The sequence below is a fragment of the Arachidicoccus sp. BS20 genome (genome assembly GCF_001659705.1).
Taxonomy (GTDB): Bacteria; Bacteroidota; Bacteroidia; order Chitinophagales; family Chitinophagaceae; genus Arachidicoccus.
The window spans coordinates 1,554,509-1,612,179 of the sequence record NZ_CP015971.1 but is presented as its reverse complement, the minus strand read 5'-3'; the positions used below and the strand labels follow the sequence as shown (position 1 = coordinate 1,612,179).

Below are 57,671 nucleotides of genomic sequence, written 5' to 3'. Positions count from 1 at the left end.
CATTGATGAAGACAAAGAAATACTTTTCGGCAACGAAGCAACTATTGATGATATTGTTTGGACAGGACCAACGGAAGCTTTGCACGTTAAAGCTGCTAAAGCGGGCATCACAGAAGTAAAGCCATACAAAGAAATTGAATCTTTGTTAAAAGATGCAGTTGCAAAAAACAGAACAGTTCATTTTCTTCCGCCGTATCGAGGAGAACATATTTTAAAGCTGCACACCTGGCTCGGCATTACGCCTGCCGAAGTTGCAAAGAATGTTTCTGAAAAGCTGATAAAATCAATCGTTTCCATGCGCTCTTACAAACAGCCGGACGAGATAATGGAAATGGAAAAAGCAGTAGATATTTCTACCAAAATGCATCAATTGTTTCTTTCATCGATAAGGCAGGAAATCAGTGAATTAGAAATAGCGGGGCAAATTGAAGGACTTGCAATAAGCCTTGGTGGAAGTATTGCTTATCCTGTAATTCTTACTACGAATGGAGAAACGTTGCACATAAACCCACGCAATGTGTTGATGAAAGACGGGCAATTGGTTCTTTGCGATGCAGGTGCAGAAACGGCGATGCACTATGCCGGAGACATTACGCGCACAAGACCTGTAAGCTCCATGTTTTCTTCTGTACAAAAAGATATGTACAATTTGATTTTGAAAATACAGCTCGCAACAATTGCTGCTTGTAAACCGAATGTTCCGTTCAGAGATGTTCACGCTTTGGCGGGCGAAATGCTGTTGGAAGGCTTGAAAGGTTTCGGCATTGTCAAAGGCGATGTGCAGGAAGCATTGGTGCATAACGCGCATACCTTATTTTTTCAATGCGGGCTTGGGCACATGATTGGTTTGGATGTGCATGATATGGAAAATCTTGGCGAAGAATACGTTGGTTATTCCGATGATATAAAAAGGAATATGGCGTTCGGCTGGAAGTCTTTGCGCCTTGCAAAGCCTTTAGAACGGGGCTTTACGCTTACCGTAGAACCGGGAATATATTTTATTCCCACTCTAATTGACTTGTGGAAATCTCAAAATAAATTATCTGATTTTATCAATTATACCGAGCTGGAAAAATTCCGAAACTTCGGCGGCATACGGATAGAAGATAATATATTGATTACAGAAGACGCGCCGTATATTTTGGGACATACCATTGCGCAGAAGACAGTGGATGAAATTGAGGCATTGGCGTAGCAGTTAAGCTGTGTGAAGCGTCCTCGCTTCGCACGATTATTCTGTTGCTTCATGGCAACCGTGTCGGCAAGAGCCGACAGAATAAAAATGTGCGGCTAAGACACCGCACACATAGCGCGCTTAGGGTTTTCCCTGACTTAATGACATTGTCAGTCGGGGTTACAGGTAAGCATAAAATTACTGCATTATTTTTTCACAACATAAAAACTACAAATTATGAAAAGGATGTTTTTATATGCTTTGCATATATGTCTTGCTATGCTTGCATTTAATGCGGCAAATGCCCAGGTAAGCGATGATTATGTTCCTTGTCAGGTAATGCCGCAAATAATGACGGAATACAAAGCCGATTTTCAGGCGCTCAACAGTTATTATACGCCAACTGTGGGCGATTACTTTTTTAAATACGGAAGTGAAAACGACCCCGGCGCTTCGCCGGAGAAAAGGGAAAGATTAAAACAGTTATACAATGAATATCTTCAAAAGCTGGCAGCAGTAGATTTTGGCGGTCTTACACAAGAATGTAAAGTCGATTATATTCTTTTTAAAAGAAACATGAACGAAAATCTTCGTCAGCTTAAAATACAAGACAGCACATATCAAAAAATTAAAAGCTGGATGCCATTTGCCGATTCGGTTTATGCGCTTGAAAAGCAGCGCAGGCGTGGTATTCAGCCCGATGCGCAGAAGGTAGCAAAAGATTGGTACGACATTCAACAGAATATCATCAAACTTGAAGCGCAGGCAAAATCCACCGGTAAATTTACGCCGAACGATATTTATGCCATACAAAGTAATCTGAATAATATTAAGCGTGCGGTGCGTAGCGTTTATGAATTCTACAACGGTTACGACCCAATGTTTACCTGGTGGGTTCCTATAACGTACAAAGCCTTGGATAGTACGCTTACGGCATATTCAAATGTGTTCGGGAAGAAATTGCAAACCATGACACCGCCTGATAAAAGCGGCATCATAGGACAGCCGGTTGGTCGCGATGAGTTGATAAAAGAGCTGCATTACGAAATGATTCCTTACACGCCGGAAGAACTGATTGATATTGCCAACAAAGAATACGGCTGGTGCGAAAGAGAAATGAAAAAAGCATCCAGGGAAATGGGTTTCGGCGACGATTGGAAAGCGGCACTTGAGAAAGTAAAAAACACATATGTGCCGCCGGGAGAACAACCTGCACTAATTTTAAAATTATACAACGAATCTATTAATTTCATAGAGGGGCATAATTTAGTAACCATCCCGCCACTTGCCAAAGAAACCTGGGGAATGATTATGATGTCGCCGCAACGACAGCTTGTTAATCCATTCTTTACCGGTGGCAGGGAAATTTCTGTTTCTTATCCCACCAACACCATGAGCGAAGAAGATAAGCTGATGAGTATGCGCGGCAATAATCCGCATTTTTCAAGAGCGACTGTGCATCACGAATTACTTGCCGGGCATACGCTGGAGTTTTTTATGAACAGCCGTTATAGAACGTATAGGGATTTTGATACGCCTTTCTGGATAGAAGGCTGGTCTTTGTATTGGGAGCTTTTGTTGTACGATATGAATTTTCCGCAAAGCCCGGAAGACCGTGTCGGTATGTTGTTCTGGCACATGCACCGTTGCGCGCGCATTATTTTCTCGCTGAATTATCACATGGGAAAATGGACGCCGGAGCAATGTATCGATTTTCTGGTGGATAAAGTAGGACATGAAAGAGCGAATGCAGATGGCGAAGTGCGTCGTTCTTTTGAAGGACATTATTCGCCTTTGTATCAGGTGGCGTATTTGACAGGCGGAAGACAATTTTATGCATTGAAAAAAGAATTGGTCGATACTAAAAAGATGACGTATAAACAATTTCACGATGCCATTATGCATCTCAACGAAATGCCGATTGAAATGATTCGGGCAATTCTTACAAAGCAACCGCTTAGCAAAGACTACCAGGCGCATTGGCGGTTTTATGATGAAAGCGGAGTAGAGTAAGATTGATATAAAAAGGCTTCTGTCGGGAAGCCTTTTTAATTATCGGTTAGTATTCACACATGCCGACAGGGAAACTAATTATTTAACCAAAGTTCGACATAAGCCCGAAGGGCTTAAATATGAGTAGCCGCAGATGAAACAGGCGATTGTATGAAATGATTTTGTAGAACCCCGTCGGGGTTCAATGTGCATTTATTCTCGTTGTACCCCCGATTTTATCGGGCGTTATTCAAATTGAATCCCTTTGGGATTTTTGATGCAGATTGTTTGCGTTCTCTCTGTATATCGAAGTTTCGTTATTTAGTTTTTAAACAATTATTATCTTACACCTGTATGCGGCAGCGGATAATCCTGATTAATATTTCTATCCGGCGGTTCTACATTCAATAAATTTCTTACAAAGAAATCTTTCTTTCTTGCTCTGCCGTAAGGTCCGCCGTCGGTATGGTCGGAACCGGGAACCGGAAGAAAATCGAATGCTTTGCCTGCTTTAATCAGCGCATCTGCAACTCTGTATGTGCTTTCCGGCGGAACGTTGGTATCGGCTTCGCCCACAATCAGCATCAGTTTACCTTTTAGTTTGTAAGCATTGGTTACATTGGATTGCGTCGCATATTCCGGTCCTACAGGATAGCCCATCCATTGTTCGTTCCACCATTGTTTATCAATTCTGTTATCGTGGCAACCGCAAGCCGCAACACCTGCTTTATAAAATTCGGGATGAGACAATAGTCCGTCGAGCGCATCCTGCCCGCCTGCGGATGTGCCGTAAAGCCCGACTCTTGCGGTATCGACAAAAGAATATTTTTCCGCGAGCGCTTTAATCCACAATATGCGGTCGGGAAACCCTGCATCTGCAATATTTTTCCAACAAACATCGTGAAACGCTTTGGAACGGTTTGCTGTTCCCATACCATCAATTTGCACTACAATAAAACCAAGCTCTGCAATGCTTTGCATTTCGCTGTATGGCAAAAAACTTTTTGGCACAAAAGCATCCTGCGGACCTGCGTAAATGTTTTCAATCACGGGATATTTTTTATGAATGTCGAAATGCGACGGCTTGCACATGATGCCGTAAATATCTGTTACACCGTCTCTGCCTTTTGCTACAAACGGCTCAGGCAGAGACACGCCTGTTGCGAGCAAATCGGTTATATCTGCTTTCTCAATAGTCGTAATTATTTTACCGTCCGAAGTGCGTTTTAGCACCGTTATGGGCGCGACATTTACCTGCGAATAGTTGTCGATAAGAAACTTTTTATCGGGTGAAAAATGTACGGTATGATTACCTGTTTCGGGGGTAAGATTTACTAAATGTGTGCCGTCAAAATTGATGCGGTAATAATGTATAAAATAAGGGTCTTCCTGCGGATTCATGCCGCTTGCCCTGAACCATATTTGCCGCTTGGTTTCGTCCACGCTGTCCACTTCACGCACTACCCAATCGCCTTTGGTAATCAGTTTTTCTTGTCTTGTTTTATCATCAATTAAATACAAATGTTGCCAGCCGTCTTTCTCCGAAGAGTGGATAATTTCATGCGTTTTGGGCAAATAATAAGTGATGATTCTCTGCTCGTATATAAATGTTTTTGTACGTTCATCGTAAACGTTGGATGTATCGCCCGTTTGCGCGTCAACTCTTACAATGCGGAATCGCTGATGACCTCTGTCCACTCTTTCGTAAGTAAAATATCTTGGGTTGGTTTCCCAATGAAGTCGCGGCGCGGGAAAGAAATCGATAATGTCTGTTTTTACCTGAATGTCTTTTTGTTCTCCTGCCCGAAAGATGTGCATTTCATAAGTTGTAAACGGGTCGCCGGGCTGCTTGTACGGATGCGAGCGTAATTGCCCGCGCGTTGTACCCGGAACAGAACTCAGGATGTAATACACATTGGAATCTATAACGGGATGAATATGATATGCTACAAAATATTTACTGTCGGGCGACCACGCAACGTTTCCATAAGGATTTTTAACTGTGCCGTCTTTGGAATATTGTGTCAATGTTCCATTGGCAGATTGCAGATAAATGTTGCCGTTTTGAATGACAACCGTCCACTTTTTATCGGGCGAAATACTGTCTGTATGAAAGCTCTCGTAACGGCTGGGGCGCGGCATAAATTCAAAACGTTCCGCAAAATTCCTGTGTCGGAATCTTCTGCCTGAATCTTCATGCGGACGTTCCGTTTTTTGAAGATTATCGGTAGCAATGTTGTACAAAAAAAATTGCCCGTTTGTGCTGAAACGCAGCGTTCCGGAATCTTTATTCAACAATACATTTTCAAGCATCAGCTTGTCGGCTGCAATTTCTTTGCCTGTTTCTGCGCTTAATTTTGCAGCAAGTTTTTGTTGATTAAATACCTGCGTATTTTGTCCTGAGCGTGCATCTATATAGCGGTATTCTTTTTTGTTTCCGGGCAATTGTTTGATGTACCAAAAACCGTTACTGTTTTTGTTCCAGAAAGCTGTAACGTTTGCATTATACACTTTATTTCTCGTGATGCTGTCCATGAGCGCAGCGTTTTTGTAGCTTTCGCTTACTTCCTTGAATGTGGGGAAATATTGCGTTGTTTGTGCATTAACTAATGTTATAGTTGTGTATAAAAGACTCATCGTAACTAAACATCTTATTGCAAAAGAAAATTGTTTCATCATTATTTGATTTATGTTTTGGATATGTTTATTTGTTTACGGTTAAAGATATTATTGAACATTTTGAACGGTTGCCGATAAATTAACTTTTTCTGGTTGTAATTTAATCTCATTAAAATCGGATAACAGCCGGTTAATTATTGCAAACAGCTATTTCTTGATTTGATGTTTATTTGAGGCAAAAGAAAACAGTATGAAGCACAACATAAAACAGCAATTGCCTAATATTCGTAAGTATAATTTTTTTGTACAATGCTTGCTATGCGCGTGTTTCGGCTTTTTTGTCGAAGTAAAAGCACAAACAAAAAATCTTCAGGAAAATGTGCTTCATACCAAACAAGGATTTATCAATCTTTCTACCAATAATTTTTCCCTGAAACTTGTTCGTTCATCACAAACCGTTGCAGATTTATTTCCTCAAAATGATACACTGCCTGATTTTACGCCCGGCAACAGGCTTGCAACAAGAAACAAAAACGGAATGTATTATTTGGGCGATATTAATATAGGGCTGCGCTCAAAAGAAAATAATGCGTGGAAATATTATTCATCTGCAAAATTGCGGAAGCCTGTTACTGTTTTAAAAAATGGTGGAGATATATTGGCTGCATCGGATTTGCAACCAACCTTGCCAGGCGATATTCCTTTAGACATTCAGCGTTATTGGCTGAAAGAAGGAAATGATATTGTTTTAAAATTTGTTTTAAAGAATAAAAGCAATGTTCCCGAAGAAATAGGCTATCTCGGTATTCCGATGATTTTTAATAATATGCTGCAAGGCGAAAACCTTGAAACGGCGCATGCAAAAAATGTTTTTTACGACCCGTATATCGGTATGGATGCAGGCTACTTGCAGGTTACGCGGCTGAACGGAAAAAATCCTGCGTTGCTTGTTTTACCGGAAGCGCATACGCCTTTTGAAGCATACAATCCATTACTCGACGATCCTACGCCGCGCGGTATTGACTTTGAGGGATTTTATGAATGGGTTGTTTGCAGTAAAGCAAAGGCGGAAACAGATTGGAAAAACGCCGAGCCTTGGAATGCGCCGAGTTCTTTCGTTTTGCAGCCCGGAGAATCGCGAAGTATCGGTGTGAAATTTGTTTTTTCAAAATCGATTGAAGGAATTGAGCAAACGCTTATACAATACGGAAAGCCTGTTGCAGTGGGCATTCCCGGATATGTGTTGCCGGAGGATGTGGATGCAAATTTGTTTTTAAAATACGACAGTAAAATAGCTTCTGTTGAAATTTATCCTTCAGATGTGATGTCTGTAAGCAAAGAAGGAACACTTAAAAACGGCTGGGAAAAATTATCGGTTAAAGGAAAGAAATACGGCAGAGCAAGACTGCTTGTCAAATATGAGAACGGATTAATACAAACCATTCAATACAAAGTAATCGAATCCGAATCGCAAACCATTCATAATTACGGGAAATTTATTTCGACCAATCAATGGTTTGACAAGCCCGATAGTTTGTTTCACAGAAGCCCGTCGTTTATCAGTTATGATAATGAATTGCACAGGCAAGTTGTGCAAAGCAACCGCGCGTGGATTGCGGGTTTGAGCGATGAAGGCGGGGCAGGCAGCTGGCTTGGAGTGATTATGAAACAATTGGTGCAGCCTGATAAAACAGAGATTCAACAGATAGAACAGTTTATTGATTCTACTTTGTGGGGACATATTCAATATAATAACGGCGCATTAAAATACGGCGTAAGAAAAAGCTTGTTTTATTATGCACCCGATTCTTTGCCTGCTAATACTTATGATTCATCCATCAATTTTAAAACATGGTCTGCGTGGCCGCTAAAAGAAGCTAGTTCTGTTGGGCGTTCCTATAATTATCCACACGTGGTTGCAGCGTATTGGGTCATGTACCGAATGGCGCGTTATCATCAGGGTTTGGTAGAGAATCATTCGTGGAATTGGTATCTGGAACAGGCTTTTCATACGTCTTTGGCAATGGTTAATCTTGCTCCCTATTACACGCAGTTCGGACAAATGGAAGGAACGGTATTCTATCTTTTGCTGAAAGATTTAAAACGTGAAGGATTGACAACGGAAGCCGATGAATTGGAAAGTGTGATGAAGAAAAGGGCGATACATTGGCGTTCATTATTATTTCCATTCGGCAGCGAAATGCCTTGGGATTCCACAGGTCAGGAAGAAGTTTTTATATGGTCGTTGTATTTCGGATTTTACGATAAAGCAGATGTAACGTTACAAGCTATTCTTGGTTATATGCCTGCAATTCCCAACTGGGCATACAATGGAAATGCACGCCGTTACTGGGATTTTTTGTATGCGGGCAAATTGCAACGCGTCGAAAGAATGGTGCATCATTACGGTTCGGAACTGAATGCCATTCCCGTTTTGAGTTGGTACAGATTGCACCCGGAAGATTTGTATTTATTGCGGGTAGGATACGGCGGCGTTTTGGGCGGCATCGCCAATATTGAACAAAGCGGCTTTGCGCCGCTGGCTTTTCATTCTTTTCCGGCATCGTTAAAGAATGATGGTTTGTCTGGAGATTATGGCTCGGGCTTTTTCGGTTATTCAATTAATGATGCAACTTATATTTTAAAAGATACAACATTCGGTTGGTTGTCATTCGGCGGAAACCTGCATCAACACGGCGATTGGATAAATGTTGATATAACAACTGCATCGCGTTCACGTGTGTTTCTTGCCCCCGAAAAATTATGGATTACGCTGGATGCGGGCAATTTGAAAAGTATCAGATACAATGAGCGTTCAAAAGAAATCCGGCTTACACTCATGCCTAAAGATTCTTTTACTGAACAAGCTGTGTTGCAGATTTCATCATCTACGGGAAATCTTGTACCATATTATTTTACTTCGGAAACCGGTATAACAAAGCAGGATAACAACTACACTGTTCAACTGAAAAATCAGGAGATAGTTTTGGCGCTTAGAAAGCGGCAGTAACTATAAAAATACCTATCTGCTTAAATGTTCTGATTATACGGTAAAATACATTCGGTAAATTGTATATTGTTAATAGCTTATTGTTGAGAAACAGGAACATTTTATCTCTTATTATACAAGCATCTATGAACTATTTCCAAAGCATGCCGTACTTATGCTGCCACTATCTACAGAAATAATACGGATGTAATACGGATTTAATACGCACTTGAAGGCAAGAAATCCTATTTATACTTTAGATTTTAGTATTTCCAAGAAATGATTGCTTGTTTCTACAGCGGTCTTTACATTTTTTTTGAGATGATGAATGTAAACGAGGGAATGTAAATAAAAACTTCCATTAGTTGTTTTATGTTTTTGTTAAAATATGCGCATTATGTGTTAAGAAATTGGGTGCCTTATCAAGCGAAAAGTAAAACCTTTGAAAAAGAAACAATGCGGGAGAAATACATACCTATTTATTCATTTTAAAACATTTCGATTGATGGAAACAGCTTAATTAATTTTAAAGTAATATGGAGTTTTGATTTTTTAATTATATATATTATAATAATAAATATGTTATTAACAAATAAAATTTAAGATAATTGATATGGTAAAAAGAACCTCTTATCATTATGGGAAATATGTGGTGCTTTTGGCAGTCACATTTATGTTTTCGGTAAAGCTTTTCTCACAAGGCGAGCCAACTATCGAAGTGAAAGGCATCGTCAAGTCGGATTCATCTGTATTGTCCGGTGCTTCCGTTTCACTTAAAGAAACCGGTAAAGTGCTTGGCATTACAGATGCGGCAGGTGCGTATAAAGTAATGGCTCCGGCTACCGGAACACTCATCTTTTCACACATAGGTTATAATAAGCTGGAGCAACCGATTGCAGGTAAAAGCATTCTGAATGTAACACTCACTTCAAGTAACAATTCTTTGAATGAAGTGGTTGTTATCGGTTACCAGACTGTTACGCGGAGAGAAAATACAGCAGCAGTTGCAACATTGTCCGGAAAGGAAATTCAAGACTTGCCGGCTGCCAGTTTCGACCAGTTGATGCAGGGACGTTTGTCCGGCGTTAATGTGCAAAATTATTCGGGCGAACCGGGAGGCAGCCCGACTGTTGCCGTTCGCGGCAACTCTCAGGTAAGCACGACTTATGACCAGTTTAATGCAGTAAGCTCACCGTTGTATGTGGTTGATGGTGTGCCGCAGCCTACGGAATCTTATGTGTCGAATGATGTAGGCACAGGAACGAATTACTTAGCCGGAATTAATCCGAATGATATTGAAAGTATTGATGTGTTGAAAGATGCTGCGGCTGCCGCTATTTATGGTTCGCGCGGAGCTAATGGCGTGATACTGATTAAGACAAAGAAAGGTGTTTCGGGCGAACCGAGAATTACAATAGATGGCTATGTAGGCATCACGCAGCGTCCCGAGCTTAGAGACATTGATTTAGGCACGGCAGAGCGCAGAGAAAAAATGGCGCTTTTAGATTCAACCTTAACTTATACGCAATTAAGAACGGCTTTGCCGCTTATGTTGACGGATAGTTTGAATCCGGCATTTAACGGTAATACGGATTATCAGTCTATGTTTTACAGAAAAGGCATTATTACGAATACGGATTTGGGCATGTCCGGGGGTTCTAATAATACTACTTATCGTTTTAATGCCAATTATTATGATGAGCAGGGCGTGATAAAAGCAACCGGGTTTAAAAGATACAATATGCGATTGAACTTAACGTCCAAAGCGCTGAAAGGGAAAATAACGTTTAATCCTTTAATTTCATTTACACGTATGGACCGCGACAGGGGTACCGGAAGTTCTACGAATCCTATTAGCATTGCGGCAGGAAGTATGCCGTCATCTCTATTCAATTTAAGTGAGGATAAGAAAGAATATTATCTGGGAACATATAGCGAAAGTCTTGACAAAAATACGAATGACCAATTTTCTTTCAATTTGAACATTCTCGTGGATTTGTTTCCATTCCTCAAATTTACTTCACAAACAGGTTATCTGTACAATACATCCAGAAGGGATTGGAGCAGAACGGACATGTTGAACAGTGGTACCGGAAGCTCGTCCAGTTCGTTTGCTGACAATGAATCAAATACATCTACATCCAACTATTTCACTTTTACGAAAAAGTTTGGAGAGCATAACATTAATCTTATCGCCGGACAGGATGTGGTATATGATGTTTACCAATATACTTCTGTTTATGGTTATGGCGGTGTTTCCGATGCTATTCAAACCGTTACGGGATACAATCAAAGTAAAATATATTCTTCGTCCAACGGTGGTCTTAATTTTTCAGATTATCAGGCTTATGGAATTTTGTCTTACTATTCCCGCTTAGCCTATGATTTCAAGGGAAGATATTTAATGTCTGCAAGCTTCCGCAGCGACGGTTCATCCCGTTTTGGTTCGAATAACAAATGGGGGACATTCCCGTCTGCCTCTTTGGGCTGGATTATTTCCGATGAAAATTTCTTTAAGAGGTGGGCAAATACCATCACGCTGTTGAAATTAAGAGCGAGCGTCGGTAATACAGGAAGCCTGGCAAATATTGGAAACTATCAGCAATACAATTTGTATTCCGTAAACGCCGGTGGATACGAAGGAAATTCGTCCGCGACATCGTATAACGGCGTAACGGCTATAACGCCTAATTTTACCAGTGGGGTAGCACAGCCCGATTTAAGCTGGGAACGTTCTACGCAGTCAAACTTAGGGTTGGATGTAGAAGCATTTAGCGGAAAATATTCTATGTCCATTGACTTGTGGAATAAGGACAATAAAGACCAAATGTTCAGTATTAATCTTCCGGTAACAACAGGTTATACAACAGCGCTTTCAAATGCTATCGGAGTAAGGAATACAGGTATAGATTTTACACTGGCTGCAAATCCTTTGTCGGCATCGAGTGCTGTTAAGTGGTTTTCCAGACTAAACATTTCTTTCAGTAAAAATAAAATCATGTATTTGCCGAATGGCGGCAGAGACATTTTGGTAAGCGCTGCTTATACTGAATGGTATAAAACGCACATTCTTTCAGTAGGTGCTCCGCTAAATGCTTTTTATCTGTACAAAACATTGGGTGTATTTTCAACGGATGCGTCTGTTCCTGTAAATCCGTTGAACGGAGCGAAACTTTCAGTAGGTACAAGTCCGTTTTTGGGCGGCGAATTTTGGCTTGCCGACCTCAATGGAGACTATGAAATTGACCCGTTTACAGATGGAATCAATCCGGATAAAATGCCGATAGGCGACCCTAACCCTAAGTTTACCGGCGGATGGACAAATAATATCAGCTACAAAAACTGGACATTGGGTTTGTTCTTTACATACACCTTTGGCAGAGATGTGCTTGACTTATACAAAGCAAATTTATTCAATACATTTTCCGGTTGGGGCAGTAATGCTATCTCCGGACTTGCACAGTATGCGCTTCCAAAACTTTCCGATTACAATATATGGACACAGCAGGGCGATGAAGCCACTTACGCGAAGCTTGACTTAGGAACTTATCGTTACTATTATCGTGCAGACCAGACATTCTTTCTCACAAGCGGCGATTATGTACGATTAAAAAGTTTAAGCCTAACTTATAACTTTCCTTCAGCCAAATTGAAAAAAATAGGCATTCAGCGTTTCAGAGTGTTTGGCGTTATAGACAATCTGCTTCGTTGGCAGAAATCAAAAGACTTGCCGGATGCGGAAGCTGTAAATGCTTATGGCGAATATGATGGAAACGGTTATCCGATACCCAAGAAGTTAACTATTGGCTTGGAAATAAATTTTTAATTTACTAAACATTTAGTTATGATGGCTAAAAGAACATATATAAAATACTTTCTTTATTCAATTGGGTTGTTGTGCCTGGGCTCATGTCATAAAATATTAGACCAGGAACCTATCGATTCAACTTATGACAATGTCTATTGGAAGAGTGCAAAAGACTGCGAATCCGGATTAGCCGGAGCTTACAGTTTGTTAAGGGCGTCTTTGACCTATAAGACAAACAGCTATTACATGTACGGCGATGGCGTTGCACAGGCATATTTTACAATCCAGTATAACGGCGATGGTCTGGAAGCTATTCAAACAGGCGATTTTACCGGCAACTATAATGTAACAAGCTTGGGAAACTGGAGCCGCTTTTATCAAACGATTGCTATGTGTAATACTATTCTTTACAAAGTGCCGCTGGTAAGCGACAGCTTATTGACAGATGAAGATGACCCGGAAGAATTTAAGAACAATATTATAGGGCAGGCTTATTTTATCCGTGCATATACTTATTTTATGCTCACAAGAGTTTGGGGCGATGTGCCGATAGAAAATAATTATTATTCAAATCCTATCGATGCACCTGAATTGCCACGTTCGCCGAAAACAGATGTGATGAAACAGGTTGAAGATGATTGCCACGAGGCAATGGCTTTGCTGAAATGGGGATATGATAATATTACCGATAAAGCCGTAACGGCGAACAAAGGTTCGGCTTATGCACTACTGGCACACTTGTATTTGTGGCGTGCAACTATGTCCGACGTGAGCACAGATGTACCGATAGCGAGTGATGTACAGAATGCCGATACCACCATTGACGCTATACTGAAAAGCGGGCAGTACACTTTTGCCGATACTGCATCTTATGCCAAAATGTTTATAGGACAGTCAAGCGAATCAATTTTTGAAATTGGCATGAGTGAAGACAATCAGGAAGGGTCTTATTCCGGATTCGGATTGGATTTTCTACCTACGCAATATCTTGCCACAGCCGGTTCCAATCCGCGCTTTTATGTGGTTAAAAGCTACTTGTCGGATCACTTTGGATATGGCGGCAACTGGGTTTGGGACGAAGCCGCCTGGCAATGGGATTGGGTTGCGGATTATGACACTGCCGATGTGCGTTTCCGTGATAATTTTGCAAATGTTACACAAGACCATCCGGTATGCCTTAAATACAGCAATGTTGTGTATCGCGGACCAAACAATACAGAACCGTATTTAAGCAATAGCATGATTTTGTTTCGGTTGAGCGATATTCAATTATTGAAAGCGGAAACTTCGATTTATAAAAATGACCTTACAACTGCAATTAATGTCATTAACGACATGCGGACAAGAAGGGGCGCTAATCCCGGTACTTTGATAGATGCCGGTACGTCAAAAGACGATGTAATGTATCAGTACATTCTTGAAAGAGGAAAGGAATTGTATCTGGAAGGTCAAATTTTTTGGGACTTATTGCGTACAAGAGAGTACAACAATTTTGCATCGTGGTTGGGTGAAACCCGTTTCAAAAAAGAAGGGTTCTACTGGCCCATTGACCCGACATTGTTTAACGATAATATTAACCTTACACAAACATCTTACTGGAGAGGAAAATTATAAATCTTAATGTTTTTTTCATAAAAATAAATTATTGAAAAATGAAGAAATATGTTCTGAGAAGTTTGGTAATCTGTCTTTTGGCTGTGTACAGCAGTTGTACAAAAGATGATTATAAAAACGATGGCGGTGTTTCAAAAGCCGAAGTGAATATGACAACTTATGATTATCTCAAATCAAACCCACAATTCAGTGAATTGGTAAAACTGATTGATAAAGCAGGTCTTAAGGATGTCTATAATGGAAATGTTACATTGTTTGCCGTCAATAATTATGGTGTTGATGATTGGGTTTCGGCTAAAAAAGAAAAGAAAGTTGTTGAACTGAATGATGAAAATATCACATATACAATTGATAGCGTTCCTGTTAGCCAATACAAAGATTCTTTGTTAATGTATCTGTTCAAAGGAAAAATTACACGAGACAGTATGAATACAACGGGCAAATTGTACACCAGTCTTTTAGGCACTATACCTAATGTGTCATTTGAAATGAAATTGCGTCGGGACTATTCAACTTATTCCGGTTATTTGGATTATGTGGATTATGTAACTTTTATCAAAGTAAGGGGATCTAGGGACGACGAAATTGCGGACCAGTCCACAATTCCGGAAGATTCGACAGATATGTCCGTAGATGTTCAGACATCGGGAATTATCACTACAAATGGCGTTATTCATGTACTGAGCAGCAGCCATCGGCTTTTCTTCAATACCGAACCTTTGGCAGATAACTAAATTTTTGTGTTTAATTAAAACTTAATACAATGTGTAAAAAATCAATTTATATATTATTGGCTTGCGGATTATTATCATGTTCCAAAATTACTCCGGGTTTTTTGAGTCCTACGCTCGGCTATACCAGCAAAGAAATTGATTGTAAGAGAGGATTAACTTATCAGGCATCAGAAGCAATAAATTTTGACGGCTCTACACCGCCTGTGACTTTTAGGCTTTTGAATTTGAGAGACAGCCTGACGGGGCAGCCTGCGCCGGCAGAGTTTACCACTTTATATGATGTGCCGCAATTTAAACCGGGAGAATCTTTCAACCCGGACACAGATTCTACCATAGAATTACTCAATGCCAAAAGAACGACTAAGCAAATGTATCCTTATTCATTTGACAGCGTTAGCGGGCAGCTTGTTTTCAATAGAGCCTCGGCAAATCTCCCTGTTGGAATGTACGTATTCGATATTCAGGCAACGAATGTTCATGGAACAAAAATTTATCCTTCAGCAGGTTACATAAATGTGACTGACCCGGCTGATGATGATATATTTAGTCTCGTTTATTCTGCCGCCAGCGGCTTTAGCGATGCGACAGGTGCCGCTACGGGTGTGAAAGCGCCTCAGATTACTTGTACCAAGATAAGCAATGACAGTACGCTTATTTATTTGAAAATTGTCGATAAAAACGGTGTCCCTTTTAATCCTAAAAACGGAGAAATTATTTTAAGGGGAGATAGACCCTCTTTTGCAACGTATTCAAAATTTTATCCCGTGATATATAACGATACCGCAATGGTTTGCAACTATGCTTTAGCACCTTTTCCATTAGCTACGTATGTTGATGAAACGGGCTACAGTTGGGGATATCTGCAATATTATCGTATTCCAAGTCAATATGTATCAATGGATGCAATGCCATCTCCAAATGGATATTCGGCTAATCCGGTTATTTCTTTTCAATTATTTTTGGAAGGAACTTATGTAGTCCAGGTTAAGATGACTGATGTTGTGCACAAATAAAAAACTGCAATGTTTAATATATGAACGTTCGGAGCGGATAAAAATCTTGACTTTGTGAATCAATATCCACGTTTGATGATTTTCTTAACTAATTTGTTCAAAAATGTCAAAACCTCCCTCTTTCTAAACGAATTTGACCCCTATTATTGGCTTTCACATCCTGTTATTTTGTGCGAGTATTTGTTAAGGCGACCACAAGTCAAAATATAAAGCAAGTATTAATCGGATGTTTTTTAAAGAATTAAAAATTTCTATATGGAAAAAGAAATGTTGTAGTTTTTCTCTTGAGCACCTTTTCCCTGCGCAGAGATATTGGTAAGTTGATGGCATTGCTGTTGCTTACAATTTTTATTAATTGTGCTTCGGCGAAAACCTGTATAATGGTTCATTCACAGCTGTCCATAGAAGTAACTTAATTAAAGGCAATATGGCAGTTTTGGTTTTTTAATAGTATTTATGATAATTATAAATATATTATTAATAAATAAAATTTAAGATAATTGATATGATAAAAAAAAGCGTTCTGTATTATGAGAAATGTGCACTGCTTTTTGTAGCCGCATTGCTGTTCTCGGTAAATCTTTTTTCGCAGCGAACAACAACTATCGAAATTACGGGCGTTGTGAGGTCTGACTCATCTACGCTGCCGGGAGTAACAATTGCGCTTAAGGAAACAGGTAAAGTAATTGGTATTACCGATTCTAAGGGTGCGTTTAAAATAATGGCTCCGCCTAACGGCATACTTATTTTTTCATCTGTTGGTTATACTAAACTTGAGCAGCCTATTGCGGGCAATCCAGTTTTAAACGTCATACTTACATCGGAGAATAATTCGCTGAACGATGTTGTTCTGGTGGGTTATGGTCAACAGAAGAAAGAGAGTATAGTTGGAGCTATTACTTCGGTTAATCCTAAGGAGATAAAAGGACCTACAAGTAATCTTACTACAATGCTTGCCGGGAGGGTTGCAGGTATGATTGCATTTCAGCGAAGCGGAGAACCGGGCAGTGACAATGCTTCATTCTTTATCCGGGGATTAGGCTCGTTCGGTTCGGGAAAAGTGGACCCGCTTATTATGATTGACGGTATAGAATCTTCCACCAACGATTTGGCAAGGTTACAGCCGGATGATATTGAAGGTTTTTCTGTATTGAAAGATGCATCTTCTACTGCTGTTTACGGAGCAAGAGCCGCCAACGGTGTGGTGTTGGTAACGACAAAAACAGGCGAAGCCGGTAAGACTAAGTTTAATGGCAGGGTCGAAAATTCAATATCTACAAATACCGAGAATTTTAAATTCGCAGATAATATTACCTACATGGAGCTGGCAAATGAAGCGGCTACAACAAGAGACCCATTGGCTCAACTGCCTTATTCTCAGGTAAAAATAGACCATACAAAAGCCGGAGACAATCCTTTATTATATCCAAGTAATAACTGGATAGACCAATTGATTAGCGATTATACCATGAACCAAAGATATAATATGAATGTTTCCGGTGGCGCTGATAAAGCGAAGTATTATTTGTCCGGAACATATAATATAGATAACGGGATTTTGAAGCAGGAAAAATTAAATGGGTTTAACAATAATATTAAGTTGAAAAACTATAATGTACGTTCAAAGGTAAACTTGAAATTGACTAAAACCACTAATGCCCAAGTAATGGTATATGCACAATTCGACGATTACAATGGTCCGGTAGGTGCAAGACAAAGCGATGGAACCATTGCCAATGGAGGTACAACCATTTTTAATGAAGCTATCTGGTCAAATCCTGTAATGTTTCCTGCCATTTATCCATCATCTTATTTGCCTTATATCCACCACCCGTTGTTTGGAAACGCAATTATTCCCGGAACTACTTCTTCTCTGTACCAGAATCCATTTGCGGATATGGTAAAAGGACATTCTGAATACCACTCGTCTACTGTACAAGCGCAGATAGACTTAAAACAGGATTTAAATTGGATATTACCCGGATTGAATTTTAATGCAATGAGTTATGTTGAACGTTATGGATATTTTGACGTTACCAGGCAGTATAATCCTTTTTATTATACACCTTCAACATTAGACGGGAAGACCATTGATCAGCTTTTAGTATTAAACGGAGGAGGTATTGGTTCCGTAGGGACAACAGGAACGGAATATCTTGATTATTCAGAAGGAAATAAAATTGTAAACTCAACATTTTACGCGCAAGCCTCTGTAAATTATAATCATACTTTCAATAACGTGCATAATGTCTCGGGAATGGTTATAGGCACTATGCGAAATTATAATACGGGTAATGCCGGCACATTGGAAGCATCTTTGCCACAGAGGAATTTGGGCGTTTCGGGAAGAGCGAGCTACACTTACGACAGACGTTATTTGCTTGAGTTTGATTTCGGGTATAATGGCTCAGAAAAGTTTGCAGCAGTCAACAGATTCGGTTTCTTCCCTTCCATAGGATTTGCATGGAATATCTCCAATGAAAAATTCTTAAAAGGCAATGATATTATCTCTAACTTGAAACTAAGAGGGACTTATGGTATAGTGGGAAACGACCAGATAGGGAATACTTCTACCGACAGGTTTTTTTATATGTCGAATGTGAATATGGATGACGGAAATTATGCGTCAACCTTTGGTACTGATTATGGATATACGGTTAATGGAATTTCCATATCGAGATATGCTAATGACCAGATTACCTGGGAAAAGTCCAAGCAGGCAGATTTGGGCTTGGATGCAACCCTATTTAAAGATTTGAATATTACTGTAGATGCTTATAACTACAACAGAAGCAATATTTTAATGGCGCGTTCCTATATTCCGTCCACAATGGGATTAGAAGCAGGCGTTTCGGCAAATGTGGGCAAGGCAAATTCAAAAGGTATAGACGCTTCGCTACAGTATAATAAAACAATTTCTAACTCGTGGTGGATTCAATCTCGAGCCAATTTTACTTATGCCACAAGTAAGATTACTGTGTATGACGAGCCGGATTATGGCTCACAAAACCTTGCTTACTTATCGCATGTAGGAAATTCGACATCTCAAACATACGGATATATAGCTGAACGGCTTTTTGTAGATGACAATGAAGTTGCAAACTCTCCTAAACAAACCTTTGGCGAATATATGGGCGGTGATATTAAGTATCGGGATATTGACGGCGACGGGCAAATTACTACCAATGACATTGTGCCTATCGGCTATCCTACCACGCCTGAAATCAACTATGGGTTTGGGTTTTCTCTTGGCTATAAAAACTTTGATTTTAGTGTATTCTTTGAGGGTGTAGGTCGCACCTCATTCTGGATAAACCCACAAAATATTTCGCCGTTTGTTCTTAACGGCAGTTCGCAAAATGAATTGCTGAAAGCGGTAGCCGATAGCCACTGGAGTGAAGATAACCAAAATGTATATGCTTTCTGGCCCAGATTGAGCAGTTATTTTGTAGATAATAATAATCAGACATCCACATGGTGGATGCGTAATGGCGCATTTCTAAGGCTTAAAACAGCTGAATTTGGATATACCTTACCATCTAAGTTATTAACAAAAATGGGCTTTAATAACGGACGGATTTATGTCAATGGTTCCAATCTGTTCTTGCTGAGTAAGTTTAAAATGTGGGACCCGGAAATGGGAGGCAACGGGCTTGGGTATCCATTGCAAAGAGTATTTAACATAGGGTTCAACTTTGGTCTGTAACCAACAATAAAATAAAAGCAATTATGAGATGAGCCATAAGAATTTTGCGTTTTCAAAGCAATAATTATTTGGCGAATTCCATCTGACAATTAAAAAATTAAAAATTAAACAGATGAAAAGATATTATATTTTTCTTTTTGGCTTACTCTTCACGGTAAGTTCATGCAAAAAATATTTAGATGTTGTTCCTGATAATGTAGCTACGATAGACGACGCTTTTACATTGCGCAGCGAAGCAGAAAAATATTTGGCAACGTGTTATTCTTATCTCCCCGATGACGGCAACCCGGAGCACAATGTGGGCTTTTTAGGCGCTGATGAAATATGGTTTCCTTCCGAATACAGAGAATACGACGCCACTATTTATTCATGGGAAATAGCCAGAGGAAATCAAAGCGTTTCAGACCCTTATGTCAATACGTGGGACGGCGCTTATTATGGCAAGTATATGTTTGGAGCCATAAGAAACTGCAATATATTCTTAGACAACATATCCGATTTGTCCAAAGTACCGGATTTGGGCTTGGATGAAAGAAAAAGATGGATAGCAGAAGCAAAATTTCTAAAGGCATATTACCATTATATTTTGTTGAGAATGTATGGACCCATTCCGATTACAGATAAAAATATTGATGTATCTGCAGAACCGGAAGATGTTAAAGTAAAAAGGCAAACGTTTGATTCCTGTGTTAATTATATCGCCAATTTATTAGATACTGCGGCTGCCGGGTTGCCTGCCATTATTTCCAACCAAACAACAGAACTTGGTCGGGCTACATCGGTAATTGCCAAAGCAGTAAAAGCTAAGCTGCTGGTACTTGCTGCCAGTCCTTTATTTAACGGTAATCCCGATTATGCAAATTTTAAAAACAGCGACGGGACAAATTTGTTTGATGCATCTGCCGATGCAACTAAATGGCAACGTGCCGCAGATGCTTGTAAAGATGCGATAGATGCCGCGGAAAGTGCAGGACTTAAATTATATACTTTCCCCACAACAGCGTTTAATCTTTCATCACAAACCATGACAGAGATGAGCATTCGTCAGGCTGTGTGTGACAGATGGAATGATGAAGAAGTTTGGGGGCTTTCCAATAGTCTTACTGCAAGTTTACAGCAGGCTTGTATGGCGAGAGTATCATCCGACCTTGCAACTAATACAAATTTTCGCGGAATGTTCAGCGCAACGATGAAAATGGCAGAGATGTTTTATAGCAAAAATGGAGTGCCGATTTCAGAAGATAAAACACTCGATTTTTCCAATAAATATTCATTACGTACCGCAGTAGATAGTGAACGATTTGATATAAGCTCGGGCTACACTACTGCGAGATTAAATTTTGACAGAGAACCTCGCTTTTATGCAGATATGTGCTTTGACGGCGGCGTTTGGTATTTGTATAACAGCCCTACTGCTTCAGATTCCGGCACCTATGTTTTGCAGGCAAAATCTACACAATACGGCGGTTCCGATATTGGCGGCGGTATCAATGCAACGGGATATTTTATTAAAAAGTTTGTTGACTGGAATATATCTTTCACGGAATCCGGTGTTACATACCGGAATTATGAATGGCATGAAATCAGATTGGCAGATTTGTATCTTCTGTATGCAGAAGCCCTCAATGAGTCTTCCGGTCCGTCAGATGAAGTTTATACTTATCTAAACAAAATAAGAGAAAGAGCAGGTATTCCTTCCATACAAGATGCTTGGACAAAGTATTCTAAAAATCCCACGGAGTATCAAACTCAAGCTGGACTAAGAAATATTATAAAACAAGAGAGGGGTATCGAATTAGCGTTTGAAGGTAGCCGCTTTTGGGACTTGAGAAGATGGAAAGATGCAGCAGATGCATTAAATGCGCCGGTGCAGGGCTGGACTGTTAATGAAGGCGATGCAGAAGATTATTATCAAAAACGGACATTGTATGTCCAGGAGTTTCAATCGCCCAGAGACTATTTGTGGCCCATTAAACAATATGACCTTTTGGTCAATTCAAATTTGGTACAAAATCCCGGTTGGTAAAAAAACTTATAAAACTGATTAAATACATTTAATTATGCGTCATAAACTGATTTATTTTTGGATAATGCTTTTTCCGATAGTATTTGCCGGATGCAAAGCAGATGTTATAGGTCCGCTTACGCCCGACAGCAATGCACCGGGACCCGTTTCAAATGTAAAAGCTACGAGTGGACCGGGAACTGTTACATTGACTTATACAATCCCGTCCGACGAAAATTTGTTGTACGTAGAAGCAAAATACACATTGAATAATGGAACTGAAAAAGTGGTTAAGTCTTCTTATTATTCTAACACAATGACGTTAGAGGGTTTTGGAGATACTTTAGAGCATGCCGTTAGTCTGTATTCTGTCAACAAGAGTGAAGTCGCTTCCACAAACCCTGTTACCGTAACGGTAAAAGCCGCAGAAAATCCTATTTGGAATGTATTTAGGTCATTATCCGTTATTCCGGATTTTGCAGGTATCAGGATACAGGCAATCAACAAAACAAGAAGCAATGTGGTCATTCAGGTACTTACAGATTCTTTAGGAGAATGGTATCCTTATCAGGCTGTATATACTTCAACGGATTCCATAAATCAGGCTATCAGAGGTTTGGACACTATTCCTAAAAAGTTTGCATTCTATGTAAGAGATAAATTTCAAAATAACACAGACACATTATTTAGTACTTTAACCCCATTGTATGAAACAACAATTCCCAAATCTGGATACAAATCTTATCCGTTGCCGGGAGATGCCGGGGTGCAATGGTCTTCAACAGCTATTTCTAATCTATGGGACGGAGATATTCAAACTTGGCCATACGTCTGCATCAGCGGACCTGTAACAACGTTGACACCCCATTATTGGACAATCGATTTAGGAGAGACTGCACAGTTAAGCCGTATTGTAATATGGGATTATCCTGAGTACCTGAATACAGGAAGAGGATATTATTATGGCGGAGACCCTTACATATTTGAAGTGTGGGGAAGTCCGAACCCCCCATTGGATGGAAGTTGGAATAACTGGACTTTGCTTGGGCATTATCAGGAAGTGAAGCCATCGGGCAGTGCTTATGGAACATGGACGGATGAAGATTATGAAACTGCATACGCTGGATTTAGCTGGGATTTTGCGGTAGATGTTCCGAAGATGAGATATATCAGAATTAAATGTATTCAGAACTGGTCAGGGTCAAGTTATATGTCTTTAGCCGAAATACAAGTATATGGAGACCCTCGTTAATAAAAATAACCATTCATAAAATTGCAAATTATGTATATAAAGTCAAACATAAAATCGATAATTTTTTTTTGTAGTTCTATCTGTTTGTTTCTGCTGTTTTCCTGTAGTAAGATGGATGCTTATAAAAAATATGCTGCCGGCGGAGAAATTTCATATACCGGTAAAATTGATACGGCTATAATTTACAGCGGGCATAACAGGGTGTTGGTTTACGGATTGTTCTCATCCGACCCCAAAATTACTTCCTGTACCATTTATTGGGACAACAGAGCTGATTCTGTAGTTATACCTGTAACCAGAACAGATGGGGTAGATACGTTAAGAACTTATATAACAGGGTTATCCGAAGGCACACATTCGTTTGAAATAGTTGATTATGATAAAAATAGAAATGCCTCAATCGGTGTATTCAAAACAGGTAAAGTTTATGGAGACGTGTATGTGCAATCTTTAGTAAACAGAACTATTGCGAGTTCTGCATTAAATACGGATTTGAATACGGAACTGTCTTTTGCTAATATTGATAATTCTACAGGAGCATTTACTACTGAAATCCATTATTTATCTAATGAAGGAGACAGTCTTACTATGTTCGTTCCCGTAAGTACAAGTGATACTGTATTGAACAATCATCAATACGGAAGCGAAGTGTCATATCGTACACTTTATGTTCCGGATACGTTGTGTATAGATACACTTACTACCGATTTTGAAACATATCAACCGGTCTCTGGTTCTACCTGGGTCGATGTAACGTCGTCCTATGTCAAAAATGCAGGTAATTCATTTCAGTACAGTTCATGGGATGGCAGCAGGTGGGGGATACTTGCCGACTGGACAACAAACGATGCCGTAAAAAATGCAAGCGGGTATGGCGGATATGAATTAAGAAGCGAAGGGGGCGTATTGTCTATGGAAGGCGGTTGGGGATTACCCGGAGTAACAAACGGGAAAATATATCAAACTATTGTATTGCCTTATGCAGGTCAATGGAGATTTAGTGCTTTGATTGATGTTCTTGGTACTGCCGGAGACAAATATTTGGTTGTGAACAAAGGGGACTCATTACCGGATATTACAGATTTGAACTCTGCTACAGGGTATTTTAATTTTTCAGCGTCGGCGGAAGGAGCAACTGTAAATGTAGATTTTAACGTAACAGAACCTTCTTCAAATATAACAGTCGGCTTTGTATCTACTATGCCTAATACAGGTTCATACTACAAAATAACATCAGTAAAGTTGCAGTACTATATAGAAAAAAAATAAAGTCGATACAACGAATAAAAGGAATAAATATGATTACCCGTAAAATACTATATCGCCCATATTCTATTTTGGTTTACATTTTGTTTACTACAACGCTTTTTGGACGTTGTAGTAAACAGAAAACAATGTCTTCAACCAATAACGGCAATGAAGGAGGCGCGTCTAATGTTGTTAGCCCTGTTCCGCCGTCTGTTATCATAGACAGTGTATATAATATCACTTCCACAGGGGCATATATTGCAGGTCATGTCAGTGGTAAAGGAAGTTCAAATGTCGTTGCGCGTGGTGTTATATTCAGCAAAGATTCTTTATTTAGTCAGCCGGATTCTGTTGAGGCTTCCAGTGCATATGGAGATGGAAGATTTATTTGCCAGCTTACCGGTCTCGATTTTGAAGAAACATATTATGTAAAAGTTTATGCTACTAATTTTGAAACAACAGGCGTAAGCAGTCGTCTATCATTTACGGCGCTTACCTTACAGAATGCAACGTATAATAAGAAGCCAATATTTATTGTAGGAAATACTACTGCAAGTCTTGATATACAGATTGTTGCAGACAGAGGAATTGATATCTCCGAAAGAGGAATGGTATATGGAACTTCTTCTGATATAAGTTCTATGACGCATAAAGTAACAGACAAGTCGGGGATAGGTATTGGTACATTCAGGCTTACCTTAAATGATTTAACTCCTGCCACATGGTATTATGTAAGACCCTATACTGTTGATAAAGCCGGAATAAACTATGGTTATGTTGATTCATTTAAAACTATTCGTCCATCCGACATTCAAGTAGTATATAACAAGCCGGATAACCCGACAGGAGATGAGGCTACGTTTTGGAAACAAATAAAAATAGCGGCAGACAGTGCCGCGTGGTATCTCAGCCATTATACATCTGCTACAAAAACGTATACCATCAATTACTCTCCAGGAACGCCCACTGCGGATGATAATAATGAAGGATGGATTCGTGTAGGTACATCTTCGTCGTACTGGACGATAGCTACCATGGAACATGAAATGAATCATGGTATAGGTAATGGTACAACATCATGGTGGACGACCATGATTCAAAATGGTATTTATACAGGTAAAAATGGTCAGGAAATGATTCGTCTCATTACAGGGGATTCTACTGCTGTTTTGAATGGAGATTCTCAACATTTCTGGCCCTATGGTTTGAATCAAAATTCAGAGGTAACTTCGAGTTGGGATTATGTATATAGTGCTTTAATTGTAGAATCATTTCGTAAAGATGGATTGTCTAATGCTGGAACTTATGAAGCTCCTTAATTAAATTTGTAAATTATGTATAGGAAAATCATTTCTAAGTGGTTTTATTATTTGATTAAGTGTTTCTTAATGGCTGTTTTATTTGTGATGCAATTGCAAACGCATGCACAACCTCCGGTCTCTTGTACAATTCAAATATCTGAAGACACTACCTACCAAACCATTGATAACATTGGTTCATCGGGCGCGTGGTTCTCGGAATTTATCGGCAGGTATTGGCATCCCGAAATTCGCAATCAGTTAGCGGAATGGCTGTTCAGTAAAGGTTTTGATAAAAACGGGCAGCCAAAAGGAATAGGCTTGTCAAGCTTTCGTTTCAACATCGGCGGCGGCACTACGGAACTGGGAGACAGCAGCCGTATTAAAGATTTTAGAAGACGGGTTGAATGTTTTTTAAACGCCGATGGAACGTACGATTGGAACAAGCAATCAGGCTATCTCTGGTTTGTGCGCGAAGCAAAAAAATACGGTGTGGAAAAGCTGATTGCCTTTTCCAACACGCCACCGGTTTCCATGACAAAAAATGGTCTCGGCTATAAAACAGTCAAAGATTATCACAGCAACCTTCGCGATGATAAATACACGGCGTACGCTGATTTTCTCCAACAGGTATTGCAACATTTCGATAAAGAAAAAATACACTTTGATTATATCAGTCCCGTGAACGAACCGCAATGGGATTGGTACAACAATAACCAGGAAGGAAGTCCCTGGAGCAATGAAGAAATTGCACATGTTGTAAAAACGCTTAACAATAGTTTGCAAGAGCATGGAAATTCAACACAAATAATACTGCCCGAAGCGGGACATTTGGAATATTTGTACGCCGATAAAGGCGGCACAGCTTCGCACCAATTGCAAACATTGTACAACCCACAATCATCCAATCGCATCAATAATTTACCGCACGTGCTGAATATCATTGGAGGACACAGTTATTTTACTGACGGTAACGATTCTTTCCGAATTGCCGTACGGAAAAATCTTAGCGATTCTGCGACCAAATACCACACGCAGTATTGGGAAACAGAATATTCCATGCTTGGCGATAATTATAAAGAAGGCAAAAAAGGACGTATTCCCTCGATTGATTGCGCCTTGTTCCTGGCAAAGGTTATTCATGACGATTTAGTTTATGGAAACGCCGCGGCATGGCAATTCTGGAACAGTTGGGAACCCGGCAATGCAGACTTTGATACACGTTATAATCTGATAGCACTGCATCCGGCAGATGCAACTTTTCACGATGGAGAAGCTACGGCAACCAAGAATCTGTGGGTACTTGGGCAATACAGCCGATTTGTCCGTCCCGGCATGCGGCGCATTGATGCAAAAATTCTGGATAATAAAAGCGATATTGCCAATGCACAAGACATCATGGTTGCTGCTTTTTCCAACAAAAATCAAACAAGTATTGTATTGATTAATTACACGGAAGAAGAAAAAAATATTCGCTTAACAGGATTGCGTAAAAAAGAATACAAGGAAAAATTTAATTACTTTGTTACCGATAAAACGCACGATATGTCGCCTTTTACGGGAAAGGATTTTAATGAACAGCTAATGCTTTTCCCTCGTTCAATTACAACAATTATTTTGAAGAAATAAATTATAAAATATAACGCATGGACTTTTTAAAACGGACAGCAATTTTTGTTCTTATATTATTTTTTTCAGGAATGAATATTCCATCCTTCGCGCAAAAAATCATTACGCGGCAGGAGCAAAAAATCGATGACAACTGGAAGTTTCATTTAGGTAATGCATCTAATCCGGCACTTGATTTTAATTACGGATTATGGGAATCAAGTTTTTCTAAATCAGGTGCGGCGGACGGAATGCCCTATGGCTTAAAATTCAATGATAAAGAGTGGCAGACTGTGCAGCTTCCGCACGATTGGGCAGTTGCCCTTCCATTTGATTATCTGAGAGACGGCGATCAGGATGCTCATGGATATAAAGCCATCGGCGGGCATTATCCGCAAAACAGCATCGGCTGGTATCGAAAAGAATTTACCGTAAATCATTCTGATTCCGGCGGACGATTTGAACTTCGGCTCGATGGCGTTTACCGCGACAGTAAAGTCTGGATAAACGGATATTATGTAGGCGGCAATTACAGCGGTTATACAAGCGCTACATATGACATTACAGACTTCATTCGTTTCGGGAAAAAAAACATTATATGTGTACGTGCCGATGCTACGCATTATGAAGGCTGGTTTTACGAAGGTGCGGGTATTTATCGTCATGTATGGTTGAACAGGTATAACAATTTACACGTAGTGTCGCAAGGTGGTTTGTACGTACGAACAGAAAAGAATGGCGACAATGCGGATGTAATTTTTCAAACAGCATTAATCAATAAGAATACAGAAGCTGCAAAAGCAACTTTGCAAACATTAGTGTTGGATAGAAACGGAAAAGTATTGGCATCATCCAAACAAATGCCGGTGGATTTGGATTTTAATGAAGAGAAGACTTTTGATAGTAAATTAAAACTTTCGCATCCGACATTGTGGGATATTGATAATCCGTATTTGTACAGAGCCGTTGCTATTGTAAGACAAAACGGACAAGTTATCGACAGCGTTCCAGTGCGGTTTGGTGTGCGCACATTTGCATTTGATAAAGACAAAGGATTCTTCTTGAACGGAAAATCCGTTAAAATAAAAGGCACAAGTAACCACCAGGATCACGCAGGTGTGGGTTCTGCGTTGCCCGATTATTTGCAATATTATCGGATAGAACTGCTGAAACAAATGGGAAGTAATGCTATTCGTACAACGCACAATCCGCCAACGCCGGAATTATTGGATGCCTGCGACAGCTTAGGAATGTTGGTCATGGACGAGACGCGCCTGCTCACAAGCGGCAACGAATATGAAAAAGAATTTCGCGATTTAATTCTGCGCGACAGAAATCATCCGTCTATATTCATCTGGTCAATCGGGAATGAAGAATATGCTACGCAGCGCACCGATATTGGCAAGCGCATAGCATTAAATCAAATCATGCTGCAAAAGCAATTAGACCCGTCTCGTACAGCCACGTATGCAGCAAATATGGGCAATGTTTACCACGGCGTGAATGAAGTAATTCCTGTTCGCGGGTTTAATTATAATCTCGGCGGTGCAGATGCTTATCACAAAGAACATCCCAATCAGCCTGTCATCGGAACGGAAGTTGCCAGCACAGTTTCCACAAGAGGAATTTATATCAAAGACACTGTGAATTGTTACGTTCCCGACTACGACAGCATCTTTCCACCTTGGGCATCGACGGCGGAATATTGGTGGACATTCGCCGCAAAGAGAGATTGGTTTATGGGCGGGTTTGCGTGGACGGGTTTTGATTATCGCGGCGAACCTACACCATATACTTGGCCCAATATCAATTCGCATTTCGGCATTATGGATATGTGCGGATTTCCTAAAACGGTGTATTATTATTATCAATCTTGGTGGAGCGATTCCGATGTGTTGCACATTGCGCCGCATTGGAACTGGAAAGGCGATGAAGGAAAAGAAAAAATTGTATGGGTTAATTCCAATGCTGATAATGTGGAGTTGTTTTTAAACGGAAAGAGTTTGGGCAAAAAAGATATGCCGAAGTACGGGCATTTGGAATGGAAAGTAAAATATGAGCCGGGAACGCTGGAGGCAATTGGCTATCGCAACGGCAAAAAATTGATTGCCAAAGTGGAAACAACCGGCGCGCCTGCAGCAATCAAATTAACACCATCAAAAACAGAATTGCTTGCAGATAATGAAGATGCCGTGGTAGTGAATGTAACCGTCTTGGACAAAGATGGGAGAGAAGTGCCGGGCGCTTCCAGCTTAATCAGCTTTGAAACAAGTGGGACAGATGCTGCAATCATTGGCGTAGGTAACGGCGACCCAAGCAGCCATGAAGCCGATAAATGCGATGCCGACAATTGGCACAGGAAATTATTCAACGGCAAAGCGCAGCTTATTTTAAAAGCGGGAAAAGAAAAAGGAACGGTCAGTTTAAAAGCATCTGCTTCGGGTTTAGCAACGGCAGAAATTCAGCTATCGGAAAATTAAACTGATATGAATCTGATAAAGAGAAAAATAGCTTATTTTTTAGTTGTTCCGGTATTGCTTCAATATTCATGCGCTAGTCTTTCTAAAAATTCAGGAAATTCAAAATATAGCGCATATTTGTTTGTTTACTTTACGGGCAATGACAAAAAAGACGAATCCATACATTTTGCATTGAGCAAAGATGCATTTCATTATATAGCGTTGAATCATGACCATCCGGTAATTTCATCGGCGAAGATAAGTTCAACAGGCGGTGTGCGCGACCCACATATTCTTCGCGGAGAAAAAGACAGCATTTTTTACATGGTGGCAACAGATATGGTTTCCGCAAACGGATGGAATTCCAACCGTGCACTCGTGATGATGAAGTCTAAAGATCTTATTCATTGGAAATCGTCTGTCGTGAATATTCAGACGGGATACGCCGGTCAGGAAAATTTATTGAGAGTGTGGGCGCCGCAAACTATTTATGATAAAAAAGCGGGAAAATATATGGTGTATTTTTCCATGAAGCATGGCAATGCGCCGGATAAAATATATTATGCTTATGCAAATAAAGACTTTTCGGGTTTTGAATCGGAGCCGAAATTGCTTTACCAAAGTCCTGCCGACGGAGCAAGTATAGATGCTGATATTATATATTTCAAAAGAAAATACCATTTGTTTTATAAAACGGAGGGCAGCCATACATTGGGTATTAAAACAGCAGTTTCCACTGATTTGACAGGGAAATATGTTTTACAAGATGGATATATGCAGCAAACTAAAGAGGCGGTTGAAGGGTCGTGTGTGTTTCCATTAATTGACCGTTCGGGCTTTATACTGATGTACGATGTGTATATGAAAGGAAAATATCAATTTACTTTCAGCAGAGACTTAGCTCATTTCAGTGTTATAGATAAATCTGTTTCTATGGATTTTCATCCAAGACATGGCACCATTATACCGATTACAGAACAGGAAGCCGAAAGACTGGAAAAGGAATGGGGAGAATAACTTGTAAATTAAAAACTTAATATTCATTATTAATTTTTTAGGACAACAAATAAGCCATAAAAAACCAGTATAAACTAAATTTTTAGTTTATACTGGTTTTGTCTTAATCAGATATCGATTTTTACATTTTATCAATCACGGCTTGTGTAACGCCGGTGGAACTGTAACCACCATCGTGATACAGGTTCTGCATCGTTACATATTTTGTCAAATCGCTGAAAAGTGTAACGCAATAATCTGCGAAAGCTTCTGCGGGCGCATTTCCCAGCGGACTCATGGCTTCCGCAAAATTTACAAATCCGTCAAAGCCTTTTACGCCGCTGCCTGCTGTGGTGCGTGTGGGCGATTGCGAAATGGTGTTCACGCGCACTTTATTTTTAATACCATAATGATAACCGAAACCGCGTGCGATACTTTCCAGCAGGGACTTTGCATCAGCCATTTCGTTGTAGTCGGGAAAAATTCTTTGTGCAGCAATGTAAGTCAAAGCCACCACGCTTGCCCATTCGTTGAGCGCATCTTTTTCGTAGGCAACCTGTAATACTTTATGAAAGCTCACGGCAGAAATATCCAGCGTTTTCAATTCCCATTCGTGATTGAGATTGGTATAATGATTGCCTTTACGAATGTTCATGCTCATACCTACACTATGCAGAATGAAATCAATTTTTCCTCCAAAGTGTTCAATGGATTTGTCAAACAAATTATTCAAATCGTCGATGCTTGTAACATCCGCGCCAATTACCGGCGCATTAATGGCTTCGGAAAGTTTATTGATTTCGCCCATGCGCAAAGCGATAGGCGCGTTGGTTAAAACTATTTCCGCGCCTTCTTCGTGCGCTTTTAATGCGGTTTTCCATGCAAGCGATTGCTCGTTGAGCGCGCCGAAAATGATTCCTTTTTTTCCTTTCAGTAAGTTGTACGACATGATTTTTATTTTGATAAAAATAATATCGCAAAGAAAAGGAATTTTTGGTGGATTGCATGAATGCTCTTCGGCATTTGCCCTGTCGAAGCCTTATCGGCAGATTTTTAATCCGTGTAACAAAGGTGCATTACAAATACATGGATAAGAGTTCGGGATTGTAAATCCCGAACAGCGATGAAAAGGAATTTTTGTTTGATAACATTTAATTACCTTGCGGTCTTATAAAACATCACGGGGCGCTGTAAAAGGCTGAGAAGTTACCCGTTTTACCTGAACAGGATAATGCCTGCGTAGGAATGATGATAGATATTTTCTTTCTCTCAAATCCTTGCTGCGCCTGCGTTTCCGCATACTTTTTGAATGAATATTTTTAAGATAATTGAAATAAGTTCTGTTGTTTCGGGGCTTTTGTATGTTGTATTGATAATGCGGCAAAATATCTGGTGCTGGCTGTTTGGCATCGTGTCAAGTGCGTTGTACATTTTATCGTGCATTCATGCGAAATTATATCTTGAAGGCGGACTGAATTTTTATTACGTTGCCGTTGGTTTTTACGGTTGGTTTTTGTGGTTGCAAAAAAATAGGGGCACGGGAGACAAAACATTCAAAGTATCTGAATGGCGTGTTTTTTTACATATAACTAATATTTTAGTCTGTATTCTCCTTAGTATTGTTTTAGGAAAAGTTGAACAATATTATACCGATTCTCCGCGACCGTTTTTCGATGCGGCAATTACTGTTTTCAGTTTCAGTGCGACTATTCTGGAAGCAAGAAAAATTCTTTCTGCATGGATTTATTGGTTCGTCATCAACGGAGCAAGCATTGTATTAATGATTGACAGAGGTATGAATGGTTATGCAATTTTGTCCGCAGTAACTACGGCACTTTGTGTGAAGGGATATTTTGACTGGCGAAAGGGGTATTGGGCACAAGGAATATAAAAAATTAAGATACGGAGATTGAATTGCTTTGCGTATTTTGCGATTCATAAATGAACAGAAAATTAATCATCACTTCCGATGGTTCGCATACGGTTGAAGCGACCGAACTCGCAACGCATTACCACAGCATTCACGGCGCGTTACAGGAGAGTATGCACGTTTTTATCCGTGCAGGATTGGAATATTTTTTACAAAAAAATCGGAAGAGAAATGTTGCTGTTTTTGAAATGGGTTTCGGTACGGGATTGAATGCTTTAATGAGTTTGCAGGTTGCAATACAGAAGCAAATTACTGTTCATTACACGACAGTTGAATTATTTCCTTTGAAGAAAGAAGAGTATTCATTACTGAATTATTCAAAGTTATTGCCGCAAAGTTTTGAAGAAGATTATTTACAAGAGTTACATTCGTGCGGTTGGGGGAAAGATGAAATTATTCATCCGTATTTCATAGTGCGTAAAATAAACACATCTATTCTTGAAATGTTGATGAATAGGAACTTTGATGTTGTTTATTATGATGCTTTTGATGCAAGTGTTCAGCCTGAATTATGGCAGGTGTCTTTGTTTGAAAAAATATTTAAGGCAATGAACGGCGGCGGTGTTTTTGTTACATACTCTTCCAAAGGATATGTACGCCGGGCTTTACAAGACGTAGGTTTCGGCGTAGAAAAAATTCCGGGTCCGCCGAAGAAGAGAGAAATGCTGCGGGGGATAAAGCAGTCTTGCTAATTACAATCGATAGCATTTTTTACAAATTGTTTTCACAATCGGCGTCCAATATTAAAAATTTGTTACCTTGTGTCAGTCTTTGTCAATGAGACAAAAAGGATTTGAACAATGAACGGTAATGATTACAAAACAGAATTGTGGGAAAAAATATGTTCCCGTGATGATATGAACGCCTTTGAGTCGCTTTTTCATTCGCTCAACAAAAGGTTGATACAGTTTTGTGTCGTGTATGTTCGTCGTATAGAAATTGCGGAAGAGATTGCTGCCGACGTGTTTGTCAAGTGTTGGGAAAACCGCAAATCGATGCCGGAAATTAAAAATATTGAAGCGTATTTGTTTGTTGCCGTAAAAAATCATTCCCTCAATTACCTGAAAAAATATTCCTCTGTTACCTGGAACAGTTTGCAGAACGAGAATAAATATGAACTTATCGATTTATTCGACCCGGAAAAAGAGATAGAACTCAAAGAACTTGCTTTCAAAATGGAACAGGCAATTCAATCGTTGCCGTTGCAGGCGCAGCTTGTATTTCGTCTGATAAAAGAAGACGGAATGAAATACAAAGACGCTGCGGAAATTCTTGACATTTCGCCTAAAACAGTACAAACTCAACTGTACAGAGCTATTAAAAAACTTAGCCATATCTTCAGCGCATACCAGACCAAAGCTGTTTGCAAAAGCAATACATGACCTTCGCAGATATTTTTCAAATATTTTTTTCTTCCTTGTAAGCAATTTCGGGAAAATAGTTGTCTTTATATTCGATAGCATTACGCATCAGTATGACAAACGATAGATTTACAGAACTCCTTACAAAGTATTTGTGTGAACAAATCGGTACAGACGAATATGCCGAGTTGGAGTATTTGATAAGCAACGATGAATCTTTGCGCGACCGGTTTAATTATTTTAAAGCATTTTGGAAAAATAATATCGCAACATATAATGGCAGCGATGCTTTGTTTGCCAAAATAAAAAGCCGAATTGCTGAAGACCAAAGCGGAACAGTTGCGGGAAAACCGAAAAAAAAGTTTGGTAAATATTATTTCCGGGCGGCAGCCTTGTTGCTTTTGGGTATGGTTTGTTTTGGTGCATATAAAATTTTTTCACATACATCAAGTACGCAATGGGTTGTAAAAAATGTGCTTGCGGGCGATAAATCCGTTATCTCGCTGGCAGATGGTACAAAAGTCACCCTGAATGCAAAAAGTTCTTTTAAATATCCGGCTGTGTTCTCCGGCAGCACGCGCGAAGTTTATTTGACGGGCGAAGCATTTTTTGATGTAACGCACGATGCCGCTCATCCTTTTATCGTACATACGGCGAAAATGAATGTGCGTGTTTTGGGAACTGCTTTTGATGTAAAAGCGTATAAGAACGATTCTGTAAATGAAACAACACTTATCAGAGGAATGGTTGAAATAACTTTGCCTGACAGACCATCGGACAGAATTATATTAAAACCCAAAGAGAAGCTGACAGTGAACCAAGCTTCGTCGGAAAGACGTGAAAACAGCAGTTTGTCCATTGACGGAAATGATTTACATAAAGACACGAAATATACGGTAACGTCGCTAACTTACTTTCAAAAGCAGGATTCTACCATTGTTGAAACTTCGTGGCTGGACAATAAATTTGTTTTCAAAGACGAAGATTTTCCCACACTCTGCAACCGCCTGGAAAGACGGTTCGGTATTACCATAAATATTGAAAACAAAACTTTTAGAGATTACAGATTTACAGGAAGTTTTACCAAAGAGAATATCGGGGAAATACTGGATATACTAAGCTATACAGAGCCGTTTCATTATAAGGAAAATAATAAGACAATATCCATTTATTAGTTAACAAAAAACCGAGTGGTATGAAAACATAAAGAATAAAAATAAAAAAAGCCGTCCCTGAGAAGACGGCTCCGTAAAAAAGATGACAGCAAAAAACAACGCAGATACTTCGGAACAGTAATCTGCATTTTATCACCTTTAACAAAGTAAAATTATGCTTTTTTTGAAACACTCCCGAAGTGTAAAGGGGAAATATTGGATAAAAAAAACCTTCCTAATGTCTAAATTAACGCTATGCCTGATAATCTTCTTTAATATTCATGCAACAGCAAAGGTTTATTCTCAGACAAGAGTAACGCTTAACGTAAAATCCGCCGGCTTTAAAGAAATCGCTTCCAGAATAGAAAAACAAAGTTCATATCGTTTTGTTTTCAGCGAGCGGAAAATACCATCGTCAAAGAAGTTTGACGTGAATGTGCATGATATGCCTGTACATGATTTGCTGAATATGATTTTGAAAAGTTCCGGCTATTCGTACAAAGAATTTAACGACGGACTCATCGTTATCGTACCTGTAAGCCAAAACGCAAATCAAATAGCTTTAACCGGGAAAGTGGTAAATGAAAGCGGTTCGCCGCTGGGAGGCGTAACAGTTAAGGTTAAAGGTAACGCGAAGCTCGGAGTAGTTACGGATATGAACGGCATATTCAGCATCAATGTGCCGAATGATGCTGTTTTGGAAATAAATTATGTGGGTTATCAAAGCAAGGAAGTTACCGTAAACGGACAAACTTCTTTGAACATTTCATTAACGCCGATAAACAAAGATTTGAATGATGTGGTTGTGGTTGGTTATGGCACACAAAAGAAGCTCGACCTTACCGGCGCTGTATCCTCAGTAAGCGGAAAAGACGTTAATTGGAAACCCGTAGGGCAATTGTCCGAGTCGCTGCAAGGTATGATGCCGGGTGTAACTATAACGCAGGGCGGCGGGCAACCCGGCGTAGATCAGGGCACAATAAGAATCAGAGGAATAGGAACGTTGAACGACAATTCTCCGCTCGTATTGGTAGATGGCGTACAATCGGATATTAATGATGTGGACCCCAATGATGTAGCGTCTATTTCCGTATTGAAAGATGCAGCGGCAGCTTCTATTTATGGCGTGCGTGCAGCCAATGGAGTAATCATTATTACTACAAAAAGGGGAGAAAGCGGCAAAGCTAAATTGGCGTATTCTAACGATTTCGGCTGGCAGAAAACTGCAAGGTTATCTAAATTCGTAGGTGCACAGGAGTATATGAAACTTACCAATCTGATGCACGAAAATTCAGGCGGCGGAGACATATATACCGCAGACGATATTGCAGCTTATAATAATGCCAACCGAAATACAGACAAGTATCCGGATAACTACTGGTTGAAGGATATTCTTACAGGAAACGGTTTTCAACAGCAGCACAGCGTGTCGCTTTCCGGTGGTAATGATAATGCGAAGTACAGGCTTTCTACCAACTATTTTGACCAAAACGGTTTGATTAGCAATATGGATTATGAACGCTTGACTATTCGTTTAAATACAAATATAAAGGTAAATGACAAGTTGAGCGTAAGTGCGGATATTGCTGCTCGTATCGGAGACAGAACAGAGCCGCAGGATATTGGCGGTTCAGGCTCCGCATGGTCGCAGTTTGGTCAGGCGGCAGTAATGAATCCGCTTATTGTTAATAAATATTCCGATGGTACCTGGGGCATTGGTCGTGGCGATGGAAATCCTATCCGGTTGCAGCAAGAAGGAGGTATCTCGGATTACAAAGACAATTTAATTACCGGAAATTTTAGAGGCGATTATGAAATTATAAAAGGACTAACGTTGAGCGGTATTGTTTCGGCAAATTATGAAACGCAATACAATAGCCTTCATACTGTTGCCATGACTTATTACGACTTTTTTAATAATCATGCTGTTATTGCTACAAAAGGCTTAAATGCCGCAGATAAGCAAAGTGATAATAACTGGTTTAAAAACTATCAGGGATTATTAACCTATACACATCAATTCGGAAGTCATTCTTTGACTATTCTTGGCGGTATGTCCAAATTGACACAAAGAGATGATTATCTGGAAGGCTACCGTTCCGGAATACCGAGTAGTGAACTTGACCAATTGGATGCAGGCGCTACAAGTACGCAAACCAATAACGGAACAGCCGGCGAATATGGCTTACTATCGTATTTCGGCAGAGTAAATTATGCGTATAAAGAGAAATACTTGTTTGAAGCAAATCTCAGAAACGACGGTTCTTCACGCTTTGCACAAGGGCAAAAATGGGGTTTGTTCCCTTCTTTTTCTGCCGGATGGCGTATATCTTCCGAAGACTTTATGCGTAATGTGAAATTTGTTCAAAATCTGAAGTTAAGAGGTTCCTGGGGCGAGTTGGGCAACGATGCCATCGGTAATTATCCTTACCAGTCAATTTATGATTTGAGTCATAATTATCCTTTCGGTGGAACACTGGCTCCCTCAAGCGGTCTAAGTACTTATCCGAATAGTAGAATTACATGGGAAACTACTAAAATGACGGATATAGGTTTAGACTTTACAACACTTTCCGGAAAATTGAATGTAACGTATGACTGGTATAACAAAAAAACGGATAATATATTGCTCAAGCTCCCTATTCTTGAATCTGTTGGGTTGGCTGCTCCTTACCAAAACGCAGGTGTGGTGCAGAACAAAGGTTGGGAGTTGAACGTAACGTATAACAATCGTATCGGGTCAGATTTCAAGTATAATATCACGGCTAACCTTTCCGATGTTAAAAACAAAATCTTGGATTTGAAAGGCGCCGACCAAATAACTACGGCAAATGAAAATCCGGGAGAAATTACTACCGGAAAAGTTACAGGGCAGCCTATTGATGCCTATTTCGGATATATATCGCAAGGTATTTTTCAGTCGGAATCTCAGGTAGCAAACCACGCATTCCAAAGTTCTCAAACCGGCGCCGGCGACCTTATTTACAAAGATATTGACGGAAACGATACTGTTAATGCCAACGACAGAGTATATCTCGGCAGTAATATTCCGCGTTATACTTTCGGTTTAAATATTGGCATGGGTTACAAGGGCTTCGACTTAACCGCATTTTTTCAGGGAGTAGGAAAAGTCTCCGTGAATACCGTGGTAATGAGAAGAGCACCTATCAACAGCGATGGCAATTTTAAAGCCATTCATGAAGATAGCTGGACACCGGAGAATACAGATGCAACTTTTCCGCGAATTGTGAACACGTTGCAGAATTATTCATCATCATCTTACTGGATACAAAATGGTGCGTATGTGAGACTGAAAAGTTTGCAACTCGGTTACAAGCTTCCGTCAAAGCTGCTTTCAAAGGCGGGTGTGTCAAATTTGCGTGTATTTGTAAGCGGGCAGAATTTGTTCACATGGTCTAAGCTTGAAAGCGATATAGACCCCGAAGCACCCAACGAGAATCGCTATTATCCGCAGGTAAAAGTGTACACGTTTGGTATTAATGTAAATTTTTAAACTGTAAAAGATGAAAAGAAGAGTCCTATATAAACTATTGATGACATTTGCTATTGCGGTGTCTTCATGTTCCAAAGATTTTTTAAGTAAGAATCCGTCTGATGCGGTTTCTTCGGGCATTTATTGGCAAACACAGGATGATGCCGTACGTGCCGTAACATATTGTTATTCGTACATTGGCGATTTTGACAACCGTATTTTTCTGTCCTGTGCTACCGACGACAGCTATTCATGGTCCAACTGGCCAAGTGACATCCAGTATGCGGGTAATGGAAGCGCTACGGCTACAACAGGGGTGTTTGAGCATTTTTGGCAAGTGCTTTATCAGGCAATTGCTGCAAGTAACAATGTGCTTGATAATATCGGCAAAATCCCATCCGAGCAAATCAGTGATTCGCTCAGAAGCCGTTTGTCAGCCGAAGCAAGATTTATAAGGGCATATTCCTATCAGCAATTAACGGGAATGTATGGAGCAGTACCTTTGATTACGCATATCCAGCCTACCGATTCTTTTGATGTGAGCCGTACTTCGGCAGATACTATTTCCAACTTTATTGTCAACGAACTGAAAGATGCTGCAAGTAATCTTCCTTTAAGCTATGGCTCTGCCGATTACGGGCACGTAACAAAGGGCGCTGCGCTTGCATTGCTTGCAAGAGAGGAATTGTATGTAGGTAATTGGACTGATGCTGCAGCTACTGCAAAACAGGTAATGGATTTGGGGCAATATAGTATCGATAACAGTTCCGATAATGCCTATAACAGTTTGTTTGATGGAACTAATAAAACGAGTCCGGAAATAATATTATCAGCACAATATATTAAAAATACCTATCCTACGGGTATTGCTACTTGGGTAGGTGGACCAACTGTCGGTGGTTGGTCGCAGGTTGTACCGTTGCAAGGACTGGTAGATGCTTATGAATGTACAGACGGGAAGCCGATAACAGAATCGTCGCTCTATGACCCGAATCATCCATATGACAACAGAGACCCGAGATTGAAGTTTACGGTAGCAGTTCCGGGGAGTGTTATCAATGGAAAAATAATTAATGTCGCAGATTCCAATTCCATTGATGCACTTGGCAAAAACAATGCGTCATTATCAGGCTATTATTATAAAAAATATGTGCCTGCGGATATTTCCGGCGACTATAACAATAATTCATATAACGATGAAGTATTAATTCGTTATGCAGAAGTGCTGCTTACCTATGCCGAAGCAAAAATAGAAAGTAATAGTATAGATCAATCGGTTTATGATGCTATCAATCTTATCCGGCAGAGAAGAGGTGTAAATATGCCTGCTGTGCAACCCGGATTGTCGCAGTCTGCATTAAGAATGCTTGTGCGTAATGAGCGTCACGTGGAACTTGCTATGGAAGGACTTCGGTTGTTTGATATTCGCAGGTGGAAGATTGGCGAGCAGGTAATGAATGGAAATGCGTATGGTATTCTCAATAACTATAATAAAAGCCGCGGCGATTATGGTTCGCACGTGTTAGTGGAGAAAAGGTCTTTCGTTGCACGTGATTATTTGTGGGCAATTCCACAAAATCAAATAGACCTCAGTCATAAGCTTACACAAAATACAGGCTGGTAATACGACAGATAGTAGATGTAATAAAAAACTCGTTGAAACTTTTCAACGAGTTTTTTATTTTGAATTTAATTTATTCGATTAAGGCGCTACTAAGCGGAATCCGTTTCCATGAATATTCACGATTTCGATTTTATCGTCTTCTTTCAAATATTTGCGCAGTTTGGCAATGTACACATCCATACTACGACCATTGAAATAAGTATCGCTTCCCCAGATTTTTTTCAATGCTTTTTCACGCGGCAGTAAATCATTTTTATGTTCTGCCAGCATTTTCAGCAATTCATTTTCTTTGGGAGAAAGTGTATAAACTTCATCACCATGCACCAACTGGCGCAAACGCGGATTAAAATGGAAGCCGCTTAAATCAAATTCAACGTGTTCGTTTTCTTTGTTTACATCTTCGTTGCGCTTAAGGATTGCTTTTATTTTCAGCAAAAGCACCTCGCTGTCAAACGGTTTTGTGATATAATCATCGGCACCGAGCTTGTAGCCCTGAATAATATCTTCTTTCATTGTCTTTGCACTTAGAAAGAACAAAGGGACTTCGGGGTTAATGTCGCGGATTTCTTCGGCAAGTGTAAATCCGTCCATGTGCGGCATCATTACATCCAGCAAGCAAATGTCTGCGCTTTCACGCTGAAATGCAGCCAAACCAAGTCTTCCATCGCGTTCAAGTACTACATCATAATCGTTCAATTCCAAGTAATTCTTCAATACCATTCCCAAATTCTGGTCGTCTTCGCAAAGAAGAATTTTGTATTTTTTGTTATCCATAAATGCTGATTTTTTTGATTTACTTGGATAAAGGTAAAAGATAAATTATAAAAAATATGCTAACATTTTATAATTTATCTTTCTTTTAAATATTACGATTGCTATGCCCAAAGGTTGGTGGGATAGGCGTTTGCTGCAACCAATTTGTCTATTTCGCCTTTTACAATTGGTGCATCTTCTTTATATGTAACGCCAAACCATTTTGCATTTGTCGGAATTACATCTATGCTTCCGCGTTCCTGTTTGATAAAAGTATCAGCAACTTTCGGCATTAAAAACTCAGCTTTGATATCGTCGATATTTTTTTCGAGGAAGGGTTTGAACTCACTTTCGCAAAGCGCAATAAAGCTTGGTGCAAAGCAGAAAAAGTTCATACTTACCTTGGTGTCCGGCGCGAGTTCTACCAAATTGTCGCCGTCTTCATAAACGATTTTATCGTCTTTTTTATAAATTTTCAGACGCTCTTCAATGCCGGTCATCTGACCTTGTTCATTGGTAAAAATTTGCCCGCGGCTTACACTTCCGTGATCGCTCAATGTATTGCTTAGTTTGTACGCAATGGAACCGTAAACATTGTCGGCAACTTTTGCATCAAGAAATTCGTACGCTTTTACAAAAGCATCTGCGCCGTAAAAATCATCGGCGTTGATTACTGCGAAAGGTTCATTTACCTTGCCTTTGCAGCAAAGTACCGCCTGCGCCGTACCGAAAGGCTTGGTACGGTTTTCAGGAATTGAGAAGCCGTCTGTAAATGCTTCCAGCGTTTGAAACACATAATCGATTTCGATGCGACCTTTTAGCTTTGGTTCGAAAATGGCTTTGAAATCTTCGGAAAAATCTTCGCGGATAATGAAGACAACTTTTTTGAATCCTGCGCGAATGGCATCGTAAATGGAATATTCAATAATCGTTTCGCCCGAAGGTCCGAAAGATTGAATTTGTTTTAAACTGCCGTAACGGCTTGCCATGCCTGCTGCGAGAATTACCAAGGTAGGTTTGCTCATAAATGATAATTTTAATTAAACTTTGGCGAAACTAAAGGATTATCGTTGGGTTTCCAATTAAATTTTAATGATGTTTTCCACGCCGTTTATACAAACAATTTTTAATTATCTGCCGACAGAAATTGATGTATTGCGCTTAGATGCAATGCACGATGTCGTGAGCGGCAACAAATGGTTTAAGCTAAAATATTATTTGCAGGAAGCGAAAGCAAAAGGTTTTAAAACCATTGCAACATTCGGCGGCGCGTATTCCAATCATATCGTCGCAACGGCTTTTGCGGCACGGGTTTCGGGCTTTCGGTCTATCGGTATTATTCGTGGCGAGGAACCGAAAATTCTTTCTCATACTTTGAAAAATGCCATGGAATACGGAATGCAACTGCATTTTGTTTCGAGAGAAAATTACCGCGATAAAACATCTATTCAATCACAGTTTGGGAATGTTTTCTGGATTGCCGAAGGAGGTTTCGGCATAGAAGGCGCAAAGGGTGCAGGCGAGATTTTGGATAATGTGGTTTTGGAAAGATATACACATATTATTGCGGCAGTTGGAACAGGAACTACCATTGCCGGCATTATTAAAAAATGCTTGCCGGAACAAATGGTAATTGGCGTAAGTGTGATGAAATCGAGCAGGATAATTTCTTCCACAGAGGATAACGAATATGCAGAAGATATTCTGTCCGGAAAAAAGAATCGCTGCGAAGCTGCAAACGAAAAAAATATGCGGACGAAAAATAATGATGACTTATTGCCGCAAATTTTATCATTGTTAAATAAAGAAGAGCAACAAAAGAATTTTGAACTCTTGCATGAATTTCACTTTGGTGGTTACGCAAAAAAGACAAACGAATTAATCAGTTTCATCAATAAAACCCACGATTCATGTGGGCTTCCGCTGGATTTTGTTTATACGGCAAAAGCGTTTTATGCTTTGACAAACCTGGTTGAGCAAGAGAAAATTCCTTTGCGAAGCAAAATATTATTCATCCATACAGGCGGTTTGCAGGGCAATCTTTCATTGCCGCGGGGAACGTTAAGTTTTTTAAAATAATTCTACTTAGGCGGTTATTTCCATTATTTTTGTTGCAATCATTATCCAAGAGGGCAAAAAATTTATGCTGAAAAATATTTTATTCCTATCTATTTTTTCGTTCATTATTATTCAAGGTTTTTCGCAAGAAATACTTCCCGATTTTACGATTAAAAAAGGTGCGCAAAATCAAAAAGTCATTTCCTGGCGCAACAATTTCGGCGATATGATTTCTGTGCTCAACATTCAGCGTTCCAATGACAGCGTACGAAACTTCCGTACTTTGTATTCAGTTCCTAATGCGACTTTGCAAGTGAATGCTTATACCGATACGAAACCTGTTCCAGGTATGGATTATTACCGTATTTATTATACTTTTAAAAACGGCTCGTATTATTTTACGAAAGCAAAAAAGCTGACTACAGGATTTTTGTCCGCAGGATTATTGGGCAATTTGAGCAATTATAAAAACATAATTATTCAGGGAGAAGAGAGTAGAACGCTTGCGTTGAATGATTTTAAAAGAATGAGCGATTCTGTATTGAACAATACATCGGACAGTTTGTTTTATTCGGGCGACAGTACTGTGATGTATAAAAAATTTAATGCGGTTGCGGCAATAGCTGCCGCTTCACCTAAAGCACCTGTAACATCTGTGTCGGGTTATATGTATGTCAATGAAGACGGCAGCATTGTGATACATCTGCCGGAAAATGATGTGTATGATTATTCAATGACTATTTACCAACCTGATGGAAATTCGGTGTTGTACAAAATCAGTCATTTTGATTCTCCTGAAATTATTCTTAGTAAGAGCAGCTTTATGCGTGCCGGCTTTTATCCTTACGAGTTGTATAAAGACGGCAAGCTGACAGAACGAAACAGGTTTCAGATTAAGTAAACAAAGAATAAAATGATTCCGAAAATAATTCATTATTGTTGGTTTGGTGGTGCGCCGTTGCCGGAATTTGCTCATAAATGTATTGCAAGTTGGAGAAAATATTTTCCGGATTATGAAATAAAAGAATGGAACGAAACCAACTATGAGGTTCATAAAATTACATATACAGATGAAGCATACCGAGCCAAGAAATATGTGTTGGTAAATGATTATGCACGTATTGATATTTTGTATCGTTATGGAGGAATATATTTTGACTTAGATGTTGAAGTCATAAAATCTTTTGATATGATTTTAACGAATGGCGATGGATTTATCGGGCTTGAAAAGCCGGGCTATGTAAATCCCGGGTTGGGAATGGGGTGCCGGCAAGGTGCAAAAATGTTCGGAAAAATTATGGAACATATTGCTCGTATTCCCTTTGTTTATCCTGTAGAAACAAGCCAGTATATGGTAATCATCAATGCCGTAGCCGAAATATTTAATACATGCGGACTTAAAGAAGAAGATATTATTCAAAACATCAACGGCATTATAGTTTATCCTGTTGAATATTTTTCGCCAAAGTCATTTACAACGGGCAAACTCGAGATTACGCAAAATACTTATTCCATTCATCATTTCAAAGGTACTTGGCTGCCCGAGAAAAAGCTGCAAAGTATAAAAACAAGATGGAAAATAATATCTGTTTTCGGAGATAATCGTTTTTCATATCGAATTGTACAATTTATTAACAGAGGATTTGTGGCTTCATGTAAAGCCTTTTGGCAAAAACTCATAAAGAAGTAATTGTAATTTTAGCTCCCCGCTTTTCTTTTTCTTAAAACCCATGGAATAAATAAATGATACAACAACTTTGATTTAGATGCAATGTATATATAGCCGGCTTTAGGGTTATGCTTTAAGAAGTCCGTCAATTGTAACTGCCGTGCATATTGTTTTACGAGTGAAAAGTCTTTGATTTCCCATGCCGTTAACAGCATCTTTAATCTGAAGTTAAAATCTCTCGTTGCGGCAACTTCCGGCGTTACCGGATATTGCTCTATAAAGTAAGTCCCGATATCATAGCATTTATGAAAATAATCGATGCGTTTTTTCATGTCGCTCAACTTGCTCAGGGAGTTTTGCCGAATGGTGTATTGCGTAGTTATCTTATCTAAGTAATAGCCTTGCGCTTTCAGATTAAAATCCATAAACAAAGAATAATCCTGAGTGATGAATTTTTTCTGTATGAAAAGCCGGAGCAAATCAAAGTTTACAAGACTGTACCTGAAACACAAAGTTGACGGGACTATATAAACATTGAGCAAGTAATCTTCATATTGAGTAGCTGCATTATGGACACGATTGATGAATCCCGGTGTTTGTGAACCGTCTTCTTCGCGATAGTAATAAAAATTGGTATAAACAAAACCAATATTGGAATGTTGTTGCAAGAGGTTGACCTGTGCCTGCAATTTATTTTCGTCTGTCCATTCATCATCTGCATCAAGCACTGCAATGAATTTTCCGGATACGTGTTCAAGTTCTTCAAAAAAGTTTACAGTAAGCCCTCTGTTTTTTTCTGCATATAAAATTTTAAACCGTTCGCCAAGTCTTTGCTGATAGGCTTGTAGAATGTCGATGGTTTTATCGGTTGAACAATCGTCGGCTACAATGATTTCATAGGCAAAATCTGTTTTTTGGCGAAGAACACTTTCTATCGCCCGTTCAATATATTTTTCTTCGTTGTATGCGGTAAGGCATACGCTTAGTACTACTTCGTCTGTCATTGGAAAGCTTGTGCATTTATTATTTTTTTAAACTCGTCAGATGCTGTAAGTAATTCTTCAAAGCTGCCGCTGGCGGTTATTTTCTTGTTTTTGAGTAAATAAATGGTGTCAGCTTTTTTTACTGTAGAAAGCCGGTGTGCTATTACGATGATGGTGTATTTGCCTTGCAGTTGCTCAATATTTTCTCTTATAATATTTTCCGTTTCGGAGTCCAGCGCCGAGGTCGCTTCGTCCAGAATTAGTAACTCACATTCTTTGTAAAGTTCACGGGCAATGGATATGCGTTGTTTTTGTCCGCCGGAAATCAACATACCATTGTCTCCCAGCACGGTATGTTCCTGCAACGGCAAAGACTGTACAAAGTCGGATAAGGATGCAAGTTGCAAGGCTTTCCAGAAGCGTTGGATATTGGCTTCTAGGGGCGTATCAAAAAAAGTAACGTTGTTAAATATTGTATCGTTAAATATGACTGCATCCTGGGAAATGTATCCGATTTTATTTCGGTAAGCGTGAATGTTGATGTTCTGCAAATTTTGATTATCTATAAATACATTGCCCTTTGTCGGAGGAAACAGACCTATCATCAGGTGTGCGAGGCTGGTTTTGCCGGAGCCGCTTTCGCCTATAAATGCAATGGTCGTATTTTTTTCGACTTTCATACTAATATTTTCCAGAACCGGAGCTGAATCGTAGGTCAGGCTTACATTTTCTAACCTTATTGTGCCAATGTTTGCCACCGGTTTGCCAATTGTAGTATCTTCCTGCATGGCTTGCAGACTTTCTGCCATATTTGATATGGCATACATGCTGCCAATATTTTGTATAAAAGATTGTCTGCTCGATTGAAGCTGGCTAAGCTGTGTAAGCGAACGATAAAAAAGCAGCAGGCTCACAAACACTGAATTCATATTGCCTTTAAAAAAGTAAAATTGTATATACACTACAATGCAGATAATGGCTACCGCAATCGGTTCTTTAGTTCCTTCGGACAGCGCCTGGTAGCGACCGATTTTGAGATTCATGTCTTCGGTTTCTTTAATTACTTCATTTAGTCGGGCTGCATATTTGCGGAAATAATCAGTTGCTTTCAGGTACCTGAAATGATTAATGGCTTGCACTAAAAAACTGTTGAATTGGTTGCCTTTTTGAGATACTTTAATTGAGGCTTTTTGTGTGTTGGAAAAAATTTTCTTATACAAAATATTACTCAATGCCGCACCTACGATAACTAAAAATGCAAACCGGTAATTTGCAAGAAATGCCAAAACTATATAGGTCAACACCATTACGGCATATTGAATAGTCCAGAAATAATTGGACATAGTGCCGTATAATCTTGTCATTTCGGATAGGAGACTGTTTTGTATAGTGCCGGAGTCTAATTGTAAAAAATCCCTGTATTTGACATTACCCAGCATATTTAGCAATTCGCTTCTTATTTTGGTAATAAAAGAAAACCTCATTTGCGCCATATATTGCATCTGAAAATAGCGCATCAAGCCTTTTAAAGAAAATAAAACGATGAGTAAAACAAGCACGGAGCTTACGGTAACGGATATGCCGGTTTTCTGAAGCGCATCTATAAAATAATGAAGTTTTCCCAGTGATTGTGAGTTGTCATTTTTGCCGCCAAATGCAATAGAAAGCAATGGAATAAACATTGACAAACCAATGCCGTCGAGTAAGCCTACCAGCATATTGATAAAAATAAATCGGTACAGTTTATTGCCTATAACGGAATAATAAAAGTGAAAATATCCTAAAAAATTATTTTTAAACTTTAACTGCACTTTTCTTCTGTTGATGTATTTGCCTGGTGCAATTTATAAAATAGTTGCTTACTTTCGGTTTTATTATTTTTTGATTAAAATCATGCTGTATGTTACGCGCATTGTGGCTTGCAAGTTGGTATCCGTCGAAAACATCTTCCCAAAACGGAGATTTTATTCAGCGTCATGCGCGTGCTGTTTCAACATATGCTGACGTATATGTATTGCACGTAGTTGCTTATGAAAATAATGAAATCATATTGAATCATGAAAATAATCTTACCGAAGAAATTGTTTATTACAAAAAGAAAAACGATAACCCGCTTCGTAATTTTTTTTCATTTATTCAGTATTTTTTTCTTTATAAAAAGCATATAAAAAAATATATTGATGCGCAGGGAAAGCCCGACACTGTTCATGTTCATGTATCTATGCGTGCAGGTTTGCTGGCTTTGTGGATAAAGAAAAAGTACCATATTCCGTATGTTGTAACCGAACATTGGGGTGGATTTTTTTCTGACAGAAAAGATGGTTTTGCAATAAAAAACTTTGTCTATAAATATTTTGCCAAAAAAGTTTTAAAAGAAGCGGCTACATTCTTGCCTGTGAGCAATGCTTTGGGAAATAGCGTGCGAAACAATGTTGTTCAGATAAACTATCGGAAAATTCCGAACGTTGTGGACACAACATTTTTTTATTACGAGCAAAGAAATTCAGTTAATGAAAAATTTGTTTTTCTTCATGTTTCATCGCTTGATGAAAATAAAAATCCAAAAGGAATCATTCGCGCATTTGCCCTGTTGCTGAGCGAAAACGAAAACATTTTTCTCAAAATTATCGGAAGAGAAAATCGTGAACTGAATAATTTAGCAGAAGAACTAAATATTTCGTCGAGCAACATTTCTTTTCTTCATCAAATTCCTTATGAGCAGGTGGCTGCTGAAATGCAACTTGCAGATGCTTTTGTTCTGTTTAGTCATTCCGAAAATTTTCCCTGTGTTATCATCGAAAGTCTTTGTTGCGGCATTCCTGTAATTGCAACGAATGTTGGCGGCGTTGCAGAGCAAATAGATGAGAGCAACGGTATTACAATTCCATCAAACGATGAACAAGCTTTGCTTTCAGCCATGAAAAAAATGATGGAAAATTATACGCATTATAACAAAGAAGCAATTGCAAAAAATGCAATTGCATTATATAATTACGATGTTGTAGGTAAACAGATTGTTGAAGTATATCAGTCTGTAATTAATGGTTACAAATAATCTTCATCAAAGTTTCTTTTCACTTCCGCAACATAATCTTTGATTTCAGATTCTTTTTCTTTTTTACAAATCAGCAAAGTATCTTTTGTATCCACAACAATAAAATCGTCCAAACCTTGCAGTACGACAAGCTTTTTGTCCGGTGCGCTTACCATACATTTTGTTGCATCAATCACAAGAATATGTTTTCCCGCAACAGCATTTCCCAAATAATCTTTTTCAAGATTTTCATACGCGCTGCTCCAGTTGCCCAAATCGTTCCAGCCAAATGAAGCCGGAATCACATATACATTTTGCGATTTTTCCATAATAGCAAAATCGATGGAGACATTGGTACAAAGCGGATAAATCCGCTCAATTGCTTCAGCTTCTTTTTCCGTGTTGAAAAATTCTTTTTCAGCTTCAAATACTTCAAATAATTCCGGCTGATATTTTTCTATGGCGGCAAGCACACTCTTTACGCGCCATACGAATATGCCGGAATTCCAGAGAAATTCGCCGCTTTCCAGAAACACTTTTGCCAGGTCGAGATTTGGTTTTTCGGTAAAGGTTTTTACCTTGTAAATATTAGAAGCAACTTCGCGGGTTTCGTATTGAATATACCCGTAACCCGTGTTTGGGTAAAGCGGCTTGATGCCCAGCGTAACCAATGCTTTTAAGTGTGATGAAAAATCCAATGCTGTCTGGATTACTGTTGCAAAATTTTCTTTATCGATTATAATATGGTCGCTCGGCGCAACAATCAGATTGGCATTCGGGTCGAGCGCCATTAGTTTCATGGAAATGTAGGCAACACTTGGTGCGGTACTTTTGCGGCTTGGTTCAAGAATAATATTTTCCACAGGCAAGCCGGGCAATTGAGCATGAACCAATAAATAATAATCCCTATGTGTAATTACAAAGATGTTTTCCTTTTTTATAAAAGAGACAAACCTGTCAAATGTCTGTTGAATAAGTGTTTTGCCTGTACCCAAAATATCAAGAAACTGTTTTGGCTTTGCTGTTAGACTTTTTGGCCATAAACGACTGCCGATGCCGCCTGCCAAAATCACTACATACTGATGTTCATACTGCTCCACAAAAAAATGTTTTAGTACGAAGATAAGGCATTCTTATTTGCTTAAAGTTAAGTTCGCGGTACTCCTGAAATTAAATCATGCTGTGTGGATGCTTTTTATAATAATTTTATCAATTTAGCGTTTAATATTAAAATACTTATACAACACAGCATTTCAAAACTACTTGGATGAGCCGAAGTAAATTTAACCTCTTAGTTCTATTTTCTGTACTGATATGCTTCCATGTGAAAGCGCAGTTTCGTACTTATTCCAATGAGTTTTTGAATATTGGCGCCGGAGCGCGTGGTTTAGGTATGGGCGGGGCGCAGGTTGCTTCTGTGACGGATGCGACAGCGGGTTATTGGAATCCCGCGGCGCTGGCATTTATCCGCGACCAACCGACTTTTTCGGCTATGCATGCCGATTATTTTTCCGGCATTGGTAAATACGATTTTTTGGCTGCAGCTATTCCTTTGAACGACGATAAACGTACATTGGGCATTACTGCATTGCGCTTTGGTGTGGATGATATTCCCAACACTTTGTTTTTGGTTGACCCGCAAACAGGGCAGTTAAATTATAATAATATCTCTACTTTTTCTTCTGCCGATTACGCTTTCCTTTTGTCTTATGGACAAGTTTTAAAAGACGATAACAATATGAAAATTGCCTTCGGCGGAAATGCAAAAATCATTTATCGTCATGTGGGCTCATTCGCACACGCCTGGGGTTTGGGCATCGATGGCGGCGTACAAATTACGACTCCTACCTGGCGTGCAGGTGCTGTGGTAAGAGACTTAACCACCACTTACAATGCCTGGAGTTTTAGTTTTACCGATCCGGAAAAGCAAGTGCTTTACCTCACGGATAATGATATTCCTGTAAAATCTACGGAAATCACACAGCCGCGCGTGATACTTGGCGGCGGATACAATTTTATTTTTAATCCAAAGTTCAGTCTGTTGGCAGAGTCGAACCTTGCCGTAACTTTTGACGGGAAAAGAAATACGTTAATCAGCGGAAAACCTGTAAGTATCGACCCGAATTTGGGTCTGGAAGCCAATATTGTGGACAAAGTATTTATCCGTGCTGGTATTTCCAACTTCCAGCGCGGGCTTGCCGATAGCGACACAACAAATCAAAAGCGTGTATGGTTATTCCAGCCAAGTCTCGGGGCTGGTTTCCGTTTAGGTAATGTAGTAATTGATTATGCGTTTACCAATTTGGCAAACCAATCTAATCCTTTATACACGCATGTATTTTCGTTAAGGTTAGATTTGGATAATAAAAAAACAAAATCAATGCCTCTTTATTAAATAAATTATTTCCTTTTTCATAATGAAAAAAAGAAAAATATATAATAAAATTTATTTGTCTGCTCTATTCTTCTTCTCTATCGCTGGTTTACGCGCACAGCAGTATAATAATGAGTGGATAGTTTACGGTCAAAGTTACTATAAGTTCAAGCTGTTGTCTGATGGTCTTTACCGTATCACGGGGGCATCGTTGTCGGCGGCAGGCTTGGGCAGTGTCAGCGGTTCTCAGTTGCAGCTTTGGCACAACGGCAGGCAGGTAGCCTTGTATGTCAGCAACAGCGGCACTTTCGGCAGTTCGGATTACATAGAGTTCTGGGGCATGCACAATGACGGTTCAACGGACTCTGCGCTGTTCAAGCGTCCTGCCGACCAAATCAACAAAGCCAAAAGCCTGGAGACCGACAGTGCAGCCTACTTTCTGACGCTCAATACCAACACTTCGCAAAACCTGCGCTATACCGATAACGGTGTTTTATCCATTCCTCCGGATGTCCGGCCCGAAGCCTATTTCATGTACACCGTTCAAAACAACCTGAGCGGCAACTTCAACCAGGGTCCGGCAAAAGACTACAGCGGCGATTACGTGTACCTCTCCGACTACCAATACAAAACCTTCGGTGCGCTGCTCACGCCGGGCACCACGGTGGCAAGCGCATTTACCAACTTACATCCCTATACCTCAGGCAGCGTTACGTCCAGCCTTTCGGTGGGTATTGCCGGTTCTTCTTCCACAGGCACGAACCGTTTGGTCAGCGTGAGCGGCAGCACCGGCGGCACGCTGATAAACGGCGCTTCCTTAGGCGCCTTTGAAGGCAAAATACTGACGGCGGATGACTTCCGGATAACCGGCAACTTTACGGCTACCGTCAGCGAGACCAACAGCAACAGCTCCGGCGACCGGGCAACCGTCAGCTTTGTGTCCTTAACCTATCCCAGAACATTTGACTTCGGGGGACAATCCTCTTTCGCTTTTTCGCTGCCCGCATCCGCACAGCAACGCGTGCTGCAGATAACCGATTTCAATGCCAACGGCAGTACGCCCGTTCTGTATGATTTAACGAATAACCGGAGATATACGGCAAATGTCAGCGGCGGCACTTATTCCTTTGTCATTCCGGCAACCGCCGCTGCCGATTTTGCATTGGCAGGACAGGCAGCCGCATCTTACACCGGTATAACGGGTACAGAGATTCGCCGCCGGGATTTTGCCGACCCTGCCGGCAGCGCTAACCAGGGCAACTACCTGATTATCTACAATAAAGTATTACAAAACGGTGCACAGGCATACCAACAGTACCGCGCATCCTCTGCCGGCGGAAGCTTCAATGCCAGACTCTATGAGATAGAAGATTTGGAAGACGAGTTCGCCTTCGGCATACACGGGCATCCGCTAAGTATTAAAAACTTCCTGCGCTATGCCAGAAGCCGGTTTGCACAAAGCCCGGAATATGTGCTGCTGCTGGGACGAGGATTAACCTTCAACAATACGTATGGCACCAACGGCGCCAATGCCGATTACCGGTCGCAGGCACTGCTCCCAACCTACGGGTGGCCCGCATCCGACATCCTTTTAGCCTCCGACAATTTTGTACCCGTTGCCGCTACACCCGTCGGCAGGGTATCGGCAATAAGCTCCGAAGAAGTCAACACCTATCTTGACAAGGTTAAAGCTTATGAGCAGGAACAGCAAAATAATGACAATACTATCGACAATAATTTTTGGAAAAAAAATATTGCATTTATTTCCGGGGGAAGCTCTGCTTCCGAAGAATCCCAGTTCGGCGGCTACCTGAACAGCTATGAAAAAATCATGAGCGATACATTATACGGCGGCAGGGGGTATTACTTCAGCAACCAGTCGTCTTCCTTTACAACCACGTCCAGTGATTTCTTAAACAGCCTGTTTGCCTCCGGCATGAGCCTGCTCAGCTATTACGGGCACGGTGCCAGCACCACGATAGGCTACGCCCAGCTCAGCGACCCGTCTGCTTTTAACAATAACGGCAAATATCCTGTTATATTTACCAGCGGTTGCGACGTCGGCAACTGTTTCGATTATATGGGCGGCAGAAGCAACACTGTCAACAATATTACCGAACGGTATCTGTTTACCAAAGATAAAGGGAGCGTCGCTTTTGTGGCACAAACTTATTTAGGCATTACCAATATCCTGGATCTTTACAACAGGACTTTGTACAAGCACCTGGCTGTTACTGATTATTCCCGGCCGGTTATCAACAGCATGATAGCGGGGGAACAACTCATGGTTGACCCGAGTTCGCTGCCCGGCAGGGACAGCATCAGTCTGTATGCCAATGCAGCGCAAACCTGTTTTTTGGGCGACCCCGCCATTTCACTGTTCGGAGCAGCCAAGCCCGATTTTGCCGTAGATGCCGCGCATATCATTGCCCCGCAATCGGTGTCGGCAACTGCCGCCGGCTTTCATATAAAAGCCTATTTGTATAACTTAGGCAAAGCTGCCGGGGACTCCGTAATGTTGCAGGTACAAAGAAAACTGCCTTCGGGAACAATACAAACCCTGTTGTCCAAAAACATTCCTTCGGTAAAAAATATAGATTCGGTGGAGCTGGATGTAACACTTAACCCGGCTACAGATGCCGGCAGCAACAGCATCATCGTAACCATTGACGGCAATGCACGCTATGATGAGCTAAGTACTGCCAACAACACCGCGACGGCAACCGTTTTTGTCTATTCCAACGGGCTGACGCCTGCTTATCCTTACGATTATTCCATCATTCATAATCCGACCGCTCATCTCATTGCTTCCACCTCCGACGCATTGGCTGCCGCAACCGATTATGTGATGGAACTGGATACCACATCTTTATTCAATTCTACATTCAAAATAACAAAAACGGTACACTCTGCAGGAGGAGCCATCGATTTTGACCCCGGAATCAGCTACAGCGATAGTACGGTTTACTACTGGCGGGTAAGTCCTGCGCCGGCACAAGGCGGTTTGTATTACTGGGCAGGAAGCAGTTTCCAATACATCGGCAGTCCCAACAACCGGGACGGTGCCGGGCAGTCGCACCTCTATCAGCACCTGGCGTCTGCGACAGAAAGAATCCGGCTGGACAGTACAAGCAGGCTGTGGACTTTTACTAATATCCCCAATGCCTTCCTGATTAACCACGCCGTAACCGGCGGCGGGAATACTACCGGAGCAAGCAACTTCGATATCGTTATCAACAACACAATTCTTAATTCCAGCTACTATTGTACTTCTGTGGGTAATTCCATCATGTTCAATATATTCTCTCCGGACGGTGTTAAGCCTTATTTTAACCAATCCGAACCTTCTACCGTTGAGCAGGCCGGCGGCGTGCTGGCAGGTTCCGGCAAAGGCTTCATGGGTTCAACGACTGCCTGCGGCTCTTCGCCTTACTCTTTTGACAAAAACCCCGCTAATTATCCCAATACCAATAAATACAACTTCCAGTTCCCGTATAAAACCACGGCACAACGCAATAATATTGCACAGTTCATGGACTGGATACCCGAAGGTTCCTATGTGATTGTCAGGCTGTTTATTGTAACGCCGTTTACCTCCGTACCTACGGTGGATGCGTGGAAAACACAGGACGGCACGGGCAGCGGTTCGCTCTACAACGCTTTTATTGAACAGGGACTTGGGCTTATCGATAATTTTACGGCACCCAAAGCAGCGGTGTTTATCTATAAAAAAGGAGACCATTCCTTTACGCCGCTTCAGCAAATGACCGATGACGCTTTCGGGCAGCTGCATATCAATCAAAATATCAACAGCAGCGATACGCTGGGCTTCATCACTTCCCCAAAATTCGGTCCCGCCCAAAGCTGGACATCGCTGCAATGGAACGGGCAGTCGCAGGATGCGGCAGGTACGGATAATGCACAGTTGTACGTGATAGGTTTTGACAGCAGCCAAACCCGCAGCACCGTGCTCAAAACGCTGACCATGGCACAGCAGAATGCCGATATCTCTGATATTGATGCGCAGCAATACCCTTACCTGCAACTGAAACTGCGCGATGCCGACAGCATCAACTTTACACCTTACCAGCTGCGCTACTGGCACTTGTTGTATTCCCCTTTGCCCGAAGGTGCGCTGGCGGCAAATATTTTGTACAATACAAAAGATACGGTTAACAGCGGGGAAGACTACAGCTTCGCCATCGCCTTTAAGAACATTAGCGACCAGCCTTTTAACGACAGCCTCCCGGCAAATGTGAACATCACAAGCGCAAATAATACAGTATATACCATCCCGGTCAGAAACCTTAAAAAACTGATGCCCGGCGATACAGCCATTGTCAGCATTACCATACCGGGTGACTCCGCTACCTTCAATAAAAACCAGACAAACCCAACGCTCAAAACATCAGTAAGCACTCAAAATATTACAGGTAAGAATAATCTTAGCTTAAATATTAATCCAAACAATAACCCTAAAGAACAAAGCAGCGATAATAATTTTCTTTTTAAAACATTCTATGTTAAGTCTAATATCAGCAGTACTAATCTGGATGTAACATTTGATGGCGTACATATTTTGAATAATGATATTGTGGCTGCAAAACCCGATATCGTTATCCACTTCAATAGCGATTCAAAATACATCTTACTGAATGATACTTCTATCGCACAAATCTCTTTGAAGTATCCCGACGGAACGACAAAAAGATTTGCATACAATACAGACTCACTCATTTTTACGCCGGCGAAAGACAGTGGAAATAACGAAGCAATTGCCAACCTTAAACCATATCTTATACAGGATGGTACTTACCAATTAATTGTAAACAATGGAAACTCAAGCTCAACTACACAAAGTTTGTCTTATAGTGTTTCATTCCAGGTGTATAATAAGCCAATGATTTCGGATATGTTCAATTATCCTAATCCTTTTACATCTTCTACTGCATTTGTATTTACAATTACGGGTAGTGAGGTACCACAGAATATTCGGATAGAGATTATGACGATTACAGGAAAAATTGTTAAAGAAATTACAAAGGCGGAATTGGGACCATTGCACATAGGAAGAAATATTACGGAGTACAAATGGGATGGTACCGACATGTACGGTCAAAAGCTGGCAAACGGTGTTTATCTGTATAGAGTGATTACAAATGAAAATGGAAAGCGGTTGGATAAATTCAACATTACAGATGAGAACGGGAACGCGGTAAACACGGGAAAATATTTTAATAAAGGATACGGTAAAATGTATCTGATGCGGTAAAAGAAAAGGTCCGTCTTTGATTAAATCACACAGACCTTTTCTTTAAAAATTTTTACTAAAATTACCAATTATTTTTGGAGCCGATTTTCTGAAGGCTGAATATGCCGCCAATCATAATGGAGAAATAGTGACTGTTTGAATATTGATAGAAATCTATTGGACGATTGAGTACCCTTTGTTCGCCTTCAAAAAACAGTTGAATACCGGGAGCCGCAACATATTTAATGCCAATGCCGCCACGCAGGTCTGCACCCCATTTATGCGCTATTCCTGTATTTACTACAACATTTTCTGCATTTACCTTTTGACCTTTATAATGAAACATACGGAACGCGCCGCCACCCGCATAAATATAAGGAGTCCACTTGTATTGATAGCGCAATTGCTTGTCAGGAGTGATGTTTAAAAAATCGTATTCAGGTAAGATATTCAATTCTGCAATACCCGTTTGAAAATAGCCCGAACGGTCAGGAGTTTGACCCTCTACATATTGATTGCTTCTTTGTAACCAGCCTACTAAACCTGTTGCACGTACGTGAAAATTTGTAGTAACATCGTACCGGTACATTATTTCGCCCGCTCCGCTTATTTGACTAAGAGTGAAAGATTTAGGTTGCATATAGCCGCCATAATTCATTATTCCGCCGGCGATACCAATATAGCTTCTTCTTGCAGGCACGTCATTTTGAGCATGAGTTGTTGTACTTGCGAAACAATAAATACAGAAAAAGTAAACAAATATTTTCCCTAAATATCTCATCATAATATTATATTAATTAATAAACTCGCTTATTGTTGGGCAGAATGCTTCCACATTTGACCGCTTAAATTATTCAGCTCTTGCTGAATTGTTTGACCTTGTGCTCCGGTTAATGGTTCTTTTGTAAAACCATTTTGCGTATCCAAAGTAGATTTGATAATATGGCTTGTAAATAATCTTTTTTCAAATACCTCTTCCCAAGTCATAGTACCGCCTATATTCAATGGATTTGGAATCAATGAACGCACAAGGGCTGTTCTTAAATCGGGATAATAAATCCAGAATGCTGCGTGTTCGCTATTATCAGCAACGTCGCCATTAGACATAGTGTAGGAAATTAACGGTGCGATACCAAGAATACGCACATAGGTTTTACCGTCGCGCTTGTTGAAGACCCATTCCTCTTTTATCCTGAATTTATAAATAGAATCCGGATTTAAGGCTTTTTGCCTTACCTGATAGCCTACGATATTTCCGTTTAAGTCGTAAGAGGCAGAAGTATCGGTACCGCTTCCGAAAGCATCTAACGCCTGTTGGAAAGTTATCGGTGTGGTAAAGCGGTCGTCAATTGAACTGAAAGCCTGTACACTATCATTTTTGATAGCATTAAAAATCACGTTGATTAAACGGGTATTGTCTTCGCCGTCAATAGATGAATTGAAAAAATAAGGAAGATTTGCTTTTTCTGTTC

General features: G+C 40.2%; 36 protein-coding genes and 1 riboswitch (2 of these 37 running past the window's edge). Of the genes, 27 read left to right on the top strand and 9 right to left on the bottom strand.

What is annotated here, in order from left to right; translation table 11 throughout:
* Positions 1-1,195, top strand: partial view of an aminopeptidase P family protein gene (locus tag A9P82_RS07195; RefSeq protein WP_066206023.1) — the 3' portion only. It extends 191 nt beyond the left edge of the window; only the last 1,195 of its 1,386 coding nucleotides appear in the window; its start codon lies off the left edge, out of view; the stop codon is at positions 1,193-1,195.
* Between the two features lie 216 nt (positions 1,196-1,411).
* A complete protein-coding gene (locus A9P82_RS07190; RefSeq protein ID WP_066206020.1) occupies positions 1,412-3,187 on the top strand; it encodes a DUF885 family protein in 1,776 nt (591 codons plus the stop codon).
* A gap of 318 nt (positions 3,188-3,505) precedes the next feature.
* On the opposite strand, the gene A9P82_RS07185 is transcribed toward A9P82_RS07190, so the two are convergent.
* Positions 3,506-5,845, bottom strand: coding sequence for a S9 family peptidase (locus tag A9P82_RS07185; protein ID WP_066206017.1), 2,340 nt, complete (start codon positions 5,843-5,845; stop codon positions 3,506-3,508).
* 190 nt (positions 5,846-6,035) lie between these two features.
* Here A9P82_RS07185 and A9P82_RS07180 point away from each other — a divergent pair, with 190 nt between their 5' ends.
* The 13 genes from A9P82_RS07180 to A9P82_RS07120 all read left to right on the top strand — a co-directional run bounded on the left by A9P82_RS07180 (position 6,036) and on the right by A9P82_RS07120 (position 30,536).
* Positions 6,036-8,795, top strand: coding sequence for a DUF5695 domain-containing protein (locus tag A9P82_RS07180; RefSeq protein WP_156522620.1), 2,760 nt, complete (start codon positions 6,036-6,038; stop codon positions 8,793-8,795).
* A gap of 592 nt (positions 8,796-9,387) precedes the next feature.
* Complete coding sequence (locus tag A9P82_RS07175; RefSeq protein WP_066206012.1) at positions 9,388-12,600, top strand: SusC/RagA family TonB-linked outer membrane protein; 3,213 nt, start codon at positions 9,388-9,390, stop codon at positions 12,598-12,600.
* A gap of 18 nt (positions 12,601-12,618) precedes the next feature.
* On the top strand, positions 12,619-14,196 hold the full coding sequence (locus A9P82_RS07170) for a RagB/SusD family nutrient uptake outer membrane protein (protein ID WP_082915269.1): 1,578 nt from the start codon (positions 12,619-12,621) through the stop codon (positions 14,194-14,196).
* 38 nt (positions 14,197-14,234) lie between these two features.
* Positions 14,235-14,930, top strand: a complete 696-nt coding sequence (locus A9P82_RS07165) for a fasciclin domain-containing protein (RefSeq protein ID WP_066206008.1) — start codon at positions 14,235-14,237, stop codon at positions 14,928-14,930.
* A 29-nt stretch (positions 14,931-14,959) separates the two neighbouring features.
* A complete protein-coding gene (locus tag A9P82_RS07160; RefSeq protein ID WP_066206005.1) occupies positions 14,960-15,943 on the top strand; it encodes a DUF5007 domain-containing protein in 984 nt (327 codons plus the stop codon).
* 505 nt (positions 15,944-16,448) lie between these two features.
* Positions 16,449-19,649 (top strand): SusC/RagA family TonB-linked outer membrane protein, encoded by a 3,201-nt coding sequence (locus A9P82_RS07155; protein WP_082915268.1) that lies wholly within the window; start codon positions 16,449-16,451, stop codon positions 19,647-19,649.
* 112 nt (positions 19,650-19,761) lie between these two features.
* A complete protein-coding gene (locus A9P82_RS07150; protein ID WP_066206002.1) occupies positions 19,762-21,675 on the top strand; it encodes a RagB/SusD family nutrient uptake outer membrane protein in 1,914 nt (637 codons plus the stop codon).
* Positions 21,676-21,709: 34 nt separating this feature from the next.
* Positions 21,710-22,906, top strand: coding sequence for a DUF5000 domain-containing lipoprotein (locus tag A9P82_RS07145; RefSeq protein WP_066205999.1), 1,197 nt, complete (start codon positions 21,710-21,712; stop codon positions 22,904-22,906).
* A gap of 111 nt (positions 22,907-23,017) precedes the next feature.
* Complete coding sequence (locus A9P82_RS07140; RefSeq protein ID WP_066205995.1) at positions 23,018-24,175, top strand: DUF4998 domain-containing protein; 1,158 nt, start codon at positions 23,018-23,020, stop codon at positions 24,173-24,175.
* Between the two features lie 125 nt (positions 24,176-24,300).
* Positions 24,301-25,473: a hypothetical protein gene (locus tag A9P82_RS07135; protein WP_066205990.1), complete on the top strand. Its 1,173-nt coding sequence runs from the start codon at positions 24,301-24,303 to the stop codon at positions 25,471-25,473.
* Positions 25,474-25,542: 69 nt separating this feature from the next.
* Positions 25,543-27,081, top strand: a complete 1,539-nt coding sequence (locus A9P82_RS07130; RefSeq protein ID WP_066205985.1) for a glycoside hydrolase — start codon at positions 25,543-25,545, stop codon at positions 27,079-27,081.
* 71 nt (positions 27,082-27,152) lie between these two features.
* Entirely contained in the window at positions 27,153-29,540 is a 2,388-nt protein-coding gene (gene galA / locus A9P82_RS07125) for a beta-galactosidase GalA (protein ID WP_197492265.1), read from the top strand.
* 6 nt (positions 29,541-29,546) lie between these two features.
* Positions 29,547-30,536 (top strand): glycoside hydrolase family 43 protein, encoded by a 990-nt coding sequence (locus A9P82_RS07120; RefSeq protein ID WP_066205980.1) that lies wholly within the window; start codon positions 29,547-29,549, stop codon positions 30,534-30,536.
* Positions 30,537-30,657: 121 nt separating this feature from the next.
* Here the strand turns inward: A9P82_RS07120 and A9P82_RS07115 are convergent, their stop codons facing one another.
* Positions 30,658-31,464, bottom strand: coding sequence for an enoyl-ACP reductase FabI (locus A9P82_RS07115; RefSeq protein WP_066205978.1), 807 nt, complete (start codon positions 31,462-31,464; stop codon positions 30,658-30,660).
* A 222-nt stretch (positions 31,465-31,686) separates the two neighbouring features.
* Positions 31,687-31,778: riboswitch (TPP riboswitch) on the top strand.
* A 46-nt stretch (positions 31,779-31,824) separates the two neighbouring features.
* Between A9P82_RS07115 and pnuC the strand changes: the two genes are divergently transcribed.
* The 6 genes from pnuC (at position 31,825) to A9P82_RS07085 (ending at position 40,077) form a co-directional block, all read left to right on the top strand.
* Positions 31,825-32,406 carry a nicotinamide riboside transporter PnuC gene (pnuC, locus tag A9P82_RS07110; RefSeq protein WP_066205971.1) on the top strand — a complete coding sequence of 194 codons (582 nt, stop codon included), beginning with the start codon at positions 31,825-31,827 and terminating at the stop codon, positions 32,404-32,406.
* A 50-nt stretch (positions 32,407-32,456) separates the two neighbouring features.
* The gene (mnmD, locus tag A9P82_RS07105; protein ID WP_066205966.1) at positions 32,457-33,137 is read left to right on the top strand and encodes a tRNA (5-methylaminomethyl-2-thiouridine)(34)-methyltransferase MnmD; all 681 of its coding nucleotides are present in this window, start codon (positions 32,457-32,459) and stop codon (positions 33,135-33,137) included.
* A gap of 108 nt (positions 33,138-33,245) precedes the next feature.
* On the top strand, positions 33,246-33,827 hold the full coding sequence (locus A9P82_RS07100) for an RNA polymerase sigma-70 factor (protein WP_066205963.1): 582 nt from the start codon (positions 33,246-33,248) through the stop codon (positions 33,825-33,827).
* Between the two features lie 92 nt (positions 33,828-33,919).
* Positions 33,920-34,981: a FecR family protein gene (locus A9P82_RS07095; RefSeq protein ID WP_066205960.1), complete on the top strand. Its 1,062-nt coding sequence runs from the start codon at positions 33,920-33,922 to the stop codon at positions 34,979-34,981.
* A gap of 217 nt (positions 34,982-35,198) precedes the next feature.
* Positions 35,199-38,474: a SusC/RagA family TonB-linked outer membrane protein gene (locus A9P82_RS07090; protein WP_197492264.1), complete on the top strand. Its 3,276-nt coding sequence runs from the start codon at positions 35,199-35,201 to the stop codon at positions 38,472-38,474.
* A gap of 10 nt (positions 38,475-38,484) precedes the next feature.
* Positions 38,485-40,077 (top strand): RagB/SusD family nutrient uptake outer membrane protein, encoded by a 1,593-nt coding sequence (locus A9P82_RS07085; protein ID WP_066205953.1) that lies wholly within the window; start codon positions 38,485-38,487, stop codon positions 40,075-40,077.
* A gap of 78 nt (positions 40,078-40,155) precedes the next feature.
* On the opposite strand, the gene A9P82_RS07080 is transcribed toward A9P82_RS07085, so the two are convergent.
* Both A9P82_RS07080 and A9P82_RS07075 read right to left on the bottom strand, forming a co-directional pair.
* A complete protein-coding gene (locus tag A9P82_RS07080; RefSeq protein WP_066205950.1) occupies positions 40,156-40,851 on the bottom strand; it encodes a response regulator transcription factor in 696 nt (231 codons plus the stop codon).
* Positions 40,852-40,952: 101 nt separating this feature from the next.
* Positions 40,953-41,855 (bottom strand): nucleotidyltransferase family protein, encoded by a 903-nt coding sequence (locus tag A9P82_RS07075; RefSeq protein ID WP_066205948.1) that lies wholly within the window; start codon positions 41,853-41,855, stop codon positions 40,953-40,955.
* 67 nt (positions 41,856-41,922) lie between these two features.
* Here A9P82_RS07075 and A9P82_RS07070 point away from each other — a divergent pair, with 67 nt between their 5' ends.
* The 3 genes from A9P82_RS07070 to A9P82_RS07060 all read left to right on the top strand — a co-directional run bounded on the left by A9P82_RS07070 (position 41,923) and on the right by A9P82_RS07060 (position 44,578).
* Positions 41,923-42,909, top strand: coding sequence for a 1-aminocyclopropane-1-carboxylate deaminase/D-cysteine desulfhydrase (locus tag A9P82_RS07070; protein WP_066205946.1), 987 nt, complete (start codon positions 41,923-41,925; stop codon positions 42,907-42,909).
* A 64-nt stretch (positions 42,910-42,973) separates the two neighbouring features.
* Positions 42,974-43,789, top strand: coding sequence for a hypothetical protein (locus tag A9P82_RS07065; RefSeq protein ID WP_066205942.1), 816 nt, complete (start codon positions 42,974-42,976; stop codon positions 43,787-43,789).
* Between the two features lie 12 nt (positions 43,790-43,801).
* Positions 43,802-44,578: a glycosyltransferase family 32 protein gene (locus A9P82_RS07060; RefSeq protein WP_066205939.1), complete on the top strand. Its 777-nt coding sequence runs from the start codon at positions 43,802-43,804 to the stop codon at positions 44,576-44,578.
* Positions 44,579-44,586: 8 nt separating this feature from the next.
* Here A9P82_RS07060 and A9P82_RS07055 read toward each other — a convergent pair whose 3' ends face one another.
* Entirely contained in the window at positions 44,587-45,561 is a 975-nt protein-coding gene (locus tag A9P82_RS07055) for a glycosyltransferase family 2 protein (protein ID WP_066205938.1), read from the bottom strand.
* On the bottom strand, positions 45,558-47,351 hold the full coding sequence (locus A9P82_RS07050) for an ABC transporter ATP-binding protein (protein WP_066205936.1): 1,794 nt from the start codon (positions 47,349-47,351) through the stop codon (positions 45,558-45,560). The genes A9P82_RS07055 and A9P82_RS07050 overlap by 4 nt, the downstream gene beginning before the upstream one ends.
* 89 nt (positions 47,352-47,440) lie before the next feature.
* On the opposite strand from A9P82_RS07050, the gene A9P82_RS07045 reads away from it, so the two are divergent.
* Positions 47,441-48,595: a glycosyltransferase gene (locus A9P82_RS07045; RefSeq protein ID WP_066205933.1), complete on the top strand. Its 1,155-nt coding sequence runs from the start codon at positions 47,441-47,443 to the stop codon at positions 48,593-48,595.
* Here A9P82_RS07045 and A9P82_RS07040 read toward each other — a convergent pair.
* Positions 48,586-49,674, bottom strand: coding sequence for a mannose-1-phosphate guanylyltransferase (locus A9P82_RS07040; RefSeq protein ID WP_066205928.1), 1,089 nt, complete (start codon positions 49,672-49,674; stop codon positions 48,586-48,588). The genes A9P82_RS07045 and A9P82_RS07040 overlap by 10 nt on opposite strands.
* A gap of 167 nt (positions 49,675-49,841) precedes the next feature.
* On the opposite strand from A9P82_RS07040, the gene A9P82_RS07035 reads away from it, so the two are divergent.
* A complete protein-coding gene (locus A9P82_RS07035; protein ID WP_066205923.1) occupies positions 49,842-50,969 on the top strand; it encodes a putative type IX sorting system protein PorV2 in 1,128 nt (375 codons plus the stop codon).
* A gap of 22 nt (positions 50,970-50,991) precedes the next feature.
* Positions 50,992-56,220 (top strand): putative type IX secretion system sortase PorU2, encoded by a 5,229-nt coding sequence (gene porU2 / locus A9P82_RS07030; protein WP_066205921.1) that lies wholly within the window; start codon positions 50,992-50,994, stop codon positions 56,218-56,220.
* 61 nt (positions 56,221-56,281) lie between these two features.
* On the opposite strand, the gene A9P82_RS07025 is transcribed toward porU2, so the two are convergent.
* Both A9P82_RS07025 and porN read right to left on the bottom strand, forming a co-directional pair.
* Positions 56,282-56,983 (bottom strand): hypothetical protein, encoded by a 702-nt coding sequence (locus tag A9P82_RS07025; RefSeq protein WP_156522619.1) that lies wholly within the window; start codon positions 56,981-56,983, stop codon positions 56,282-56,284.
* Between the two features lie 26 nt (positions 56,984-57,009).
* Positions 57,010-57,671, bottom strand: partial view of a type IX secretion system ring subunit PorN/GldN gene (porN, locus tag A9P82_RS07020; RefSeq protein WP_066205913.1) — the 3' portion only. Its footprint extends 430 nt past the window's final position; 662 of the gene's 1,092 nt are visible here — the last part of the coding sequence; its start codon lies off the right edge, out of view; its stop codon occupies positions 57,010-57,012.

Excerpts from the sequence above, each read along its gene's own strand:
- A9P82_RS07190 (WP_066206020.1), top strand. The coding sequence starts at position 1,412 with ATGAAAAGGATGTTTTTATATGCTTTGCATATATGTCTTGCTATGCTT.
- A9P82_RS07185 (WP_066206017.1), bottom strand. The coding sequence starts at position 5,845 with ATGATGAAACAATTTTCTTTTGCAATAAGATGTTTAGTTACGATGAGT.
- A9P82_RS07180 (WP_156522620.1), top strand. The coding sequence starts at position 6,036 with ATGAAGCACAACATAAAACAGCAATTGCCTAATATTCGTAAGTATAAT.
- A9P82_RS07175 (WP_066206012.1), top strand. The coding sequence starts at position 9,388 with ATGGTAAAAAGAACCTCTTATCATTATGGGAAATATGTGGTGCTTTTG.
- A9P82_RS07170 (WP_082915269.1), top strand. The coding sequence starts at position 12,619 with ATGATGGCTAAAAGAACATATATAAAATACTTTCTTTATTCAATTGGG.
- A9P82_RS07165 (WP_066206008.1), top strand. The coding sequence starts at position 14,235 with ATGAAGAAATATGTTCTGAGAAGTTTGGTAATCTGTCTTTTGGCTGTG.
- A9P82_RS07160 (WP_066206005.1), top strand. The coding sequence starts at position 14,960 with ATGTGTAAAAAATCAATTTATATATTATTGGCTTGCGGATTATTATCA.
- A9P82_RS07155 (WP_082915268.1), top strand. The coding sequence starts at position 16,449 with ATGATAAAAAAAAGCGTTCTGTATTATGAGAAATGTGCACTGCTTTTT.
- A9P82_RS07150 (WP_066206002.1), top strand. The coding sequence starts at position 19,762 with ATGAAAAGATATTATATTTTTCTTTTTGGCTTACTCTTCACGGTAAGT.
- A9P82_RS07145 (WP_066205999.1), top strand. The coding sequence starts at position 21,710 with ATGCGTCATAAACTGATTTATTTTTGGATAATGCTTTTTCCGATAGTA.
- A9P82_RS07140 (WP_066205995.1), top strand. The coding sequence starts at position 23,018 with ATGGATGCTTATAAAAAATATGCTGCCGGCGGAGAAATTTCATATACC.
- A9P82_RS07135 (WP_066205990.1), top strand. The coding sequence starts at position 24,301 with ATGTCTTCAACCAATAACGGCAATGAAGGAGGCGCGTCTAATGTTGTT.
- A9P82_RS07130 (WP_066205985.1), top strand. The coding sequence starts at position 25,543 with ATGGCTGTTTTATTTGTGATGCAATTGCAAACGCATGCACAACCTCCG.
- galA (WP_197492265.1), top strand. The coding sequence starts at position 27,153 with ATGAATATTCCATCCTTCGCGCAAAAAATCATTACGCGGCAGGAGCAA.
- A9P82_RS07120 (WP_066205980.1), top strand. The coding sequence starts at position 29,547 with ATGAATCTGATAAAGAGAAAAATAGCTTATTTTTTAGTTGTTCCGGTA.
- A9P82_RS07115 (WP_066205978.1), bottom strand. The coding sequence starts at position 31,464 with ATGTCGTACAACTTACTGAAAGGAAAAAAAGGAATCATTTTCGGCGCG.
- pnuC (WP_066205971.1), top strand. The coding sequence starts at position 31,825 with ATGAATATTTTTAAGATAATTGAAATAAGTTCTGTTGTTTCGGGGCTT.
- mnmD (WP_066205966.1), top strand. The coding sequence starts at position 32,457 with ATGAACAGAAAATTAATCATCACTTCCGATGGTTCGCATACGGTTGAA.
- A9P82_RS07100 (WP_066205963.1), top strand. The coding sequence starts at position 33,246 with ATGAACGGTAATGATTACAAAACAGAATTGTGGGAAAAAATATGTTCC.
- A9P82_RS07095 (WP_066205960.1), top strand. The coding sequence starts at position 33,920 with ATGACAAACGATAGATTTACAGAACTCCTTACAAAGTATTTGTGTGAA.
- A9P82_RS07090 (WP_197492264.1), top strand. The coding sequence starts at position 35,199 with ATGTCTAAATTAACGCTATGCCTGATAATCTTCTTTAATATTCATGCA.
- A9P82_RS07085 (WP_066205953.1), top strand. The coding sequence starts at position 38,485 with ATGAAAAGAAGAGTCCTATATAAACTATTGATGACATTTGCTATTGCG.
- A9P82_RS07080 (WP_066205950.1), bottom strand. The coding sequence starts at position 40,851 with ATGGATAACAAAAAATACAAAATTCTTCTTTGCGAAGACGACCAGAAT.
- A9P82_RS07075 (WP_066205948.1), bottom strand. The coding sequence starts at position 41,855 with ATGAGCAAACCTACCTTGGTAATTCTCGCAGCAGGCATGGCAAGCCGT.
- A9P82_RS07070 (WP_066205946.1), top strand. The coding sequence starts at position 41,923 with ATGATGTTTTCCACGCCGTTTATACAAACAATTTTTAATTATCTGCCG.
- A9P82_RS07065 (WP_066205942.1), top strand. The coding sequence starts at position 42,974 with ATGCTGAAAAATATTTTATTCCTATCTATTTTTTCGTTCATTATTATT.
- A9P82_RS07060 (WP_066205939.1), top strand. The coding sequence starts at position 43,802 with ATGATTCCGAAAATAATTCATTATTGTTGGTTTGGTGGTGCGCCGTTG.
- A9P82_RS07055 (WP_066205938.1), bottom strand. The coding sequence starts at position 45,561 with ATGACAGACGAAGTAGTACTAAGCGTATGCCTTACCGCATACAACGAA.
- A9P82_RS07045 (WP_066205933.1), top strand. The coding sequence starts at position 47,441 with ATGTTACGCGCATTGTGGCTTGCAAGTTGGTATCCGTCGAAAACATCT.
- A9P82_RS07035 (WP_066205923.1), top strand. The coding sequence starts at position 49,842 with ATGAGCCGAAGTAAATTTAACCTCTTAGTTCTATTTTCTGTACTGATA.
- porU2 (WP_066205921.1), top strand. The coding sequence starts at position 50,992 with ATGAAAAAAAGAAAAATATATAATAAAATTTATTTGTCTGCTCTATTC.
- A9P82_RS07025 (WP_156522619.1), bottom strand. The coding sequence starts at position 56,983 with ATGATGAGATATTTAGGGAAAATATTTGTTTACTTTTTCTGTATTTAT.